The organism is Marinobacter qingdaonensis (assembly GCF_034555935.1).
Classification (GTDB): domain Bacteria; phylum Pseudomonadota; class Gammaproteobacteria; order Pseudomonadales; family Oleiphilaceae; genus Marinobacter; species Marinobacter qingdaonensis.
In genome coordinates this window covers 1-56,888 of sequence record NZ_JAYDCJ010000005.1, presented here as the reverse complement: position 1 = coordinate 56,888, position 56,888 = coordinate 1, and the positions used below count along the sequence as shown (strand labels likewise).

Annotated in this window: 52 protein-coding genes (1 of these 52 running past the window's edge); 40 read left to right on the top strand and 12 right to left on the bottom strand. The window is 61.2% G+C overall.

The annotated features are described in order from the left end of the window. The 4 genes from gltB to U5822_RS17700 all read left to right on the top strand — a co-directional run. Positions 1-750: the end of a glutamate synthase large subunit gene (gltB, locus tag U5822_RS17715; RefSeq protein ID WP_322857006.1), read on the top strand. It extends 3,699 nt beyond the left edge of the window; the window shows 750 of its 4,449 coding nt (coding positions 3,700-4,449); its start codon lies beyond the left edge, outside the window; the stop codon is at positions 748-750. Between the two features lie 75 nt (positions 751-825). Next, a complete protein-coding gene (locus tag U5822_RS17710; protein ID WP_322857108.1) occupies positions 826-2,244 on the top strand; it encodes an FAD-dependent oxidoreductase in 1,419 nt (472 codons plus the stop codon). Positions 2,245-2,374: 130 nt separating this feature from the next. Further along, positions 2,375-3,439 carry a uroporphyrinogen decarboxylase gene (gene hemE / locus U5822_RS17705; RefSeq protein WP_322857005.1) on the top strand — a complete coding sequence of 355 codons (1,065 nt, stop codon included), beginning with the start codon at positions 2,375-2,377 and terminating at the stop codon, positions 3,437-3,439. 330 nt (positions 3,440-3,769) lie between these two features. Continuing rightward, a complete protein-coding gene (locus U5822_RS17700; protein WP_322857004.1) occupies positions 3,770-4,138 on the top strand; it encodes a PilZ domain-containing protein in 369 nt (122 codons plus the stop codon). Positions 4,139-4,390: 252 nt separating this feature from the next. Here the strand turns inward: U5822_RS17700 and radA are convergent, their stop codons facing one another. After that, positions 4,391-5,767 carry a DNA repair protein RadA gene (gene radA, locus U5822_RS17695; protein ID WP_322857003.1) on the bottom strand — a complete coding sequence of 459 codons (1,377 nt, stop codon included), beginning with the start codon at positions 5,765-5,767 and terminating at the stop codon, positions 4,391-4,393. Beyond that, complete coding sequence (gene ettA, locus U5822_RS17690; RefSeq protein WP_322857002.1) at positions 5,767-7,428, bottom strand: energy-dependent translational throttle protein EttA; 1,662 nt, start codon at positions 7,426-7,428, stop codon at positions 5,767-5,769. The genes radA and ettA overlap by 1 nt, the downstream gene beginning before the upstream one ends. A gap of 263 nt (positions 7,429-7,691) precedes the next feature. Here ettA and glyA point away from each other — a divergent pair, with 263 nt between their 5' ends. The 8 genes from glyA (at position 7,692) to U5822_RS17650 (ending at position 14,302) form a co-directional block, all read left to right on the top strand. Then, positions 7,692-8,945: a serine hydroxymethyltransferase gene (glyA, locus tag U5822_RS17685; protein WP_322857001.1), complete on the top strand. Its 1,254-nt coding sequence runs from the start codon at positions 7,692-7,694 to the stop codon at positions 8,943-8,945. A 75-nt stretch (positions 8,946-9,020) separates the two neighbouring features. Next, positions 9,021-9,539, top strand: a complete 519-nt coding sequence (nrdR, locus tag U5822_RS17680) for a transcriptional regulator NrdR (protein ID WP_322857000.1) — start codon at positions 9,021-9,023, stop codon at positions 9,537-9,539. Beyond that, positions 9,536-10,651 (top strand): bifunctional diaminohydroxyphosphoribosylaminopyrimidine deaminase/5-amino-6-(5-phosphoribosylamino)uracil reductase RibD, encoded by a 1,116-nt coding sequence (gene ribD, locus U5822_RS17675; protein ID WP_322856999.1) that lies wholly within the window; start codon positions 9,536-9,538, stop codon positions 10,649-10,651. The genes nrdR and ribD overlap by 4 nt, the downstream gene beginning before the upstream one ends. A gap of 54 nt (positions 10,652-10,705) precedes the next feature. Continuing rightward, entirely contained in the window at positions 10,706-11,821 is a 1,116-nt protein-coding gene (gene ribBA / locus U5822_RS17670; protein WP_322856998.1) for a bifunctional 3,4-dihydroxy-2-butanone-4-phosphate synthase/GTP cyclohydrolase II, read from the top strand. A 47-nt stretch (positions 11,822-11,868) separates the two neighbouring features. Next, positions 11,869-12,345, top strand: coding sequence for a 6,7-dimethyl-8-ribityllumazine synthase (ribH, locus tag U5822_RS17665; protein ID WP_322856997.1), 477 nt, complete (start codon positions 11,869-11,871; stop codon positions 12,343-12,345). Continuing rightward, positions 12,345-12,821, top strand: coding sequence for a transcription antitermination factor NusB (gene nusB, locus U5822_RS17660; RefSeq protein ID WP_322856996.1), 477 nt, complete (start codon positions 12,345-12,347; stop codon positions 12,819-12,821). The genes ribH and nusB overlap by 1 nt, the downstream gene beginning before the upstream one ends. A gap of 3 nt (positions 12,822-12,824) precedes the next feature. Continuing rightward, positions 12,825-13,778, top strand: a complete 954-nt coding sequence (thiL, locus tag U5822_RS17655; RefSeq protein WP_322856995.1) for a thiamine-phosphate kinase — start codon at positions 12,825-12,827, stop codon at positions 13,776-13,778. Next, a complete protein-coding gene (locus tag U5822_RS17650; RefSeq protein WP_322856994.1) occupies positions 13,775-14,302 on the top strand; it encodes a phosphatidylglycerophosphatase A family protein in 528 nt (175 codons plus the stop codon). The genes thiL and U5822_RS17650 overlap by 4 nt, the downstream gene beginning before the upstream one ends. Before the next feature lie 28 nt (positions 14,303-14,330). Here the strand turns inward: U5822_RS17650 and U5822_RS17645 are convergent, their stop codons facing one another. Next, positions 14,331-14,534 carry a DUF6316 family protein gene (locus tag U5822_RS17645; protein WP_322856993.1) on the bottom strand — a complete coding sequence of 68 codons (204 nt, stop codon included), beginning with the start codon at positions 14,532-14,534 and terminating at the stop codon, positions 14,331-14,333. Between the two features lie 265 nt (positions 14,535-14,799). Here U5822_RS17645 and U5822_RS17640 point away from each other — a divergent pair, with 265 nt between their 5' ends. Beyond that, positions 14,800-15,474, top strand: a complete 675-nt coding sequence (locus U5822_RS17640; protein WP_322856992.1) for a DUF2057 family protein — start codon at positions 14,800-14,802, stop codon at positions 15,472-15,474. A gap of 34 nt (positions 15,475-15,508) precedes the next feature. On the opposite strand, the gene U5822_RS17635 is transcribed toward U5822_RS17640, so the two are convergent. Together U5822_RS17635 and U5822_RS17630 are read right to left on the bottom strand one after the other, a co-directional pair. After that, complete coding sequence (locus tag U5822_RS17635; protein ID WP_322856991.1) at positions 15,509-17,038, bottom strand: WS/DGAT/MGAT family O-acyltransferase; 1,530 nt, start codon at positions 17,036-17,038, stop codon at positions 15,509-15,511. A 108-nt stretch (positions 17,039-17,146) separates the two neighbouring features. Continuing rightward, positions 17,147-18,064 carry a LysR substrate-binding domain-containing protein gene (locus tag U5822_RS17630; RefSeq protein WP_322856990.1) on the bottom strand — a complete coding sequence of 306 codons (918 nt, stop codon included), beginning with the start codon at positions 18,062-18,064 and terminating at the stop codon, positions 17,147-17,149. 270 nt (positions 18,065-18,334) lie between these two features. On the opposite strand from U5822_RS17630, the gene U5822_RS17625 reads away from it, so the two are divergent. Then, the gene (locus U5822_RS17625) at positions 18,335-19,321 is read left to right on the top strand and encodes a glutathione S-transferase family protein (RefSeq protein ID WP_322856989.1); all 987 of its coding nucleotides are present in this window, start codon (positions 18,335-18,337) and stop codon (positions 19,319-19,321) included. On the opposite strand, the gene ispB is transcribed toward U5822_RS17625, so the two are convergent. Continuing rightward, on the bottom strand, positions 19,314-20,282 hold the full coding sequence (gene ispB / locus U5822_RS17620; RefSeq protein ID WP_322856988.1) for an octaprenyl diphosphate synthase: 969 nt from the start codon (positions 20,280-20,282) through the stop codon (positions 19,314-19,316). The two genes, U5822_RS17625 and ispB, sit on opposite strands and share 8 nt — an antisense overlap. A gap of 255 nt (positions 20,283-20,537) precedes the next feature. Here ispB and rplU point away from each other — a divergent pair, with 255 nt between their 5' ends. The 4 genes from rplU to proB all read left to right on the top strand — a co-directional run bounded on the left by rplU (position 20,538) and on the right by proB (position 23,621). After that, positions 20,538-20,849, top strand: a complete 312-nt coding sequence (rplU, locus tag U5822_RS17615; protein WP_036134656.1) for a 50S ribosomal protein L21 — start codon at positions 20,538-20,540, stop codon at positions 20,847-20,849. A 36-nt stretch (positions 20,850-20,885) separates the two neighbouring features. Then, complete coding sequence (gene rpmA / locus U5822_RS17610; RefSeq protein ID WP_213478262.1) at positions 20,886-21,146, top strand: 50S ribosomal protein L27; 261 nt, start codon at positions 20,886-20,888, stop codon at positions 21,144-21,146. A 135-nt stretch (positions 21,147-21,281) separates the two neighbouring features. Continuing rightward, positions 21,282-22,475: an Obg family GTPase CgtA gene (gene cgtA, locus U5822_RS17605; protein ID WP_322856987.1), complete on the top strand. Its 1,194-nt coding sequence runs from the start codon at positions 21,282-21,284 to the stop codon at positions 22,473-22,475. 21 nt (positions 22,476-22,496) lie between these two features. Beyond that, a complete protein-coding gene (proB, locus tag U5822_RS17600) occupies positions 22,497-23,621 on the top strand; it encodes a glutamate 5-kinase (RefSeq protein WP_322856986.1) in 1,125 nt (374 codons plus the stop codon). Positions 23,622-23,687: 66 nt separating this feature from the next. Here the strand turns inward: proB and rpsT are convergent, their stop codons facing one another. Further along, on the bottom strand, positions 23,688-23,957 hold the full coding sequence (rpsT, locus tag U5822_RS17595; protein WP_322856985.1) for a 30S ribosomal protein S20: 270 nt from the start codon (positions 23,955-23,957) through the stop codon (positions 23,688-23,690). Between the two features lie 206 nt (positions 23,958-24,163). On the opposite strand from rpsT, the gene murJ reads away from it, so the two are divergent. The 12 genes from murJ to U5822_RS17535 all read left to right on the top strand — a co-directional run bounded on the left by murJ (position 24,164) and on the right by U5822_RS17535 (position 38,547). Further along, complete coding sequence (gene murJ, locus U5822_RS17590; RefSeq protein ID WP_322856984.1) at positions 24,164-25,744, top strand: murein biosynthesis integral membrane protein MurJ; 1,581 nt, start codon at positions 24,164-24,166, stop codon at positions 25,742-25,744. Between the two features lie 110 nt (positions 25,745-25,854). Continuing rightward, positions 25,855-26,826, top strand: a complete 972-nt coding sequence (ribF, locus tag U5822_RS17585; RefSeq protein WP_322856983.1) for a bifunctional riboflavin kinase/FAD synthetase — start codon at positions 25,855-25,857, stop codon at positions 26,824-26,826. Positions 26,827-26,896: 70 nt separating this feature from the next. After that, on the top strand, positions 26,897-29,716 hold the full coding sequence (ileS, locus tag U5822_RS17580) for an isoleucine--tRNA ligase (RefSeq protein ID WP_322856982.1): 2,820 nt from the start codon (positions 26,897-26,899) through the stop codon (positions 29,714-29,716). Beyond that, the gene (lspA, locus tag U5822_RS17575) at positions 29,716-30,249 is read left to right on the top strand and encodes a signal peptidase II (protein WP_322856981.1); all 534 of its coding nucleotides are present in this window, start codon (positions 29,716-29,718) and stop codon (positions 30,247-30,249) included. The genes ileS and lspA overlap by 1 nt, the downstream gene beginning before the upstream one ends. Continuing rightward, positions 30,246-30,698 (top strand): FKBP-type peptidyl-prolyl cis-trans isomerase, encoded by a 453-nt coding sequence (locus U5822_RS17570; protein WP_322856980.1) that lies wholly within the window; start codon positions 30,246-30,248, stop codon positions 30,696-30,698. Before lspA ends, U5822_RS17570 begins: the two co-directional genes overlap by 4 nt. A gap of 38 nt (positions 30,699-30,736) precedes the next feature. Further along, positions 30,737-31,690, top strand: coding sequence for a 4-hydroxy-3-methylbut-2-enyl diphosphate reductase (gene ispH, locus U5822_RS17565; RefSeq protein WP_322856979.1), 954 nt, complete (start codon positions 30,737-30,739; stop codon positions 31,688-31,690). Positions 31,691-31,835: 145 nt separating this feature from the next. Further along, the gene (locus tag U5822_RS17560) at positions 31,836-32,330 is read left to right on the top strand and encodes a GspH/FimT family pseudopilin (protein WP_322856978.1); all 495 of its coding nucleotides are present in this window, start codon (positions 31,836-31,838) and stop codon (positions 32,328-32,330) included. Next, positions 32,321-32,767, top strand: coding sequence for a type IV pilus modification protein PilV (pilV, locus tag U5822_RS17555; protein WP_322856977.1), 447 nt, complete (start codon positions 32,321-32,323; stop codon positions 32,765-32,767). The genes U5822_RS17560 and pilV overlap by 10 nt, the downstream gene beginning before the upstream one ends. Further along, positions 32,767-33,888: a PilW family protein gene (locus U5822_RS17550; protein WP_322856976.1), complete on the top strand. Its 1,122-nt coding sequence runs from the start codon at positions 32,767-32,769 to the stop codon at positions 33,886-33,888. The genes pilV and U5822_RS17550 overlap by 1 nt, the downstream gene beginning before the upstream one ends. 10 nt (positions 33,889-33,898) lie before the next feature. Next, positions 33,899-34,444 (top strand): pilus assembly PilX family protein, encoded by a 546-nt coding sequence (locus U5822_RS17545; protein ID WP_322856975.1) that lies wholly within the window; start codon positions 33,899-33,901, stop codon positions 34,442-34,444. Between the two features lie 21 nt (positions 34,445-34,465). Further along, positions 34,466-38,044, top strand: a complete 3,579-nt coding sequence (locus tag U5822_RS17540; RefSeq protein ID WP_322856974.1) for a pilus assembly protein — start codon at positions 34,466-34,468, stop codon at positions 38,042-38,044. 17 nt (positions 38,045-38,061) lie between these two features. Then, a complete protein-coding gene (locus U5822_RS17535; RefSeq protein WP_322856973.1) occupies positions 38,062-38,547 on the top strand; it encodes a type IV pilin protein in 486 nt (161 codons plus the stop codon). Between the two features lie 11 nt (positions 38,548-38,558). Here U5822_RS17535 and U5822_RS17530 read toward each other — a convergent pair whose 3' ends face one another. The 3 genes from U5822_RS17530 to U5822_RS17520 form a co-directional block, all read right to left on the bottom strand. Further along, entirely contained in the window at positions 38,559-39,122 is a 564-nt protein-coding gene (locus U5822_RS17530) for a GspH/FimT family pseudopilin (protein ID WP_322856972.1), read from the bottom strand. 116 nt (positions 39,123-39,238) lie between these two features. Further along, on the bottom strand, positions 39,239-40,627 hold the full coding sequence (locus tag U5822_RS17525; RefSeq protein ID WP_322857107.1) for a sigma-54-dependent transcriptional regulator: 1,389 nt from the start codon (positions 40,625-40,627) through the stop codon (positions 39,239-39,241). Between the two features lie 55 nt (positions 40,628-40,682). Then, the gene (locus U5822_RS17520) at positions 40,683-42,323 is read right to left on the bottom strand and encodes a sensor histidine kinase (RefSeq protein ID WP_322856971.1); all 1,641 of its coding nucleotides are present in this window, start codon (positions 42,321-42,323) and stop codon (positions 40,683-40,685) included. Positions 42,324-42,416: 93 nt separating this feature from the next. Between U5822_RS17520 and U5822_RS17515 the strand changes: the two genes are divergently transcribed. Beyond that, entirely contained in the window at positions 42,417-44,081 is a 1,665-nt protein-coding gene (locus U5822_RS17515) for an NAD+ synthase (protein WP_322856970.1), read from the top strand. A gap of 21 nt (positions 44,082-44,102) precedes the next feature. On the opposite strand, the gene U5822_RS17510 is transcribed toward U5822_RS17515, so the two are convergent. Beyond that, positions 44,103-44,936, bottom strand: a complete 834-nt coding sequence (locus U5822_RS17510; protein ID WP_322856969.1) for an outer membrane protein assembly factor BamD — start codon at positions 44,934-44,936, stop codon at positions 44,103-44,105. Positions 44,937-45,068: 132 nt separating this feature from the next. Here U5822_RS17510 and rluD point away from each other — a divergent pair, with 132 nt between their 5' ends. From rluD to clpB, 3 genes are all read left to right on the top strand, one after another. After that, entirely contained in the window at positions 45,069-46,046 is a 978-nt protein-coding gene (gene rluD / locus U5822_RS17505) for a 23S rRNA pseudouridine(1911/1915/1917) synthase RluD (RefSeq protein ID WP_322856968.1), read from the top strand. Continuing rightward, positions 46,015-46,785: a peptidoglycan editing factor PgeF gene (gene pgeF / locus U5822_RS17500; RefSeq protein WP_322856967.1), complete on the top strand. Its 771-nt coding sequence runs from the start codon at positions 46,015-46,017 to the stop codon at positions 46,783-46,785. The genes rluD and pgeF overlap by 32 nt, the downstream gene beginning before the upstream one ends. Before the next feature lie 167 nt (positions 46,786-46,952). Further along, a complete protein-coding gene (gene clpB / locus U5822_RS17495; protein WP_322856966.1) occupies positions 46,953-49,529 on the top strand; it encodes an ATP-dependent chaperone ClpB in 2,577 nt (858 codons plus the stop codon). Positions 49,530-49,578: 49 nt separating this feature from the next. Here the strand turns inward: clpB and U5822_RS17490 are convergent, their stop codons facing one another. Then, the gene (locus tag U5822_RS17490) at positions 49,579-50,052 is read right to left on the bottom strand and encodes a DUF4124 domain-containing protein (RefSeq protein WP_322856965.1); all 474 of its coding nucleotides are present in this window, start codon (positions 50,050-50,052) and stop codon (positions 49,579-49,581) included. Between the two features lie 514 nt (positions 50,053-50,566). Here U5822_RS17490 and U5822_RS17485 point away from each other — a divergent pair. The 6 genes from U5822_RS17485 to U5822_RS17460 all read left to right on the top strand — a co-directional run bounded on the left by U5822_RS17485 (position 50,567) and on the right by U5822_RS17460 (position 56,491). Beyond that, positions 50,567-52,285: an acetolactate synthase 3 large subunit gene (locus U5822_RS17485; RefSeq protein WP_322856964.1), complete on the top strand. Its 1,719-nt coding sequence runs from the start codon at positions 50,567-50,569 to the stop codon at positions 52,283-52,285. A 2-nt stretch (positions 52,286-52,287) separates the two neighbouring features. Further along, positions 52,288-52,779, top strand: coding sequence for an acetolactate synthase small subunit (gene ilvN / locus U5822_RS17480; protein ID WP_070970156.1), 492 nt, complete (start codon positions 52,288-52,290; stop codon positions 52,777-52,779). Positions 52,780-52,843: 64 nt separating this feature from the next. Further along, the gene (ilvC, locus tag U5822_RS17475; protein ID WP_322856963.1) at positions 52,844-53,860 is read left to right on the top strand and encodes a ketol-acid reductoisomerase; all 1,017 of its coding nucleotides are present in this window, start codon (positions 52,844-52,846) and stop codon (positions 53,858-53,860) included. 90 nt (positions 53,861-53,950) lie between these two features. Next, the gene (gene pssA, locus U5822_RS17470) at positions 53,951-54,796 is read left to right on the top strand and encodes a CDP-diacylglycerol--serine O-phosphatidyltransferase (protein ID WP_322856962.1); all 846 of its coding nucleotides are present in this window, start codon (positions 53,951-53,953) and stop codon (positions 54,794-54,796) included. Positions 54,797-54,893: 97 nt separating this feature from the next. Further along, positions 54,894-55,868: a protein-methionine-sulfoxide reductase catalytic subunit MsrP gene (msrP, locus tag U5822_RS17465; protein WP_322856961.1), complete on the top strand. Its 975-nt coding sequence runs from the start codon at positions 54,894-54,896 to the stop codon at positions 55,866-55,868. Beyond that, entirely contained in the window at positions 55,868-56,491 is a 624-nt protein-coding gene (locus U5822_RS17460) for a protein-methionine-sulfoxide reductase heme-binding subunit MsrQ (protein ID WP_322856960.1), read from the top strand. The genes msrP and U5822_RS17460 overlap by 1 nt, the downstream gene beginning before the upstream one ends. The last annotated feature ends 397 nt before the right edge of the window (positions 56,492-56,888 follow it).

Below are 56,888 nucleotides of genomic sequence, written 5' to 3'. Positions count from 1 at the left end.
TGGTCGTACCGGGTCACCAACTGTGATCGCTCGATCGGTGCGCGGCTGTCCGGGGAAATCGCCGCCAAGCACGGCAACCAGGGCATGGTCGATGCGCCCATCACCCTGGATCTGACCGGCACCGCGGGGCAGAGCTTCGGGGTCTGGAACGTCGGTGGCCTCAACCTGATTCTGGAAGGCGATGCCAACGATTACGTGGGCAAGGGCATGACCGGCGGCAAGCTGGTGGTCAAGCCGCCCTGTGGCAGCAGCTTCAAAACCCAGGAAACCTCCATTGTCGGTAACACCTGCCTGTACGGCGCCACCGGTGGCAAGCTGTTTGCCGCGGGTACCGCCGGCGAGCGTTTCGCCGTGCGTAACTCCGGCGCCCACGCCGTCGTTGAGGGCGCGGGCGACCACTGCTGCGAATACATGACCGGCGGTCTGGTCACGGTGCTGGGCGCCACCGGCCACAACTTTGGCGCCGGCATGACCGGCGGTTTCGCCTACGTTCTGGACCAGAACAACACGTTTGTGGACAAGTACAACCATGAGCTCGTGGAAATCCAGCGGATTTCCAGCGAGGACATGGAGTCCTACCGCAATCACCTGCGCGGTGTGATCCGGGAGCACATCTCGGAAACCGGCAGCGCCTGGGCAGAACACATTCTTGAGAATTTCGACGACTACATCGGCCGCTTCTGGCTGGTTAAACCCAAGGCTGCCAACCTGCGCAGTCTGCTGGCCAGCACCCGGGCACGTCCGGAGTAACTCCGCCGGGAAAGAACAGGGTTATGGGGTGCCCGAGGGCACCCCAGTCGAAATTGAGCTGATGAGAGCACCATGATGAAAGAACGACTGAGTAACGACTTCCAGTTTGTCGAAGTAGGACGGATCGACCCGAAGAAGGTACCGGCCAAGAAAAGAAAGCAGGAATTTGGCGAAATCTACCACCCGTTCACCGCCGATAATGCCGCCAACCAGGCGCACCGGTGCCTGGCTTGTGGTAACCCCTACTGCGAATGGAAGTGCCCGGTGCACAACTACATTCCGAATTGGCTCAAGCTGGTGTCCGAGGGCAATATCATGCGCGCGGTGGAGTTGTGCCATCACACCAACTCCCTGCCGGAAGTCTGTGGTCGGGTCTGTCCCCAGGATCGTCTGTGTGAGGGCGCCTGTACCCTGAACGACGGCTACGGCGCAGTCACCATCGGCTCGGTGGAAAAGTACATCACCGACACCGCGTTTGCCCTGGGCTGGAAGCCGGACATGTCCGCGGTGAAGTGGACCGACCGCAAGGTGGCGGTGATCGGCGCCGGCCCGGCGGGACTGGGCTGTGCCGACGTGCTGGTTCGTAACGGCGTCAAGCCGGTGGTCTTCGATATTTACCCCGAGATTGGTGGCCTGCTGACCTTCGGTATTCCCGAGTTCAAGCTGGAGAAATCGGTCATGACCCGCCGCCGCAAGGTGTTCGAGGAAATGGGCGTCGAATTCCGTTTGTCCACCGAAGTGGGCAAGGACGTCATGCTCCAGGACATCATCGACGAGTACGACGCGGTGTTCATGGGCATGGGCACCTACACCTACATGAAGGGTGGCTTCCCGGGTGAAAACCTGCCCGGCGTCTACGACGCCCTGCCGTTCCTGGTGTCGAACGTGAACCGTCGCCTCGGCTTCGAGACCGACGCGTCCGAGTTCATCGACATGAAAGGCAAGCGCGTCGTGGTCCTGGGCGGTGGTGACACCGCCATGGACTGCAACCGCACCTCCATTCGCCAGCAGGCCGAGAGCGTCACCTGTGCCTATCGTCGGGACGAGGCCAACATGCCGGGTTCCCGTCGGGAAGTGGCCAACGCCAAGGAAGAGGGCGTGAAGTTCCTGTTCAACCGCCAGCCCATTGCCATCATCGGTGAAGACCAGGTTGAAGGCGTCAAGGTCGTCTCGACCCAGTTGGGTGAGCCGGACGAAAACGGTCGCCGTCGGCCCGAAGTGGTGCCCGGCAGTGAGGAAGTGATTCCTGCCGACGCAGTTCTGGTGGCCTTCGGTTTCCGTCCGAGCCCGGCGGACTGGTTCGATGAACTGAAGGTCAACACCGACGACTCCGGTCGGGTGACGGCCCCGGAAGAAGCGGAATTCGCCTTCCAGACCAGCAACCCCAAGATTTTCGCCGGCGGCGACATGGTCCGTGGTTCGGACCTGGTCGTAACCGCTATCTGGGAAGGCCGTCAGGCCGCGGAAGGTATCCTGGACTACCTGGATATCTGAGTGCCGGCCTGAACCCGGTCAGCAGGGGCGGCTTATCTAGGGGTAAGCCGCCCTTTTTTATTGCGGCGAACGGGGTATCATTGCTAACCGATCGACCGGACCATTTACCGACTGAGACTGCTGGATTGTTATGACCGAGCTGAAGAATGATCGCTTCCTGCGCGCCCTGATGCGCCAACCTGTGGACCGTACCCCGGTATGGATGATGCGCCAGGCCGGTCGGTACCTGCCGGAATACCGCGCCACCCGGGCTCAGGCTGGCGACTTTCTCAGTCTGTGCAAGAACACCCCGCTGGCGTGTGAAGTCACCCTGCAGCCCCTCGAGCGTTTCCCGCTGGACGCGGCCATCCTGTTCTCCGACATCCTGACCATCCCCGATGCCCTGGGGCTGGGGCTGTACTTTGAAACCGGAGAGGGCCCGAAATTCAAGCACACCATCCGCTCCGAGGCCGACGTGGCGGCATTGCCAACCTTGAACGCCGAGGTTGACCTGGATTACGTGATGAACGCGGTCTCCACCATTCGCAGTGCCCTGGGTGGCCGGGTGCCGCTGATCGGGTTCTCCGGCAGCCCCTGGACCCTGGCGACCTACATGATCGAGGGCAGCTCGTCCAAGGACTTCCGGGAAGCCAAGAAGCTGATGTACGGCCAGCCTGAGGTCATGCACCGGCTGCTGGACCACCTGGCCGACTCGGTCATCGACTACCTGAACGGTCAGATCAAGGCCGGGGCCCAGGTGGTGCAGATCTTCGATACCTGGGGCGGCGTGCTGAGCAGCTGGGCCTACGAAGAGTTCTCCCTGCGCTACATGAAGAAAATCGTTGATGGCCTGATCCGCGAGCGCGAAGGACGGCACATCCCGGTGATTCTGTTCACCAAGAACGGTGGTCAGTGGCTGGAGTCCATCGCCGACACCGGCGCCGACGCCGTTGGCCTGGACTGGACCACGGACATCGGCAGCGCGCGCGCCCGCGTAGGCGACCGCGTCACCCTCCAGGGCAACATGGACCCGTCCATGCTGTACGCATCGCCCGCTCGAATCCGCGAAGAAGTCGCCGACATCCTGCGCCGCTTCGGCACTGGCTCCGGCCACGTGTTCAACCTTGGCCATGGAATTACTCCGGATGTGGATCCCGAACACGCCAAGGCGTTCATTGAGGCGGTTGTCGAGTTGAGTCCTGAGTACCATCGCTAAGCATTGAGGCCCCGGCCTTTGAGCTGGGGTGTTAAAGCCGCTGTGGCGTTGGTTCCAAAAAACGCTACGAGCACCCCTTCGGGGTCCAGTCAGCAATCACAGATTGCTGTCGTTCGGCTGTCGCAGGAAGCTTCGCTTCCTGAGCGCTCGGCCTCACCCATGTGCGCTTGTTTCCGGCCATCCTTGGCCTCCAACATTTTTGGAACCGACGCCTCAACGGCTTCTTCGAGCTATCAGTTATTTCCATCTTTAAATGCCCCAGAATAGTTGGATGGGGCCTCCCGACGGGTCTATAGTCAGGTGAAACCAGACCGACTGGAGGAACCTCCTTTGGCCACCCAAGCTACCGAAAAACGCCGATTCCACCGTATCGAGTTCGATGCTCCGTGCGAACTTCATTGTCTCGACAGCGTCTGGCCGACTGAGGTGTTGGATATTTGCCTGCAAGGGGTGCTGGTTCAGCGACCCGAAGGGTGGGACGTTCCATTGCGACAGCCATGCGAGGTGACGATTCACCTGAATGACAATGAAGCGGCGATAGTCATGGCCGTGGAGTTACGGCATGTCGAAGAGCGCCGTCTGGGCTTCAAGTGCCAGTACATCGATCTGGACAGTGCCGCCCATCTAAAACGTCTGGTTGAGCTCAATCTGGGCGACCAAGCGCTGCTTGAACGCGAGTTTGCCCATCTGATTGATTAAAGATTTTTGGTTTTTGGCAGGCTGGGTCCGGACAAGGCAGGCAGGGTCGGTTACCTGTCACCCAAAAATGTTGGAGGCCAAGGATGGCCGGAAACAAGCGCACATGGGTGGGGCCGAGCGCTCAGGAAGCGAAGCTTCCTGCGACAGCCGAACGACAGCAATCTGTGATTGCTGACTGGACCCCGAAGGGGTGCTCGTAGCGGTTTTGGGATAACAGGTAACCGACCCTGCCGTTAACGCCTGAAGTAGGAGTTAAAGCTCTTCCAGAGCAGATAAGGCATCGCTGAGCTTAGTTACCGAAATCACCTTCATGCCCTCAATGTCCTTGCGAGGCGCATTGGCTTTCGGAACCAGCGCGCGAGTAAAGCCGTGCTTGGCGGCCTCGTAGATCCGTTCCTGGCCACTCGGTACCGGTCGTATCTCACCGGACAAGCCCACCTCGCCAAAGATCACCAGGTCCTGGGGCAGGGCGCGGTCTCGAAAGGAGGAGACGATGGCGGCCAGCAGCGCCAGGTCGGCGCTGGTTTCGGCGACTTTCACGCCTCCCACCACGTTCACGAACACATCCTGATCGGACACGTGCATGCCGCCGTGACGGTGCAGTACGGCCAGCAGCATGGCCAGGCGGTTCTGGTCCAGGCCGACGGCGACGCGCCGGGGATAGCCGCCCTGGGCCATGTCGACCAGGGCCTGGATCTCCACCAGCATTGGTCGGGTGCCTTCCCAGACTACCATCACGACGCTGCCGGGGGCGGCTTCCTCGCCCCGGTTGAGGAAGATGGCGCTGGGGTTTTTCACTTCCTTGAGGCCTTGCTCGAGCATGGCGAACACGCCGAGCTCGTTCACCGCGCCGAAGCGGTTCTTGATGCCCCGCAGGGTGCGGTAACGGCTGTCGCTGGAGCCCTCGAGCAGGATCGAGCAATCGATCATGTGTTCGAGCACTTTCGGTCCGGCCAGGCTGCCGTCCTTGGTGACATGGCCGACCAGGAACAGGATGGTGCCGGTCTGTTTGGCGAAGCGGGTCAGGTAGGCCGCGCTTTCGCGCACCTGTGACACCGAGCCCGGAGCGGATTCGATGTCGGCCACGTGCATGACCTGTATACTGTCGACCACCAGGATGCGCGGTTGCTCGGCCTCGGCGACCTGGAGCACCCGCTCGACACTGGTTTCTGACAGCATCTTCAGATCCCTCGTGGGCAGCCCCAGGCGTTTGGCACGCATGGCCACCTGTTGCAGGGATTCCTCGCCGGTCACGTACAGCGCCGGAACACTGGCGGCCAGATGACACACCGCCTGCAGCAGCAGGGTGCTCTTGCCGGCCCCCGGATGCCCGCCCATGAGCACGGCCGAGCCCTCCACCAGACCGCCCCCCAGCACCCGGTCAAATTCCTGCATGCCGGAGCTGATCCGCGGGCGTTCGGCCAGGCTGACGTCATCCAGACTCCGAATTTCCGACAGGCTGCCGGCGAAGCCCTCGAAGCGGGCACCCCGGGCGCCTTTGCCGTTGCCGCTGACGCCCCGGACCTCGCTGACGGTGTTCCAGGACTGGCAGGCGGTGCACTGGCCCTGCCACTTGGAGAAGTCTGCACCGCATTCGGTGCAGACAAAGGCGGTCTTGGGTTTCGCCATCAGGCCAGCTTCTTGTACTTCATGCGCTGGGGCACCATGGCGGAATCCCCTTTGCGCTGCTTGTGGTCCTCGTCGTATTCGCTGAAGTTGCCCTCGAAGTAGACCACCTCACCGTCGTCCTCGAACGCCAGGATGTGAGTGGCCACCCGGTCCAGGAACCAGCGGTCGTGCGAGATCACCAGGGCGGCGCCCGGGAAGTTCAGCAGCGCCTCTTCCAGAGCCCGCAGGGTTTCCACGTCCAGGTCGTTGGTCGGTTCGTCCAGCAGCAGCACGTTGCCGCCCTGCTTCAGCAGCTTGGCCAGGTGCAAGCGGTTGCGCTCACCGCCGGACAGGTCGCCGACGCGTTTTTGCTGGTCGCTGCCCTTGAAGTTGAAGCGACCAACGTAGGCCCGCGACGGGATTTCGTAGTTGCCGACCTTGATGATGTCATTGCCGTCGGACAGCTCTTCCCACACGGTCTTGTCGCCGTCCAGATCGCGCATCTGATCGACGTACGCCAGTTCCACGGTTTCGCCCACCACGATGTCGCCGGCATCGGGCTTGTCGTAACCGGCAATCATCTTGAACAGGGTGGACTTACCGGCGCCGTTACCGCCGATGATGCCGACGATGGCCCCGGGCGGTACCCGCAAGGACACGTCTTCGTACAGCAGGCGGTCATCGAACGACTTGCTGATGCCGTCGATCTCGATCACCTTGTCGCCCAGGCGCGGGCCGGGCGGGATGTAGAGTTCGTTGGTCTCGTTGCGCTTCTGGAATTCCTGGGAGCTCATTTCCTCGAAGCGGGCCAGACGGGCTTTGCTCTTGGACTGGCGGCCCTTGGCGTTGCTGCGCACCCATTCCAGCTCGTGCTTGACGGCCTTCTGGTGGGCTGCCTCCTGCTTGGCTTCCATCTCCAGGCGTTTTTCCTTGTTCTCCAGCCACTGGCTGTAGTTGCCTTCGAACGGGATGCCGTGGCCCCGGTCCAGCTCCAGGATCCAGCCGGCCACGTTGTCCAGGAAGTAACGGTCGTGGGTGATGGCGACCACGGTACCGGTGTAGTCGTGCAGGAAGCGCTCCAGCCAAGCTACGGATTCGGCATCCAGGTGGTTGGTGGGCTCGTCCAGCAGCAGCATGTCTGGGCTGGACAGCAGCAGGCGGCACAGGGCAACCCGGCGGCGCTCACCACCGGACAGGTTCTTGACCGGCTGGTCCCAGGCCGGCAGACGCAGGGCGTCGGCGGCGACTTCCATCTTGCGCTCGATGTCGTGACCGTCGGTGGCCTGGATGTAGGCTTCCAGCTCGCCCTGTTTCTTGGCCAGGGCGTCGAAATCGGCATCCGGCTCGGCGTAGGCGGCGTACACCTGGTCCAGCTCCGCCAGGGCGTCGTGCACGCCGGAGACGGCTTCGTCGACAATCTCCTTCACGGTTTTGGCGTCGTCCAGCTCCGGCTCCTGGGGCAGGTAGCCCACGTTGATGCCGGGTTGGGGCCGGGCCTCGCCGATGTAATCCTGATCCACGCCCGCCATAATGCGCAGCAGGGTTGATTTACCCGAGCCGTTCAAGCCGAGCACGCCGATCTTGGCGCCGGGGAAGAAGCTCAGGGAGATGTCTTTGAGGATCTCGCGCTTGGGGGGAACCACTTTGCCCACGCGATTCATCGTGTATACGTACTGGGCCATAGCAGGCTGTATCCTCTGTTGAAATCGGAGGTGAATAAAAGGAATTCGGAGATAAGCCCCGTAAGGTAGCGAAACAGGAAAACTATAGCAATTGAGGGAAATTCGCGGACCGCGGCGTGACGGTTTCTGCGGAGGGCCTGTGGGGCCCATAAAAGATGATTTTTCACCCATTTGTAAGATAGAATAGCGGCCCAATTTTTCAGGGAGCCCGAGGGATTTTTCCAGCTCTCCGGGCCAGCCAAGCACACAGAGGCAGCGCATCCATGTTTAATCGTGAAATGAAAATCGCCGGCTTTGACGACGAACTCTGGAACGCCATGCAGGCGGAAGAGAAGCGTCAGGAAGCTCACATCGAGCTGATTGCATCCGAAAACTACACCAGCCCGCGCGTGATGGAAGCGCAGGGCAGCCAGCTGACCAACAAATACGCCGAGGGCTACCCCGGCAAGCGCTACTACGGCGGTTGTGAGTTTGTGGACATTGCCGAGGATCTCGCGATTGAGCGTGCCAAGCAGCTGTTTGGCGCCGCCTACGCCAACGTCCAGCCGCACTCCGGCTCCCAGGCGAACTCGGCCGTGTTCATGGCCCTGCTCAAGCCGGGCGACACGGTGCTGGGCATGAGCCTGGCCCATGGTGGCCACCTGACCCACGGCGCCAGCGTCAACTTTTCCGGCAAGATCTACAACGCCGTCCAATACGGCCTGAATCCGGACACCGGCCTGATCGATTACGACGAGGTCGAGGCCCTGGCCGTTGAGCACAAGCCGAAGATGATCATTGCCGGCTTCTCCGCCTATTCCCAGGAACTCGATTTTGCGCGCTTCCGCGCCATCGCCGACAAGGTTGGCGCCTACCTGTTCGTGGACATGGCCCACGTCGCCGGCCTGGTTGCCGCCGGTGTTTACCCGGATCCGGTGCCTCACGCCCACGTGGTTGCTACCACCACCCACAAGACCCTGCGCGGTCCGCGCGGCGGCCTGATCCTGGCCTGTGACGACGCCGACCTGCAGAAGAAGCTGAACTCCGCCGTGTTCCCGGGTGGTCAGGGTGGCCCACTGATGCACGTGATCGCCGCCAAGGCCATCTGCTTCAAGGAAGCCATGAGCGACGACTTCAAGACCTACCAGAAGCAGGTGGTGAAGAACGCCGGTGCCATGGCGCAGGTGTTTGTTGAGCGCGGTTATGACGTGGTGTCCGGCGGTACCAAGAACCACCTGTTCCTGGTCAGCCTGATCAAGCAAGACATTACCGGTAAGGATGCGGATGCGGCGCTGGGTCGTGCCCACATCACCGTCAACAAGAACGCTGTTCCGAATGACCCGCGTTCGCCGTTCGTTACCTCCGGTCTGCGCATCGGTACCCCGGCCATCACCACCCGCGGCTTCGGCGAGTCCGAGTGCCGTGACCTGGCGGGCTGGATCTGCGACATCCTCGACAACCTGGACGACGACGCCGTCAACGATCGCGTGCGTGGCCAGGTCGAGGCCCTGTGTGCCCGATTCCCGGTCTACGGCTAAACTTCAGGCAAGACCCGCTGGGGCAGGGTGCGAACGGTCGCGTCCGCCCCGGCCTCCTCTCCGGAGCTTCTGATTATGCATTGTCCCTTCTGTGGTGAAGCAGATACCAAGGTGATTGATTCGCGGCTGGTGGCCGAGGGTGATCAGGTGCGCCGCCGCAGGGAGTGTCTGTCGTGCCACGAACGGTTCACCACCTTTGAATCCGCCGAGCTGGTGATGCCACGGGTGGTGAAGCAGGACGGGATACGACAGCCCTTCGATGAGGACAAGCTGCGCTCGGGCATCATGAAGGCGCTGGAAAAACGTCCGGTCAGCATCGAGCAGATCGACGCGGCGCTGAACCGCATCAAATATCGGCTGCGGGCAACCGGCGAGCGTGAGATCAAATCCATGCAGTTGGGCGAGGAAGTCATGACCGAACTGCGCCAGCTCGACAAGGTGGCGTACGTGCGATTCGCCTCGGTCTACCGCAGCTTCCAGGACATCAACGAGTTCAAGGAAGAGATTGAGCGGCTCTCGGCCAACAACGGCGAAAACGCCGTGGACGTCGCCAAGGCCCTGGCGGACAACCATTCGTCCAAAGGCACGGTATGACCGACGTCCGTGATCGGGCCATGATGGCGCGGGCAATCCAGCTTGCCTGGCGCGGCCGCTATTCGACCCACCCGAACCCGCGGGTCGGCTGTGTCATTGCCCGGGGTGATCAGATCCTTGGGGAAGGCTGGCACGAGCGCGCGGGCGAGGCCCATGCCGAGATCCGGGCCCTGAGCCAGGCGGGTCCGGCGGCCCGTGGCGCCACCGCCTACGTTACCCTGGAGCCGTGCAGTCATTTTGGTCGCACGCCGCCGTGTGCACGGGCTCTGATGGATGCCGGGGTGGCGCACGTGTTTGCCGCCACCAAGGACCCGAACCCGTCGGTGTCGGGGCGCGGCCTGGAAATGCTGCGCGACGCCGGTATCCGGGTTACCGAGGGACTGCTGTCGGACGAAGCCGCCCGGCTGAACCCCGGCTTCATGAAGCGCATGAACACCGGCCGACCCTGGGTCCGGCTGAAAATGGCGGCCAGTCTGGACGGTCGTACGGCAATGGCCTCGGGTGAGAGCCAGTGGATCACCGGCGCCGAGGCGCGCCAGGACGTCCAGCGGCTGCGGGCGATCAGCGACGCCATTCTGACCGGTGTGGGCACGGTGCTGGCGGATGACCCGTCCCTGACGGTTCGGCGGGAAGAGCTGGGCGACATTGGTGACGCCACCGAACCCTCGCGCCAGCCGCTGCGGGTGATTGCCGATCGCGATGCCCGCACGCCGGCGTCGGCCACCATTCTGCGCGGTGGCAATGTCCAGGTGTTCTGTGCCTCGTCCACCCTGGCAACCGCACCGGCCCAGGACCTGGCGGCGCTTGGTGTCAGCATCAACGGCGTCGCCTGGAAGGACAACGGCATTGATGTCGCCGAACTGCTCGATTCCCTGGGCGAGCTGGGAATCAACGAATTGTTGGTAGAGGCCGGGCCAACCCTCGCGGGTACCTTCATCAGCGAGGGCTTGGTGGATGAACTCTGGCTTTACCAGGCACCGGTGTTCCTGGGCAGCACCGGTCGCCCGACTGCCCACTTGCCGCTGGAATCCATGGCGGACAAGGTGCAGTGGACGGTACTTGATCGACGTCAGGTGGGCGAGGACCAGAGGCTGATCCTCGCGCGCCGGTAAACTTCACATTCACGGTGTTCGGCCAGCCGAACCGCCGCAAGGGTGCAAAACCGTATGGCACTGAACAGCATTGAGGAAATCATTGAGGACATCCGTCAGGGCAAGATGGTCATCCTGATGGACGACGAGGATCGCGAGAACGAGGGCGATCTGGTGATGGCTGCCGAGCACTGTACCGCCGAAGCCATCAATTTCATGGCCCGGTTCGGGCGTGGTCTGATTTGCATGCCCATGACCCGGGACCGGTGCCAGCAGCTTGGGCTGCCGCTGATGGTTCAGCAGAACGCGTCCGGTTTTGGCACCAAGTTCACCCTGTCGATTGAAGCCAAAGAGGGTGTGACCACCGGCATTTCCGCCGCCGACCGTGCCCGGACTGTGCAGGCCGCCGTTGCCCGCGACGCCAAGGCATCCGATCTGGTGCAGCCGGGCCACATTTTCCCGTTGATGGCCGACCCGGGCGGCGTGCTCAGTCGTGCCGGTCACACCGAAGCCTCCTGCGACCTGGCGGCCCTGGCTGGTTCCGAGCCGGCAGGGGTGATCTGTGAAATCATGAACGACGATGGTTCCATGGCCCGGCGCGAGGATCTCGAGCGCTTTGCCGAGGAGCACGATCTCAAGATCGGCACCATCGCCGACCTGATTCACTACCGCACCATGAACGAACGCACGATCGAGTGCGTTGAGGAAAACCGGCTCGACACCGAATATGGCGAGTTCTGCTTGCGCACCTACCGGGACAACATCCAGGGCGCCACTCACCTGGCCATGGTCATGGGCGATATCCAGGCCGAGGAGCCGGTGCACGTGCGGGTACACATCACCGACACCCTGCGCGATCTGTTGGGGGCCCGGCGCAAGGACTCCCGCAGCTGGCCGCTGCATCATGCCCTGGAGAAAGTGGCGGCAGAAGGCAAAGGCGTGGTGGTGCTGCTCAACAGCGCCGAAGACAGCTACAACCTGGAAGACCGCATTCACGAGTTCTTCGATGAGGGCCAGGGCTCGGCCGGCAAGGGCAGCTCCGGTGTCTACTTCACCGTCGGGACCGGCTCGCAGATCCTGCGCGACATCGGCGTTGGCAAAATGCGCCTGCTGAGCCCGCCGATCAAATTCTCCGCCATCTCCGGTTTCGATCTGGAAGTGGTGGAATACGTTCCCTACACCCCCGAATGAATAATCCGGTCATGGCGTTACAGGCCTGACCCGTTAAGGAGCCATGCATGGCAGATATCAAAGTAATTGAAGGCGATTTCACCCAGTGCCGCGGTCGTTACGCACTGGTGGTTGGTCGGTTCAACGGTTTCGTGGTCGAGAGTCTGGTGGAAGGTGCGGTGGACACGCTGCGTCGCCACGGCATTTCAGACGACGACATCGAGATCATCCGGGTGCCTGGCGCCTATGAGATGCCACTGGCAGTCAAGCGTGTCGCCGAGACCTCGAGCTACGACGCCATCATCGCCCTGGGGGCGGTCATCCGCGGTGGCACGCCGCATTTCGAGTACGTTGCCGGTGAGGCCTCCAGCGGCTTGGGCGCGGTCAGTCTCGAAACCGACGTGCCGGTCACCTTTGGTGTGCTGACCGTCGATTCCATCGAGCAGGCCATTGAGCGCTCTGGCACCAAGGCCGGCAACAAGGGTGCGGAAGCGGCAATCACTGCCCTGGAAATGGTAAGCCTGTTTAAAAAACTGGGTGAGTGATGAGCGCAACCGAAGACAATACACCCCAATCAGCGCCCTCTGGTCAGCCCAAGGCGGGTGACCGGCGTCGTGCGCGGGCCCTGGCGATGCAGGGGTTGTACCAGCGCCATTTCAGCAAGAGCCCGATTTCTGATATCGAAGCGGAGTTCATGGTCGACAACGACATGAGCAAGGTGGATCTGCTGTACTTCCGCGATCTGCTGCGCGGCGTGCACCGGGAAGAGGCCGATCTGGACAAGCTGCTGGAACCCTTCCTCGACCGTCCGCTGGACGAGGTCGACGCCATCGAACTGGCGATTGTGCGCCTGGGCGCGTATGAGCTGAAGCACCGGTTGGATGTGCCGTACAAGGTGGTCATCAACGAAGGGATCGAAATGGCAAAGCGTTTCGGCGGCACCGAAGGGCACAAGTTCGTCAACAGCATCCTGGACAAGCTGAGCCGTCGACTGCGTCTGGCCGAGACCCGACCGCGTTAGGGTATGGGTGAGTTCGAGCTGATCCGGAAGCACTTCCTGCCGGTGGCCCAGACTGTTCCGGCCGCGGCGCTGGTGCTCGGCCCTGGCGATGATTGCGCCATCCAGAGGGTTCCGGCTCAGCACGAACTGGTGTTCTCCATCGATACCATGGTGGAGGGCGTCCACTTTCCAAACTCCTATCCCGCCGACCGCCTGGCCTGGCGGGCCCTGGCCGCTGCCGCCAGCGACTTGGCCGCCATGGGTGCCGATCCGGTCTGCTTTACCCTGGCCGTGACCCTGCCGGCGGCGGAAGAGCCATGGTTGTCGGCGTTTTCCCGGGGCTTGGCGGCGGCCAGCCAGGCCTTTGGCCTGGCGCTCGCGGGCGGCGACACCACCCGCGGTCCCCTGACGGTGACCTTGCAGGTGCATGGCGTGGTACCGGTGGGCCAGGCGCTTCGCCGCGACGGCGCTCAAGCCGGTGACCTGATCTGCGTCTCCGGAACCCTGGGCGATGCCGGGGCGGCTCTTGATTATCTGGCGACGGACGAGCCGACCCCCGACCAGTCAGCGGTGCTGGCGCGCTACCACCGGCCCCGGCCCCGACTGGCACTGGGGCGATCGTTGATTGGCCGCGCCTCTGCGGCCATCGACGTGTCTGATGGCCTGCTCGCCGATCTGCAACATCTGCTCGATGCCTCGGCCGTGGGCGCCACCGTCGAACCGTCTAAAATTCCCCTGTCTCCGGCACTGCGTCACCTGAAAGGCGAGCAGGCGCTCCGCTATGCTTTGTACACGGGCGATGATTACGAACTCTGCGTTACCCTGGCGCCGGCGAACTGGCAGGCTCTGCCCGATCGGGAGCGCGAGGCACTGACGGTGATTGGCACCGTCGAATCGGCGCGTGGTCTGCGCCTGCAGGGAGACACGGGAGCGGCTGGCGATACCGGTGGCTTTGATCATTTCAGGAGAGATTCATGAGTCAGGACGATCAATTCACCGAGCCGGACCTGCCCCAGGCCCTGCTGCCCCCGGGGTTCCTGAAAAACCCGGTACACTTGCTGGCGTTTGGCTTCGGCAGTGGTGCGATGGCCCGGGCGCCGGGCACATGGGGCAGTCTGGCCGCCATTCCGCTGTGGTACACCTTTTCCTGGCTACCCGGCGTGGCCTATTGGGCAGTGGTCGCGGTGGCCTTCCTGGTGGGTATCTGGCTCTGCGGGCGGACCGCCCACGACCTCAAGGTCCACGACCACGGCGGCATCGTGTGGGATGAGTTCGTCGGCATGTGGATTGTTCTGGGGTTGTTTCCCGGTCACCTGGTGGGCGTGCTGCTGGCGTTTATCCTGTTTCGCCTGTTCGACGTGCTCAAGCCCTGGCCCATCAATTGGCTGGACGATCGGCTGCCCGGCGGGCTCGGAATCATGGTGGATGATGTGGTGGCTGGATTTATGGCAATGCTTGCCATGCTCGCCATTGACCGATGGTTGGTGTCGGTCATTGCGTGACCCTGGCTACCCTGGGAATTGAGCTCCGTTAATGGAGCTGCTGGTCCTCGGGTAGCAATCTGACCACGTGCAAGAACCGGCGAAGGCCGGTTTCGGCACGCTCCCTGGAAGCAAAGGGGCCGCTGTCGAATCCTTCCCGAGTCGTGAAGTACCATTTGCTGCCAACGCAAAAGAACCGGCTACTCCGGAAGGGGATAGGCCCTGCTTCTCCCGACCTGCACTGGGTGTCCATAACCGCTCCTGTGGCCAATGCCTGAGAATCTGCACTGGACGCCATATTAGTGTTGCCGATCTGTTTAAAATTAATCCAATTCGACGCAAATTCAACCTATTTTTATTGCTTACGCGCAGTGAAGCCGTTGGGTTCAGCGCCGTTGTTGTCTTTTCCATGACCGCTGCGGGCAAGCCCGGCTTGCCCTGAGCCGGGGCGCTCGTCAAAATGCAATCAACTCAAGGCTAAGCTCTTCATCTTTCCCCAATAACCGCAAGGAGATTTCATGAATAACGTGCATATGGCGTCGGCTCCCCAAGGGCACGGGCGCAGTCCTCTGCGTTTTGTCCAGACCCTGGTGGTGAGTGTGCTGCTGGTGGTTCTGTCCGGTTGCGCCTCCAGCCTGTCCCGGGTGGAAACCTGGGAAGGCGACCCCGCTTCCGCGGCGGACGCGGCTACCCTGGAAGCGCCCGGAGCGATCCAGGTCGCCCGGGTGAATGGCCGCACCATGAGCAACTTCCTGGTCGACGACCTGGCGCTGGATTACGCCCTGTTGCCGGGCGAGGCGGAGGTGGTGTTCAGCTACAAGACCATCTGGGCGAAATCCGGGGTGGTGGAGAACGATGAGGCCAAAGTGCACGTCTACACCAGCAAGCCGCAGGTCGTCCGTTTCAAGGCCGAGCCCGGCCAGGTGTACCGGTTCCAGTTCGAAAAGCCGACCACCAAGGCCGAGGCCGAGCGCGTGACCGAGAGCTTCCAGGCATCCGTGGTTACCGCCGGGGGCCAGCCGGTGGCCGAGTCGGCCGAGTGGCAGCCCAGCGAGTCCGTCAGCCGCACGCCGATTCCGCAGGCTGACGCGGTTGTGGGTGATCAGGGCAGCGCCCTGGAGACCCTGAAATCGGTCTGGGCCACCGCCTCGGAAGAAGAGAAGAAAGCGTTCCTGCGCTGGGCGTTCGAGTAATCTCGCCGGGCCGGCCGATCAGGCCGGCCCTGTCTCAGGCCCGAAACCGTTGCAGGGCCTTACGGACCACCCCCTCCAGCACGCTGAGCATGTCGCCGGTCAGGGTCTGGTTGGATGAGCCGGAGGCGTCATCGAGCTCGGCCTCCGGGCCCAGGTCCTGGGCGGCCTCCTCTATCGCGCCGAGACTCTCGATGACGTGCCGTTGCAGCGAGTCGCCATCGGCCACCACGTCCGGACAGAGGGTGAAGTTGATGGTGAGTTGGCCCTGGTAGCTGACCGCAACGATGACTAGTCCCAAGCTGTCGAACAGCGGCGCCGTGTTGTACTGCTGGACCAGTCGTGCACCCTGCAGGTACAGCGGCACCTGGGGGCCGGGCACGTTGGTGATAGGCAGGTTGAAGGCTGGCTGATAACGCTGGGCAACCTGCAGCTCCGAATAGAGCCGGGCCGAAAGCGCCAGCATGGTCGAGGGCAGTAACTCGGTCAGCCGGTCGGCGGCAATGGCTTCGCGGTAAGGCTCGGACGCCACGGCGTTCCAGTGGATCCGGCGAATGCGCAGGGCCGGATCCGGCTCATTGGTGGCCAGGTCCAGCAGCATGGCGGACATCTGGTTGCCGGTGGCTCGGCGCAGGCTGTTGGAGCGGACCGAAATCGGTGTCATTGCGACCAGCGAGCGCTCCGTGTCGGCACCCTGTTCCGCGCTGTACCGTCGCAAGGCTTCCGCACAGAGTCCCAGCACCACATCGTTGAGGGTCACATCGCCCAGGGTGGCCTTGATGGCTTTCAGCCGGGACAGATCCACGCTGGTCGAGACAATTTGCCGGTTGGCGGTGATCTGTCGATTGAACGGGCTGTGCGGCGCCGAGAACAGCGGGAACGGCAGGGGCAGCTTGCGCAGCTGCTTCTGCACCAGGCCTCGGGCCGTGGCTTCGGCGGCATTGACGGCCAGGGCGGTGAACTGCAGCGGCGTGCGCAGGATGTTGGCGCCCGCCTGCAGCATGACTCGCTCCTCCGAGGGGCCGGGGCGCGGTTGCCAGGGACGCGGGGCATGAATGGGGCGGGGGTCCGGGCTGTACTCCAGCAGATTGCCAATGATGTCCTCACCGCTGAACGCGTCGATGGCGGCGTGGTGCAGTTTCACGATCAAGGCAAAGCCCTGACTGTCGGGATCTTCATCGTCCAGCCGGAAGCCGTCCACAAAGGTGATGTGCCAGAGGGGCCGGTCCCGCTTGAGCGGTTCCTCCAGTATCTTGGACGCCAGGGTCATCAGGCTGTCCTTGCGGCCCTGTTCGCCCAGATTTACGTAGGCCAGGTGCCGTTCGATGCTGAAGTTCGGGTCATCGATCCAGTAGGGGCGTCCGAGGCGGAGGGGAATCTCCTTCAGGCATTGTCGGAACACCGGCACCACGTGCAGCCGGCTCCGCAGATACGCCACGAAGGCGCTGTAGGCCAGCGGAGATTTCTGTTCCCGGGCATCAAACAGATAGATGCCGCCGATGTGCATGGGCGTCGTTTCCGATTCCAGGTACAGAAACGAAGCGTCCAGTTCGGACAGCTGCCGCATTACTCGCTCCCTTAAGCGTCACAGTTCCCGGATTATAAACGAGGAGTGACCTGGCCCGGTTGACTCATTTGCCAGAGTTTTGCCCGAGCGCCAGCCACATCGCGCGGTTCACGGGGTGTTGCTGAGCCACTGGCCAATGGTCGGGTCGGAGCTCAGGCGGTGCCAGAACCACATCAGCGCCTTGCCCTGGTCGTCAGCATGTCGGGCCATGTGCAGGGTGATCGGCGCCCGGGGCTCGTGCACCTGTTTGGTGACCAGGGTGCCCCGTGCCAGCTGACCGCGGATTCGGGGCAGGGGCAGCCAGCCAACGCCCAGGCCGGATTCCTGGATGGCGATCTTCTGGTCGATGTTGGCGACGGTCAGGGTGCGCTGACGGCGGAAAATGCCGGCGTGCCCCGGTGGCAATGATCGGGAGGTGTCGGCCGCCACCGCGGCCGGGTACTGGGAAATGTCCTCTTCGGTGAGCGGCTCGTCGGCGCTGGCCAGGGGGTGATCCGCGGCCACGGCGAACTCGAAGCCAATCTCGCCAAGCGGATGGGTGGTGAAATTGCCAGCCGGTTTGCTGGATTGGTCGGCGCCGACCACCAGGTCCACCCGGCGATCCTGCAGGGCGTCCCAGGAGCCGGCAAACACCTCCTCCTTGATCTGGACTTCCACCGGTACCCCCAATTCATAGAACGCCTCCACCGCCGGGAACAGGCAGTCCGCCGGTAGCAGGGAGTTAAAGCCGATTCGCAAACGGGTTTCCCAGCCCTGAGCCACCTGTTTGGTGGTGTGCGCCAGGTTTTCCGCCGCTTCCAGCAGGGCCCGTCCCTCCTGCAGCAGGTAACGACCAGCAGGGGTGAGGCTGGCCCGGTGTCCGCTGCGATCGAAAACGGCAACGTTCAGGTCTTCTTCCAGCTTCTGCACCGTATAGCTGATAGCGGAGGGGACCCGGAACAGCTCGTTGGCGGCACCGGCGAAGCTGCCTTTGCGGTCAATGGCGTCCAGGACTTTCAGGGCGTCGATGGTGATGGCTGTATGCATGTTCGAAATATCTGAGGTTGTTGGCCAGAAATGCTTGTTTGAGAGGGTAGCAGGGTCGCCGGTATTCTTCCTCTAATCTTCACTGGTGCTGGATTGGAGGGAGTCTGGGGTCGCCTTTGCAAACCGTGCATTGCCAGGGATGGCAATGCCGAGCCCCCGTGGATGGGTTTACGGCGTGTTTGCGAAGGCGACCCCAGGCTCCCGTGACTCGAAGATGCAATCTACAGCCCGGCTGTCTTTCTAGGTTTCAGATTTTTTGAGGAGTGATCCATGGGCTTGTTGATCGATGGTAAATGGCACGACAAGTGGTACGACACCGACAAAACCGGTGGCAAATTCGAGCGGGAGGCCGCGCGCTTCCGGAATTGGGTGACCGCGGACGGCTCCGCCGGGCCGGCCGGCGACAGTGGCTTTCAGGCGGAGTCCGGCCGCTACCACCTATACGTGTCCATGGCGTGCCCCTGGGCCCATCGGACCCTGATATTCCGCAAGCTGAAGGGGCTTGAGGACCACATTTCCGTGTCGGTGGTGCATCCGGACATGGTGGAAAATGGCTGGGAGTTCCGGCCGGAGAGCGATCAGCACCGTGATCATCTGTTTGACCATCGGTTCATGCACCAGCTTTACACCCGGGCAGCGCCGGACTACACCGGGCGGGTAACGGTGCCGGTGCTGTGGGACAAGCAGCGCCAGACCATTGTCAGTAACGAGTCGGCGGACATCATTCGCATGTTCAACAGCGCGTTTGATGGCCTTGAGGGCGTGAACGCGGAGATGGACTATTACCCGGAACGGCTGCGCGGTGACATTGAGTCGGTGAACGAGCGGGTGTACCACACCGTCAATAACGGGGTGTACAAAGCCGGTTTTGCGACCGTTCAGGATAAGTACGAAGAAGCCTATTGGGCGCTCTTCGAGTCACTGGACTGGTTGGAGCAGAGGCTGACTGGCCAGCGCTATCTGGTCGGTGGCCAATTGACCGAGGCGGACTGGCGCCTGTTCACCACCCTGATCCGGTTCGATGCGGTGTACTTCAGCCACTTCAAGTGCAATCGCCAGCGTATCGCTGACTTCCCGGCGTTGTCGGCCTATGTCCGGGACCTGTATCAGGTGGCCGGGGTGGCGGAAACCGTGGATATCGATCAGATCAAACGCCACTACTACGTCAGTCAGCGCACCATCAATCCGACCCAGGTCGTGCCCGTGGGGCCGGCGCTGGATTTCGATGCGCCCCACGGTCGCGAGCAGCTTAGCTGAAGCGAGCGACGGCGACCTCGGTCAGTTGCTCCAGGGCGGTACGGTAGGGGGAATTCTCAAGCTGGGTCAGGCAATCTGAGGCTTTGGACGCCTCGCCCCGGGCCCGCTCCATGGTGTACTCCAGGGCGCCCGACGTCTCCACCAGCGCCAGGATGTCCGACAGATCGTCCAGTCCGCCCTTGCGGATGGCCTGGCGGATCAGCTGGCGGGCCTCGTCCGTGCCCTGGGCCATGGCGTGGATCAGGGGCAGGGTGACCTTGCCTTCGGCCAGGTCGTCGCCCACGTTCTTGCCCATGGTCTCGGCGTCGCCGCGGTAATCCAGGACGTCGTCCACCAGCTGGAAGGCCAGGCCCAGGTGCTTGCCGTAATCGCGTAGCGCCCGCTCCTGGCTGTCGTTGGCGCCGGCCAGCAGGGCGCCGGTGTGGGAGGCGGCCTCGAACAGCATGGCGGTCTTGTTGTGGATGACCTGCATGTACTGAGCTTCGGTCAGATCCGGGTTCTTAACGTTCATCAGTTGCATCACTTCACCTTCGGCGATCACCGCGGTGGCGTGGGACAGCACGTTCATGATCGGCAGGCTTTCGAGTTCCACCATCATCTCGAATGCCCGGGCGTAGAGGAAATCCCCTACCAGTACACTGGGCGCATTGCCCCAGCGGGCATTGGCGGTGCTGCGGCCCCGACGCATGTCTGACGTGTCGACCACGTCATCGTGGAGCAGGGTGGCGGTGTGCAGGAACTCGATAACAGCAGCCAGCTTCAGGTGATCGTCCCGGGTGTAGCCGGCCGCCTGGCTGGACAGGAGTACCAGCAGTGGGCGCAATCTTTTGCCCCCGCTTTCAATGATGTACTGGGCGATTTTTTCGACCAGGGGGACATCGGAGGACAGCCGCTGGATGATCAGGTCGTTTACGCGGCTGAAATCATCGGCCACGGTATCGTAGATGCGCTGGACGGTCATGCGGCTTGTGGGTCCCTTATTGCTGCTGCCAAGGCTGCTGTAGCCAGGAAACGAACGTTGATAATTCAGGTAGGTCGCGGCAATGCTAGGTACTGCTGCGTACAGTGTCAACTTGGCTTGTATTGCGCCACCGCTTTTCGTACAATCACGCGCCCAACTCATCCCAACCTGCGCTCCCTGCTATAGGGTTGCCAGAGTGCTTCCCTTAGAACCAGGTGGATAAGAGCAGGGATGGGTCAATCGCGGAGAAGGTTAATGTACGCAGTTATCGTTAGCGGTGGTAAGCAGCACCGTGTAAAAGAAGGCGAAACCCTGAAGCTGGAAAAGCTGGAAGTTGAAACCGGTGGCAACGTTGAGTTCGATCGCGTTCTGCTGGTTGCCGACGGCGACAAGGTTCAGGTCGGTGCGCCGGTCGTTGAAGGCGCCAAAGTGACCGCGGAAGTGGTCAGCCATGGCCGTCACGACAAGGTTCAGATCATCAAGTTCCGTCGTCGTAAGCACCACATGAAGCGTCAGGGCCACCGTCAGTGGTTTACTGAAGTGAAGATCACGGGTATCAAGGGCTAAGGTCCTCGAATTACCCCCTAGATAAGGAGGCTGGTAATGGCTCATAAAAAGGCAGCAGGTAGTACCCGTAACGGTCGCGATTCCGAGTCGAAACGACTTGGTGTGAAGCGCTACGGCGGCGAAGCAGTATCTGCAGGTAGCATCATCGTTCGTCAGCGCGGCACTCGTTTCCACGCTGGCAGCAACGTCGGCATTGGCAAGGACCACACCCTGTTCGCGAAAGCGGACGGTCAGGTGAAGTTCGAGGTCAAAGGCCCGCAGAGCCGCAAGTTCGTGAGCATCGTTCCGGCTGCGTAAGCAGCGGCGATCCGGTTCTGTAGAACCTTCGGTGGCCCTGATATCATCGGATATCAGAGTCGCCAGGAGCCCCGCAAAGCTTCCTAGAGGCTGCGGGGCTTTTTAGTTTATGCGCCAAGCGCAAAGGGTTGATCCATGAAATTCGTAGACGAAGCCACCATCATCGTTGAGGCCGGCAAGGGCGGGCACGGGTGCCTGAGTTTCCGGCGTGAGAAGTACGTCCCCAAGGGTGGTCCCGACGGCGGGGATGGCGGCGATGGCGGTTCCGTGTATCTTGAGGCCGACAGCGCCCTCAATACGCTGATCGATTACCGGTTCCAGCGCAAGCACAAGGCGCGCAGTGGCGAGCCTGGAGCCGGGCGCAACTGTACTGGCACCAAGGGCGAGGATCTGGTGTTGCCAGTGCCGGTCGGCACCACCGTGGTCGACATGGATACCCACGAAGTGCTGGGTGATCTGACCCACGCCGGTCAGCGCCTGAAAGTGGCTCAGGGCGGGTTTCATGGTCTGGGTAACACCCGGTTCAAATCCTCGGTGAACCGCGCGCCCAGGCAAACCACCAAGGGCTCCGAGGGCGAGCTCCGGAATCTTCGGCTGGAATTGAAGGTGCTGGCGGATGTGGGGCTGCTGGGGATGCCGAACGCCGGCAAATCCACCTTCATTCGGTCAGTGTCTGCCGCCCGTCCCAAGGTGGCGGATTACCCGTTCACGACCCTGGTGCCCAATCTCGGTGTGGTCAGCGTGCAGGCCCATCAGAGCTTCGTGATCGCCGACATTCCCGGGCTGATTGAAGGTGCGGCCGAAGGTGCAGGTCTGGGGGTGCGGTTTCTGAAGCACCTGGTGCGGACCCGTCTGCTGTTGCACTTGGTGGACGTGGCGCCCTACGACGGCTCCTCGCCGGTGGACTCGGTACGCGCGATCGAGCGCGAACTGGAGAAGTTCAGTGAGACCCTGGCCAATCGCGAGCGCTGGCTGGTGCTGAACAAGGTCGACATGGTCAGTGAGGCCGACCGGGAGGCGCATTGTCAGGCCATCGTCGACGAACTGGGCTGGCAGGGGCCGGTGTTCTATATTTCCGCGCTCAGCGGCGAGGGTACCAAGCCGCTGACCCAGGCGGTCATGCGCTGGATTGAGGAGCAGGCTGAGGAAGAGGCGCAGAACCCCGAAGTGGCCGAGCGCGAGGCGGCTCGGCGCCGGCAGATGGACGAAGAGGCGCGGGCCAGGATCGAGGCGGAGCGGCAGGCCCGTCGTGCGGCCCGCGAGGACGATGACGATGACGACTTCGATGATGACGATTACGACGTCGAAGTGGTCTACGCCCCGGAGTAGAGCGAGAGACGAGCACGCAGCATGAGTGAACGGAGTCAGTTGCGCCAGGCGCGTCGTCTGGTCATCAAGATTGGCAGTGCCCTGTTGACCAACGACGGCAAGGGGTTGGATGTGGCCGCCCTCGGGTTGTGGGTCGACCAGATCGCCGAGTTGATCGACAGCGGTATCGAGGTTGTCATTGTCTCCTCGGGCTCGGTGGCCGAGGGCATGAGTCGCCTGGGCTGGACGACCCGGCCGCAGCAGTTGCATGAGTTGCAGGCCGCTGCCGCTGTCGGCCAGATGGGGTTGGTGCAGACCTGGGAGGCCCAGTTCAAGCGCCATGGCCTGCACACCGCGCAAATCCTGCTGACCCACGATGACCTGTCCGATCGCAAGCGTTACCTGAACGGTCGCAGTACCCTACGGGCGTTGCTGGATGTCGGGGTGATCCCGATCGTTAATGAGAACGACACGGTGGTCACCGATGAGATCCGGTTTGGCGATAACGACACCCTGGGTGCGCTGGTGGCCAACCTGATCGAGGCCGATGGCCTGATCATTCTGACCGATCAGGTGGGCTTGTTTGACAAGGATCCGCGAAAGCATGCCGACGCCTGTCTGGTGACAGAGCGCAAGGCCGCCGATGCCGAGTTGGACGCCATGGCTGGCGGTGGTGCTGGCGCCCTGGGGCGGGGTGGTATGTTGACCAAGCTCCGGGCGGCTCGTCTGGCGGCTCGGTCGGGCGCTTTCACCGTGATTGTCGGTGGTCGGATCGAGGCGGTGATTACCCGTCTGCGTCAGGGCGAGGTGATTGGCACGCTGCTATTGCCCGAGCAGGGTCGACTGGCCGCGCGCAAGCAATGGTTGGCGAGTCACCTGCAGACCCGCGGCCGGCTGACCCTGGACGATGGCGCGGTGAACGTGGTGCGCCTGGGCGGGCGCAGTCTGTTGCCGGTCGGGGTGAAATCGGTGTCGGGGAAATTCCGCCGCGGCGAGATGGTGTCCTGTGTCGATCAGGCGGGTAAGGAGGTTGCCCGTGGGCTGGTCAACTACGATGCCGAGGAGGCGCGGGCCATTGCCGGGCAGTCCAGTGATCGCATTGCCGGAGTGCTGGGTTACGTCTGCGGCGAGGAGATGATCCACCGGGATAACCTGGTGGTGGTCTGACCTTGGTTCAGGCATAAAAAACCGGCCAGTTGGCCGGTTTTTTTGTGCGCTGAGCAAGAGGGCCGATCAGGCGCTCTTCAGGGCCTTGATCTTGGCGCTCAGGCGGCTCTTCTGGCGAGCAACCTTGTTCTTGGCAAAGATGCCTTTGTTGACCATGCTGTCCATGATCGGCTGAGCCTGCTGGAACGCGGCCTGGGCTTCTTCGTAGTTGCCGGCCTCGATCTTGGCCTGGACTTTCTTCACGTAGGTGCGAGTCATGGAACGCAGGCTGGCGTTGTGCTTGCGGTTCTTCTCGTTCTGACGTGCGCGCTTCTTGGCTTGCGGGGAATTTGCCACCGTAAAACTCCTGAAAATCTAGATTCGTTGCTGAATGTTGTTACATCGCGGGCGCGCCAAAACCAGCGCGTCGAAATAAATGACGCGAAACTATGCCGCTGAAACCCCGAGATGTCAAGACCGAAACCCATTTCATGCCCCGACACCAGAGGGCTGTGATAAACTCGCCGCTCCTGAAGCGACCCCAACCCCAGACCTGAGCCTGCATGTCATCGGAACCTGAAAACACGTCGGAACCAAAATCCCTGCCCAAGGCTCCCGGCCTGCTGCGGTCTTCCGGGCTGGTTGGCGCCATGACCATGCTGTCCCGGGTTCTGGGGTTGGTGCGGGATATGGTCATTGCCCGTTATTTTGGGGCCGGTGCGGGCGCCGATGCCTTTTTCGTCGCGTTCAAGATTCCCAACTTCCTGCGCCGGTTGTTCGCTGAAGGCGCCTTCGCCCAGGCCTTTGTCCCGGTGCTCTCGTCCTATCGGGAGACCCGCCCGGTCTCCGACGTAAAGCGCCTGGTCGATGCCGTGGCGGGGTCGCTGGGGCTGGTGTTGCTGGCGGTCACCTTGGTCGCCATGCTCGGCTCGCCGGTGCTGACGGCCATTTTTGCGCCAGGCTTCCTGGATGACGAGGTCAAGTTCGGGCTGGCCAGCGACATGCTGCGCATCACCTTTCCGTATTTGCTGCTGATTTCGCTGACCGCCTTTGCCGGCGGCATCCTCAACAGCTACGACCGCTTTGCCGTTCCTGCGTTTACCCCGGTCCTGCTGAATCTCGCCATGATCGGGGCGGCCATCTACCTGACGCCGCTCATGGCCGAGCCGGTGATGGCGCTCGCCTGGGGGGTGTTCATCGCCGGAGCGCTGCAGCTGTTCTTCCAGTTGCCGTTCCTGATGAGGCTGGGACTGCTGCCCCGGCCCCGGGTTGACTACCGCCACGAGGGTGTCAGTCGCATCCTGAAGTTGATGGCGCCGGCCCTGTTCGGGGTGTCGGTGAGCCAGATCAACCTGCTGCTCGACACCGTGCTGGCGTCTTTCCTGCAGACCGGCAGCGTGTCCTGGCTCTACTATTCCGACCGCCTCTCCGAATTGCCGCTCGGGGTCTTCGGTATTGCCATCGCCACAGTGATACTGCCGAGCCTGTCGCGTAAGCATGCGGCTGATTCCGCGCAGCAGTTCGCCGCGACCCTCGACTGGGCCGTCCGCGCGGTGTTGCTGATCGGCCTGCCGGCAGCCCTGGCCCTGGCGCTGCTGGCCGAGCCCCTGATTGCAACCCTGTTTCATTATGGTGAGGTGACGGATCGCGATGTGGTGATGTCGGCCCGGAGTCTGCGGGCCTACTCGGCCGGCTTGCTGGCGTTTATGCTGATCAAGGTGCTTGCCCCGGGGTTCTTCGCCCGCCAGGACACCCGCACCCCGGTCAAGATCGGGGTGATCGCCATGGTTGCCAATATGGTCTTCAACCTGATCCTGGTGTTCCCCCTGGCCCACGCCGGGCTGGCTCTGGCGACCTCCCTGTCGGCCTGGCTGAACGGGGTGCTGCTGTGGCGGGGGCTGCGCCGGGAGGGCGCCTGGCAGAGCCAGCCTGGCTGGCCCCGATTCCTGGTGCAGATTGGCCTTGCCAACACCGCGATGGCGGCGGGCGTGCTCTGGTTCAATCCACCGGTCGGCCAGTGGCTGGCGGCCAGCGGCGCTGAACGGGCCGTCGACATGGCCGTGGTGGTTGCCATCGGCGTGGGTATCTATTTCCTGGCTCTGGCCCTGGCCGGGGTCAGGGTAAGACATTTCCGGCACAGGTAAGGTATAATCGCGCGTTTTCTCACCAGCGTTCCCCGGGGGTGCCGATGCCATAATGTGGCAGGCCGGGCCCGGGTGCTGAAAGCCAGTTGGCAAATGAGGGGTCGCATTGCATGCGTCTGATCCGAGGCCTGACTAACCTGAAAGCTGTGTCCCAGCGCCATGACTCGCCCCTGGCAGGCGGCTGCGTTGCGACCATCGGGAATTTCGACGGCGTTCATATCGGTCACCGGACCATTCTTGAGCAGGTCAAGGAAAAAGCGTCGGCCCTGGGGTTGCCTTCGGTGGTGATGGTGTTCGAGCCCCAGCCCCGGGAGTTCTTCCAGGGCGATGAAGCGCCACCCCGGCTGATGGCGTTTCGCCAGAAATTCGAGGCCTTGACGGCCGCCGGGATCGACTACGTGCTGTGTCTGCATTTCAACAGCCGCTTCCGTCGCCTGACCAGTCGCGAATTCATCGACACGGTTCTGGTCAACGGGCTGGGCGTGCGCCACCTGGTGGTGGGAGACGACTTCCGCTTCGGCTGCGACCGCACCGGGGATTTCATGCTGTTGCGGGAGGCGGGCGAGGCCCAGGGCTTCACCGTTGAGAATACCCGCACGGTGACCGTCAACGGCGAACGCGTGAGCAGCACCCGGATCCGGGAGAGACTCAGCGCCAATCGGCTGGAAGAGGCGGAGGAGCTGCTGGGGCATCCCTACCGGGTTCGTGGTCGGGTGGTGTATGGCCGCCAGTTGGGGCGTGAAATTGGCGCGCCCACGGCCAATATCCGGCTCAAACGCATGACACCACTGCAGGGCGTCTATGTCGTGGCGGTGACCCTCGATGACGGTTCGATGCACGACGGCGTGGCCAACATCGGCCTGCGGCCGACCGTCGACGGCAAGCAGCCGGCCCTTGAAGTGCACCTGTTCGACTTTGCTGGCACACTTTATGGCCGGCAAATCGACGTGGTGTTCCGCCATGGCCTGCGGCAAGAGATCAAGTTCGGTTCCGTGGACGCGCTGAAGGAACAGATCGAGCGCGATTTTGCCGATGCCCGGGCGTGGCTTGCCGAGCAGGGTTCGCGCCGAGCGGCGCATTGAAATTCCGGGACCGCGGCCCACACATTTACGTTTACTGACCCATTCTGACCAAAGAGTACGCACACAGACCATGAGCGACTACAAGCATACCCTGAATCTGCCGGAAACCGCCTTCCCCATGCGCGGCAACCTGGCCAAGCGTGAGCCGGACATGCTCAAGCGCTGGCAGGATCTGGACGTGTACGGCACCCTGCGCAAGCAGCGTGAAGGGCGGGACAAGTTCATCCTTCACGATGGCCCTCCCTACGCCAACGGCAGCATTCACATTGGTCATGCGGTCAACAAGATTCTCAAGGACATGATCGTCAAGTCCCGCAGCTTCATGGGCTACGACGCGCCCTACGTGCCGGGCTGGGACTGTCATGGCCTGCCCATCGAGCACAAGGTCGAGCAGGACATCGGCAAGGCCGGCGCCAAGGTCGATTACAAAACCTTCCGCCAGGCCTGTCGTGACTACGCCGCCAAGCAGATCGAGGGTCAGAAAGCCGATTTCATCCGGCTCGGTGTGATGGGGGAGTGGGACAAGCCGTACCTGACCATGGACCCCAAGGTCGAGGCCGGTATTGTGCGTGCGCTCGGCCGGATTGTGGCCAAGGGCCACCTGATGCGTGGCTACAAGCCGGTGTACTGGAGTGTGGTCGGGCAATCGGCGCTGGCGGAAGCGGAAGTCGAGTACCAGGACAAGACCTCGACCCAGATCGATGTGCGTTTCACCGCGGTCGATCAGGCCAAGGCCCTGGCGCTGTTTGGCACTGAGTCAGGGCAGGGTGAGGTGTCTGTCGTGATCTGGACCACCACGCCCTGGACCATTCCGGCCAACCAGGCGGTGTCTTTGAACGCCGACTTGTCCTACGCCCTGGTCCAGGCCGACCTTGGTCAGGGGCCGGAGCGCCTGATCCTCGCCGCCGATATGGTGGACGGCATCATGAGCCGCTGGGAGGTCGAGAACTTCGAGGTGCTGGCCACCTGCGCCGGTGCCGATCTGGAGCACCTGACGCTTCAGCATCCGTTCTACGACAAGCAAGTGCCGGTGATCCTGGGCGATCACGTCTCCACCGACGCCGGTACCGGCGCGGTTCATACCGCCCCGGATCACGGTCTGGAAGATTTCGAGGTGGGCAAGGCTTACAACATAGGCACCATCAACCTGGTGCAGGCCGATGGCACCTACACCAGCGCTGCCGGCGAATTGGCCGGGGTGCACGTGTACAAGGCGGATCAGCCGGTGTGTGCTGCCCTGGAGCGCGAAGGCAAGCTGGTCCGGTCCGAGAAGTTCCGCCACAGCTACCCCCATTGCTGGCGTACCAAGACCCCGTTGATCTACCGCGCCACGCCGCAGTGGTTCATCAGCATGGATCAGCAGAACCTGCGCGCCGATGCGCTGGAAGCCATCAAGGGCGTGCGCTGGGTGCCGTCCTGGGGCCAGAACCGCATTGAGGCCATGTTTCAGCAGTCGCCGGACTGGTGCATTTCCCGTCAGCGGACCTGGGGCGTGCCCATCACCCTGTTCATCCACAAGGAAACCCAGGAGCTGCACCCGGACACCCAGAATCTGATCGAGCGCGTGGCCGAGCAGATTGAGGTTTCCGGGATTGATGCCTGGTACGACCTGGACGCCGAGTCCCTGCTGGGGGCCGACGCCGGCCAGTACGAAAAGGTCACCGACACCCTGGACGTCTGGTTCGACTCCGGGGTCACCCACGATTCTGTGCTGCGGGTCCGGGAAGAGCTGGGGCAGTTCCCGGCCGACATGTACCTGGAAGGTTCAGACCAGCACCGTGGCTGGTTCCAGTCGTCCCTCAAGACGTCCATCGCCATGAATGGCGTGGCCCCCTACCGGCAGGTGCTGACCCATGGCTTCACTGTCGATGGCAAGGGCCACAAGATGTCCAAGTCACTGGGTAACGTGATCGCGCCGCAGGAAGTCATGAACGAGCTGGGTGCCGACATCCTGCGTCTGTGGGTGGCGGCCACCGATTACAGCGGTGAGATGACGGTGTCCAAGGACATCCTGCGTCAGACCGCGGACGGCTATCGCCGGATCCGAAACACCTCCCGGTTCCTGCTCTCCAATCTGAACGGATTCGATCCGAAGCTGCACATGGTTGCGCCGGAGGACATGCTGGCCCTGGACCGCTGGATGGTGGACCGGGCCCTGCAGCTGCAGAACGAGTTGCACGAGGATTACCAGAACTACGCGTTCCTGCGCATCTACCAAAAGGTGTACAACTTCTGTGAGGCGACCCTGGGTGGCTTCTACCTGGATATCATCAAGGACCGTCAGTACACCACGCCCGCCGACAGCCGGGCGCGTCGCTCCTGTCAGAGCGCGCTGTTCCACGTGGCCGAGGCGCTGGTGCGCTGGATTGCGCCGATCCTGAGCTTCACCGCCGATGAGATCTGGCAGCACCTGCCGGGTGAGCGCGGTGACACCGTGTTCTACGAGACCTGGTACGAGGGGCTGACCGCACTGCCGGAAACCGCCGAACTCGGCCGTGACTACTGGCGCGAGATCTACGGCGTCAAGGAAGCGGTGAACAAGTGCCTGGAAGAGGCCCGGGCCCGCGGTGAGATCAAAGGCTCCTTGAGTGCCGAGGTCACCCTCTACTGTGAAGGCGACCTGGCCGCCAACCTCCAGCACCTGGGTGAGGAACTGCGATTCGTGCTGATCACCTCCGAGGCCACGGTCAAGCCGGTGGCCGAGGCGGGCGATGCCGAGCAGACCAGTCACGAGGGGCTTCGGGTGGCGGTCACGCCGGCGGCGCACGCCAAGTGCGAGCGATGCTGGCATCACCGTGAAGACGTGGGCCAGGACGAGCGTTACGCCGATCTGTGCGGGCGCTGCGTCACCAACATCGAAGGGCCCGGCGAAGCCCGGTCCTTCGCCTGATGGACGCGACCGTGACGGCGTCGGAAGGCGGTTCCAAGCTGAAATGGCTGTGGCTGGCGGTGCTGGTGCTGATCCTGGATCTGGGCACCAAGGCCCTGGCCACCGCCACGCTGACCTATGGGAATCCGGTACCGGTCTTTCCCATGTTCAACCTGACGCTGCTGCATAACACCGGCGCAGCCTTCAGTTTCCTGGCCCAGGCCGACGGTTGGCAGCGCTGGTTTTTCGTCACTCTGGCGCTGGTGGTCAGCACCGTACTGGTGGTCTGGCTGAGGAAACTGCAGCGCCATGAAACCTGGGTGGCGATTGCAATCGTACTGATTCTGGGCGGTGCCCTGGGTAACGTGTATGACCGGGTGGTGCACGGCTATGTGGTCGATTTCCTGCACTTTTACTGGCGCGACTGGCATTTCCCGGCGTTCAACCTGGCGGACACGGCCATCACCATCGGTGCCGCCATGATGATTCTTGATTTGTTCCGCAAACCCACCGACGACGGTGGGGATGCCGAAAGGAGTGAAACGCACTCATGAAAGAACTACCGATCGACAAGGGCACCCGCGTCCAACTGCATTTTGCCCTGAAGTTTCCCGATGGCGAGGTAATCGACTCCACCTTTGAGAAGGAGCCCGCCACCCTCGAAATCGGCGACGACAACCTGCCGGAGAATTTCGAAGCCTACATCATGGGCATGACCGCGGGTCAGCGGGAAAGCTACGAAGTGCCGCCGGAAAAGGCCTTCGGCCAGCACAACCCGAACAACCTGCAGACCTTCAAACGGCACGAATTCAGCGCCGACATGGTGCTGGAACCCGGGGTCATGATCTCCTTCGCCGATGCCCGCCAGAGCGAGCTGCCCGGTGTGGTTAGCCGGGTCGAGGGCGACGAAGTGGAAGTGGACTTCAATCACCCGCTGGCGGGGCGTACACTGGTCTTCGAAGTGGAAATCATCGACGTAGAACCGGCCCGGCCGACGCACTGACGTTGGTCGTGCCCATCCAGATTCAGCGGGAATCCAGCATGCAGATCCGACTCGCCAATCCACGCGGTTTTTGTGCCGGCGTGGACCGTGCCATTGAAATCGTCAACCGTGCCCTCGACGTGTTCGGCGCGCCGATCTACGTGCGGCATGAGGTGGTGCACAACAAATTCGTGGTCGATAACCTGCGCAACCGGGGCGCGGTGTTCGTGGACGAGCTGGATGAAGTGCCCGACGACACCCTGGTGATATTCAGTGCCCACGGCGTGTCCCAGGCGGTCCAGAACGAAGCCGCCCGTCGGGGACTCAAGGTGTTCGACGCCACCTGTCCGCTGGTGACCAAGGTGCATATGGAAGTCATGCGCTACAGCCGTGATGGTCGCGAATGCATCCTGATCGGCCATCACGGCCATCCGGAAGTGGAGGGCACCATGGGCCAGTACGACCACAGCAACGGTGGGGATATCTACCTGGTCGAGGACGAGGACGACGTCGCCAAGCTGGATGTCAAAGACGCGTCTCGCCTGTCCTACGTGACCCAGACCACCCTGTCCATGGACGACACCGCCCGGGTCATCGACTCGCTGCGCGCCAAGTTCCCGCTTATCGAAGGCCCCCGCAAGGACGACATCTGCTACGCCACCCAGAACCGCCAGGATGCGGTCAAGCAACTCGCCGGGGACTGCGATTTGATGCTGGTGGTGGGCTCCCCCAACAGCTCCAACTCTAATCGGCTCCGTGAACTGGCCGAGCGCATGGGAACCCCTGCCTACCTGATCGACGAAGCCGCCCAGATCGACCCGCAATGGCTCGAGGGCAAGAACGCGGTCGGCGTGACCGCCGGCGCCTCGGCACCGGAAGTTCTGGTCAGTGATGTGATCGGCCGGCTCCGGGAGCTGGGGGGCAACGTTCCGGAAGAGATTGCCGGGCGTGAGGAGAACATTGTGTTCTCCATGCCGAAGGAGTTGCGGATTGATGTGGTTGAGGTTTCCTGAACCCAATAAGCTCCGGGCGTGAGCCAGCTCGCAACCTGGCCATCGCACGCCCGTTTATCCCCGCCATATGACCATTTATCTGGTTGCACTGGAGTCGCCCAATACGACCATCTAGGTTATCACTAGGTAACTTTGGAAGGATGGTATGGGCACCAGAAATGCAAATAACGGATTCACCCTGGTCGAGTTGATGATCACTGTGGCCTTGGTGGGCGTGATCGCCGCACTCGCCGTGCCGTCGTTCGCGACGATGATCGCCAACAATCGCCTTGCGACGGCATCCAATGACGTCGTTGGGGTGTTGAATTATGCCCGCAGCGAGGCGATCAAAACCGGTCGTAGTGTGATCGTAAACCCAACAGACGGCGCCAACTGGGCGAATGGTGTCAGCGTCTGGATTGATCGCAACGGCAACGGCTCCATGCAGGATTCCGAGGAGTTACGCAGAACCTCTGGGGCGCCGGGCTCGGTCACTGTAAATTCCTCCTCCAATTTCGCCTTCACCGGCGGCGGCCTGCTCCCCAACGGCTCGGCCGCCGTCACGATCCAGGTATGTGACGACCGCAGCGGTGAGTCCGGGCGTTCCATCACCATTACCCTCGGTGGTCGCATCCGGGCGGAGGACCTCACATGCGGGTAAACATGACTGGAACCGGAAAACGTGGCAACCAGCGCGGCTTCACCATGATTGAGGTTCTAGTCGCCATGATCATCCTGGCGATTGGTTTGCTTGGGGTGGCCGGAATCCAGGCGCTATCCCTGAAACAAAGCAGCAATTCCGCGGTGCGCTCCCTGGTCACCATGCACGCTTACGATCTGTCCGAACGGATGCGGTCTGAATTTGATGATGTCACTGTGTTCGAGAAGGCATCGTCGACAGGGTGCAGCGGGTGCAATGCGAAACTGAGTGCCTGGCATGCTCGCCTGCTTGAGGATGTACCCACTGCCTCGACCGAGGTGGATGTGACATCCAGCGCCAGTCAAACCTTCGCTGAAATCACCGTGGATTGGACAGAGCGGGGCATAGGGAATGATGCCCTTGCCCAGAGTTACACGCTGTATGTGAGGCTCCGATAATGTCAGTGATCAATAAACAACAGGGGTTGTCCATTGTCGAGTTGATGGTGGCATTGACTCTGGGACTGATTCTCACCGCTGGCCTGGTTCAGATTTTCAGCGGAAACCAACGGTCTTTCATAGTTGGCGAGGCCAGTAATCGGGTGCAGGAAACGGGGCGGATGACTACCGAGTTCCTCAGCCGGGCGGTGCGCAATGCGGATTATTGGGGGTGCATTCCGAGGGAAAACGTGGCCAATAAATTGGACAACACCCACCCTGCATACCAGGCTTCTTCGGACCTTTACAGTTTCTCAGATGGCTTCATGGCTTACCAGAGCGACGGCACCACGCTGGGGCTGGCGGGCACCGATGCGCTTATTCTGAGAGGTGTAGGCGGCGCCGGGAATGTCCAGATAACGAGTGTCATGCCAAACTCGTCAGCGAACCTTAAGGTAAACACGGTAGCCGGTATTTCAGAATCCGACATATTGTTGATCAGTGACTGCATCGCCGGCGACATTTTTCAGGTCACTGGCACACAGACCGGTGCGAACCCTGGTATCAACCACAACACGGGGAGTTCCGTGGTGCCGGGTAATGGTAAGCCGCGTGAGGGTGTTGATGTCACCGTTGATAACAACTGTCCAGGTAGCGCAGCCAACTGCCTGTCAAAGCAGTACGACGAGTCTGCTCAAATCTACAACCCCTATTACTTCCAGTTCTTCCTTAATGCGGATGCCAACGGCCGGCGTGCCCTATTCCGCCAGAGCGGTGCGGCCGCGGCCCAGGAAATCATGGACGGTGTCTGGGATTTGCAAATGCGGGTCGGCATTGACTCCGGGCTTTCCAACGGCGAAGTGACCCAGTGGATTGACATCAATGGACCCACGGCACTTTCGACGGCCGCAGCAGCTGATGTCGTGGCAGTACAGATTTCCGTGCTGGCTCGCTCGCCTGAAAACAACATCGTCGACGCCCCGATGGAGCTGTGTTTTCCGTCGTGGACGGATTGCTCTGGTGGCCCGAATTATGATGTTGAGGCGGAAGTGGCGGCCGACTCCCGGCACCTTTACCGAGTGTTCACCACCACCGCGACGATTCGCAACCGGATCTTGAGGGTTGAGCAAAATGAAAGCTAAGTACGTTCGGATGAGATCTGGGCAACGCGGTGCGGTTCTGCTGACCAGTCTGCTGATCTTGCTCATACTCAGCCTGCTCGCGGTGTCCAGTATGCAGAACAGCAGCATGCAGGAACGGATGGTCTCGGCTCAGCGAGAGGGCTACATGGCCATGGAGGGGGCCGAATTGGCGCTCCGGGAGGCGGAGGAAGCGATTGACGCCCTGGCCAGTCCTTCGGGGTTCGACACCATGGACGGCTTTTATGACAAAGGGGATGCGCCACGTGGTAAGGGAGTTTTCGCCGCCGCGGTCTGGACCGGTGCCAACTCGGTAGCCGTGGCCGTGCCTACGGTCAATGGAGATCCCTTGTTCCCGGAGGCTCCCAGATTTTTCGTGGAGTTCGTAGGCGATGCTCAGCTTGAAGTCGGCAACGAATCATCCAACGTCAATATGACCAACTACACCCACGAAACGGGGGCCTCGGTTGCGAAGGCGTTCCGGATCGTTGCCCGAGGCACGGGGGCTACCGGTGATGGCCAACGGGTTCTCGAAGAATATTACCGCCGCGAGTTTTAACGGCGACTCTGGAGGTGCTGTATGAACGTAGTGAATAGTCGCCTGTTTAACCTGGCGGTGGGGCTTGGATTGAGCCTGCCAACCATGGGATATGCCAATGTGCCGTTGGCCGATCAGCCGCTCTTCATTTCCGGGTCTGCCAAACCGAACGTCGTGTACGCGGTCGATGACTCGGGCAGTATGGACTTTGAGGTTGTCAGTACCCTATACCAGGGTAGTGCGAGATATCTGTTTAACGCGGGTGATTCTGCCTCTGACAATGTGGGGGGGTGGTTGACCGGAACAGGTGGGAGCGGGCAAATTCCGTTCTCCAGGTATTTTTATTACCTAAGGTCGAACGCGTACAACGCGCTGTACTACGATCCAGAGTCTGACTACAAACCCTGGCCGAATTCAACGGACCGAACTTTCTTGGACGCCAGCCCCAACAGCGCGAAATTCGAGCCGACATCTGCGTCAAGCCGAACGCTCGACCTGACCGTGAACCAGACGGATACAGCGGGTAACACCTTTTTCCCTGCAACCTATTTCGAAAAAGTTACCGGGGATCTGACGGTTAACAACACTTACTTCGGGGTGTCGTTTTCGTGTCAGAATCCTCCAGAGCCTAAGCTCTATTCCAAGAGCGGTGAAGACTATACCGCCACACTTTACCAGGATTGGGCAGGTTACCCAGAGGACACAACACTTCCTTCGGGTGTCGACGCGTTGGCGCCGGATAACGGCTGCCTACGCAAAGTGACATTAACATCAGCGTCTGATCTGCAGAACTTTGCCAACTGGTTTACCTACTATCGCCGAATCCACCATGCAACCAGGGCTTCCATTGCGGAGTCACTAGAGGGATTGGCGGGGATTCGCGTGGGCACCTTCTGGATCCACAACCTGCGCGATATTCCTATGGAGGACTTGGACACCGAGCGGGGCGATTTCCTGGATGATACCTACGAGCGGTTTGGAAGTGGCTATTCAGGGGGTGGCACGCCGCTCAGAAAGGCATTGGCACACGCCGGAAATCAGTTTAATTCTAATTCCAATGTCATCCAGGCTGAGTGTCAGAAGAATTTCACCGTTCTTTTCACCGACGGATTTAATAATGAGACGGTAAGCGGGGTTGGAAATACCGACAGCGACAATGGCAGACCCTACTCCGACAGCGAATCTGGAACACTCGCCGATGTTGCGATGAAGTATTACGAGACCCGATTGCGCTCTGGGACCTACGAGGCGGGCCAAGTTAAACTCCCGGAAGGCTGTTATAAACAGGAAGGTGATCCCAATTACGACAGCCTAAATCCAACCCGTGTCGAGACGTCGGATCCTTCTTACGATCCTTCAGTCGATTGCAATGCCGATCTGCACATGAACACCTACACCGTAGGTTTTGGCAACATTGGTGAAAAATTTGTCGGAAAAGGGGTTAACTCCGTCAACGCGGCGTATGAGGCGTTTGCGGCAGACCCGGATCTGACTTGGCCGGCCGATATGAGCGGAAGGGGGACTAACGGCAAGACCTGGGGCAATGAACAGGTCGATGATCTCCTGCATGCGGCCGTCAACGGCCGAGGACAGTTCTACAACGCCGCCAACGTGGATCAGTTGCGGGCCTCCCTGTCAGCGGCCATCCGCGACATCATTCGGTCAACCGGCAGTGCCACCAACGTAACCTTCAACACCGCCACTCTGGAGCAGGGCAGTGAGGTTTACACCGCCTCGTTCAACAGCGGTGACTGGTCTGGTTCAGTGGCTGCGCGTTATCTCAACCCGGTGACCGGAGGCATTGGCAACATCAATTGGGATGCGGCGAATACCCTCAACGATCAGGTGCCTGCTGATCGCTTCATTGTTACCAACAACAGCGGTGGCGTGCCTTTCTTGTGGAACCAGTTGTCATCGGCGCAGCAGGACGACCTTGATGGTCCGAACGATGACAACCTTGGTCAGGACCGGTTGGCGTTTATTCGAGGGGAACGCTCCAAGGAGGGCAGTGAATTCCGCAAACGCTCGACTGTCTTGGGCGATGTGGTGAACTCCTCACCCGTCTACGTGGGTGCGCCAGCCAGTGGTTGGCCCGATCGTGATCCGTTCGGCGCGGCATCCACCGGTCGTTATTCAACGTTCAAGCAGGACAAGGCTAGCCGGACACCCATGGTGTATGTGGGCGCCAACGACGGCATGCTGCACGGTTTCAATGCGGAAACCGGCGACGAGCTTGTTGCTTATATTCCTAGCTTTTCCTTTTCTTCCGCCACCAACTCGGGCCTAAATTACCTCAGTGATCCTGGTTATCAGCATCGGTTTTACGTGGACTTGTCGCCGGCTGTGTCGGATGTGTACATCGGTGCCGCTGGCGGAAGTGGCGCGGATTGGCGGACTGTGCTGATTGGCGGCATGCGGGCCGGTGGCCGTGGCCTCTTCGCTCTGAATGTGACCGATCCCGCTGCATTCGATGGTACGGCAACCGAAGCTCAGAATCTGCTCATGTGGGAGTTCTCCCATCCGGATCTGGGTTACATCACCGAGCCGCCGTTGATTTCGCTGGTGGAGTGGGGCAACAACGACTACCGTTGGAGTGCGCTTGTACCCAATGGCTATAACAGCGATAACGGCAAAACTGGTCTGTTCGTGCTTGATATCCAGGCTGGCCAAGACGGCTGGGACTCAGGCGACTACAAGTTCATCGAGCTTGAGGGATCTGGTTCGGGCCTGTCTCCGGTTCGCGCGGTTGATTTCAAAGATGACTCTGGCGCCAAGGTACGCGATGGCGTGGTTGATCGTGTCTACGCAGGCGATCTTGACGGCAACATGTGGGTTGTGGACCTTTCTACCGGGTCGGCGAATTCCTGGCGGAGCGCCTATCGCTCAGGCAACAGCACGAACGCGACCAACTTGCCGTTCTTTGTCGCGGAGGATTCCTCTGGAAATGCCCAGCCGATCACCACTGCGCCGGTGATGGGACGTAACATCTACAACACGGCGGGTAGTGATCCCAACCTGTTTGTGTTCTTTGGAACTGGTCGCTATCTGACTGACAGCGATCCCAGCAGCACGGCGGAGCAAAGCTTCTATGGCGTCTGGGATAGGGGCAGTGCGGTGACGCGAAGTCAATTGCAGGGCCGTTCGATCACAGAAAGCACTGAGTCTGGCCGCGAGGTGCGCACCATTGATGGCGACTCCATTGACTGGACCGATACAAGCGCAAGCGCACGTCGTGGTTGGTACGTCGACTTCAACACCGAGCAAGGTGAGCGGGTTATTGAGAGTCCACTGGTCCGTGGTGAGTACGTGCTGTTCAATACTGTTACGCCCTCACAGAGTTTGTGCCAGAGTGGTGGAACCAGCTGGACGCAGGCTCTTCGGTTTGATGGCACCACACCGAAACAGCCGGTCTTCGACGTAAACAATGATGGCAAAATTGATTCGAATGATGCTGTTATCGCTGGCGTTCGATACGGCGATGCCATGATTTTGAACTCGAATATTTTGGGCGATAACCTTTACCGGCAGGCGTCCGATGGTGAGGTCGATCAGACCAAAATTGACCTCGGTGGCGGCAAGACTCTGGGTCGGTCCGGCTGGCGAGAAGTCTACGAAGAATAATAGGGAATCTTATTTTTATGAGTCTGAAGAGCCTAAAAAAACCGCAAGAGAGAGGGTTTACGTTGATTGAGCTGATGATCGTGGTTGCGATCATCGGCATCATCGCCGCCATTGCCTATCCCAGTTACATGGACCAGGTCCAGAGCACCCGACGCGCAGACGCGCAAGGTGCTCTGGTTACTTTTGCCAATGCGATGGAACGGTTTTATACCCAGAATAACTCCTACATTGGAGCGGATGGGGGCACCTCAACGATCAGCAACACGCTCACGGCGCCAGATGCATCTGTCTTCGCCAGTGTCTCGCCCACCGATGGCAACGCCGTCTACAACCTGCGTATCTACAATTTGACCGCTAACAGCTACGAATTGAGGGCCGTGCCCATTGCCGGCGGCCCGCAGGCGGGCGATGGCTTCCTTCAACTGAGCTCCAACGGCGCGCGTGGCTGGGATGCGGACAATTCCGGAGGATTATCCGGCGCGGAGCAAACCTGGAAGAAGTAACAGGCGAGGGATTAGCCACAGGTGATGGCCTTGCCATAAGTGTCCTCGGGAATGCCGTCGCCGTCACTGTCCTGTGAGATAAAGGGCCTCCCTCCCATGTTGATCCGGATTTGGGAGGCAAAGCGGTTGTCTCCGTTTTTCGGGCACCAAACGATATTGCCAATGGCTTCTTCGGCGAAGCCGGAAGGGCGGAATCGAAAGTAATCCCGAATACCTGTGCGGCCCTTGGCGGTTCCTGTAGAACTCAACTCGAGAATGCGCAAGACCTGGTCTGAGTGAACGATCTTTCTTGCTCGCTGGGGGTCCCGAAAGGCAGTCAGCGGACGGTTCCAGTCCTTGGTGCATTTGCTGTTGGTTCCAATGGGGCAGAGGGTGACAGCGGTTTGTTCTTGTATGGCGGTATTGCGGGACAGATTGATGATGGCGATCAGTTCACTCAGCGCCGCCCGTTGTTCGCCCCTTTGTAGTATCGAATTGAGCGAGGGCAGGGCAAAGGCTGCGACGATGGCGACAATCGTTAGGGTAATCAATAGCTCGAGCAGCGAGAATCCTCTCGCTTTGCGGGCGTGTTTCATCCATGAAACTCCGTTTTATGTGGATAATCCGCGAATCCTTCGCGGGCCTTTATCCTAACGTCTCCGCTGTTCGTGTAACGAAACTTCAGTTGAAACTGTGACTGGGTTCCCTGGAATTACTCCATCCCCAGCTTCTTCAATCGATACCGCAATGCCCGAAAGCTGATCCCCAAGCGCTTTGCTGCCGCTGTCTTGTTCCACCGGGTTGCCTCCAGGGCTTTTTCGATGGTTTGGCGCTCGATCGATTCCAGATAGCCTTCGAGGTCGATTTCTCCCTCCGGCACCGCGATCCTGTCGCCCTCTTGCGGCAGGGCCTGCGCACCCGGGCCCGGAGCGGCGTCAGGTGCCCGCATGCCATTGCCCAAATGTAGATCGTCAGCATCAATCCGGTCCGCGTCACACAGCGTGTAGGCGCGCTCCAGAATATTCTCCAGTTCTCGCACATTGCCCGGAAAATCGTAGGCTTTGAGTTGCTTCAGAGCAGCCGGCGTCAATTCCGCCGCCGGGCATTCATACTCCCGGGCAATCCGTTCGAGAATGTGGCCCGACAGCAACTCGACATCGTCGCAACGCTCGCGCAGCGGCGGCACCCCCAGCTCGATCACGTTGATCCGATAGAACAGGTCCTGACGAAAGCTGCCTTCCTGGACCAGTTCCGGCAGGTTCTTGTGGGTGGCGCTGAGTACCCGGATGTCCACCGGCACTTCCTTGGTGTCGCCCACCGGGCGTACGGCTTTTTCCTGAATCGCCCGCAGCAGCTTCACCTGCATGGCCAGTGGCAGGTCTGCTACCTCGTCCAGGAACAGGGTGCCACCGTTGGCGGAGCGGAACAGCCCCTCCTTGTTTTCAACGGCACCGGTAAAGCTGCCTTTCTTGTGGCCGAAGAACTCGCTTTCCATGAGTTCGGAGGGAATGGCCCCGCAGTTGACGGCAATGAAGGGGCCGTCGCGTCGTGGCCCCTGCAGATGGATCATCCGGGCGACAAGCTCCTTGCCGCTGCCGGACTCGCCGCTGATGAACACCGGGGCCTGGCTGCGGGCTAGCTTGCGGGTCTGGGTACGGAGTTTGCGGATTTGAGGCGAATCGCCCAGCAGCAGCCCGGGTTCGTCCACGGCCTCGTCCTGGTCCGGCTTGGGTGGTGACAGCTTGAGCGCGCTGTTCACCAGTTCCCGCAGTCGGGGCAGTTCCACCGGCTTGGACACGAAGTCAAAGGCACCGGCCTTCAGGGATTCGATCGCCGTGTCCATGTTGCCGTAGGCGGTGATGACGGCAACCGGGGTTGCCGACGCGTGTTCCTGAATCCATTGGACCAGTTCGATGCCGTTGCCATCGGGCAGGTTCATGTCGGTCAGGCACAGTTGGCAGGCGTGGTCGGTCAGTAACTTGCGGGCCGTGCTCAGGTCCGGTGCCGTCAGGGCGGTGATGCCCATCCGGGTCAGGGTGATCTCCAGCAGGTCCCGGATATCTGGTTCGTCGTCAACAATCAGCGCGGTCTGGGTGGTCATCGATGTCGAAGTTTCCATGTTGTTTTGCGGGTGCCGAATCTCCTCTGGCACCGTGTTAAATCAGCCGTCCCGGATGAGCGAAGGTGATGCGGAAACAGCAGCCTGGCTGTCCATCCTTGACCAGGGACAAATGGGCCTGATTAGACTCGCACAGTTCCCGGGCCAGATAAAGACCGAGGCCGGTGCCGCCTTTGTCGGTGGTAAAGAAAGGTTCGAAAACCGAGCCATGGTGCTCCTCCGCGATACCGGGGCCGAAATCCTGCACATCGACATAGGCCCGCTCACCGTCAACCGTCGCGCCGGCATGCACCCTGATCCGTCGTTCACCGGTGCGCAGGAAACTGTAGCGCAAGCCGTTGTCGCACAGGTTGACCATCACCTGTTCAACCTGGCTCTGGTCGAATCGCGCGGGCGGTGTGTCGGCGTCTACCACCAGGTCGATGAAGGTGGTGTCGGCATCGTCCTGGGTCTGGAGGAAATCGGCGCGGAACTGCTTCAGCCAATCGCCCAGGTCGATCAGGTCGGCGTTCGCCGCGCGCCGACGGGACAGGTCCAGCACGTTTTCCACAATGGTGTTCACCCGGCGGGAGTGTCGGCGGATGATGTCGAGCATCTGGTGGTCCGCCTTATCCAGGCTCGGGGACTCCTCCATCAGTTGCGCGGCATGACTGATGGCGCCCAGGGGGTTGCGGATTTCGTGGGCAATGCCGGCGGTCAGCCGGCCCAGTGAGGCCAGTTTCATCTGCTGTGCCTGCTGGGTCACTTTGCTGATGTCTTCGATGAAGACCAGAATGTGATCCCCCCGTTCCTGGTCGAGCCGGGTAAAGTTGGCCTGCAGAACCGGAGACGTCGGAAACGGTTGGAATGGCTCGATGCGCCGGTTCGGGTCGTTTAACCAGGTCTCAAGCCCGAGCTTCAGGACCTGGGGCAGGGTGCGCTGGGCGTCCGGCTGGCTGGGTTGATGGGCGTGAGCGCCAAACAACAGTTCCTCGGCCGCGGCATTGGCCAGTCGGATCTGGCCGTGGCGATCCAGCACCAAGATACCGGTGCGCATACGCTGGATGATCTGCCGGTTGATCTGTTCAAGCTCGGCGATGCTCTGGGCCCGGCTGCTGGCGAGGGCTTCGCTGCTGCGCATCCGGCGGGAGATCGACTGCAGCAGGAACGCGGCGGCGAAGTACAGGATGCCAAGCGAGCCAGCCCGCACGATGTCGTCACCGGAGTGACCCAGGGCCAGAACCGCCCAGCCGGATATGCCGAGTGAGCATATGGCGGCTAGGGCGGCGTAAAACACGCCCATCCGGCTTGGCGTCAGGATGTTGCCGGCGGCCACCGAGACGATAACCAGGTTGGCCAGGCCATTGGTGATGCCGGTACTGGTGAGCAGCAGCCAGTGCATGACCAGGATATCGAGCAGTATCGACAGGGTGATGTGCCGTCGGCTGGGCTGAAAGCCGGCCAAAATGATCAGCGCAATGAACGCGTTCAGGCCCAGATAGCCCGCGACGCCGGCCTGGTAGTAATCGAGAAAGCGAAACCGGCTGTCGAAGTTGACCGGATCCACGAACAGTAGGGCCAGCAGGATCAGACTGACCACCAGCCGATAGTGGTTGTAGATGCGGAACAGCTTGACCTGTTGCTGGTCGGAGCCGGGGTTCGCGGTGGCGAGCGCCGGGGAAGGTTGGTGTACTGCCATGGTCTGAACAAATCCGCTGCTGGTCGGGAGAAATCCTTGTACTTGGGAGGTTATAATAGCCTTTTCGTGGCAATGAGTTATAGGAGCCAAACTATGTCCGTTTCCGGGAGTGCTTCCACCCCGTCCCCATCCCCTCAGAATCTGCGGGTGGTTATGGCCCAGCTGGACTTCCTGGTGGGCGACATTCCCGGCAATACCGAGCGGGTGATCGGGGCAGCCCGGCGAGCAAGTACGGAGCACCAGGCCGACGTGGTGGTGTTTCCGGAACTCTGCCTGACTGGTTATCCCCCGGAGGATCTGCTCTTGCGGCCCAGTCTCGAGCTGCGCGTGCAGGAAGCCCTGCAGCGTCTGCAGGACGAGCAGCTGGCCCCGGCCATCGTCATTGGCGCGCCCATCAGGGAAGGTGCGCTGCTCTACAACGCCGCCGTTGTGATCGAGCAGGGTGCCATCACGGGCCGCTATTTCAAACGCTTTCCGCCCAATTACCAGGTCTTTGACGAGAAACGTTACTTCGCCGATGGGGGCGATGTGGTCACCCTGAACATTCGGGGTGTCCCGGTCGGCATCACCGTCTGCGAGGACATCTGGAAAGACGGTCCGGTCGAGGAGGCGGCGGCTGCCGGTGCGCGGCTGATTCTGAACCTGAATGCCTCACCCTACGATCTGGACAAACAGGCCCGCCGCAAGGCCCTGCTTGAACGCAAGTCGCGCGAAAACCGGGTCAGTATTGTCTATGTGAATCTGGTCGGCGGTCAGGACGAACTGGTGTTCGACGGCGGTTCCATGGTCTTTGACCACTCCGGTGCGCTGGTGGTCGAGGCCCCGCAGTTCAGCGACGGGCTCTTCCCCGTCGACTTCCTGTGTGAACACCATTGCCAGCCAGTCTCCCAGCCATTGCCGGCCGAGCCCAGTGTTGAGGCCAATGTCTACAGCGCGCTGGTGACCGGGGTGCGTGATTACGTCAACAAGAATGGCTTCAAGTCGGTTGTGCTGGGGCTGTCCGGCGGCATTGATTCGGCCGTCACCCTGGCGGTGGCGGTGGATGCCCTGGGCCCCGACCGGGTACGGGCAGTCATGATGCCGTTCCGGTATACCTCCAGCATGAGTCTCGAAGACGCCGAGGCCGAGGCCCGGGCGCTGGGCGTCCAGTACGACGTGTTCTCCATCGAGCCGATGTACGACGCCTTTATGGCCAGCCTGGCCGGACCGTTCGAGGGCACCAGCCCGGACACCACCGAGGAAAATCTGCAGGCCCGACTGCGTGGCGTGCTGTTGATGTCTTTGTCCAACAAGTTCGGCTCGCTGGTGCTGACCACCGGCAATAAAAGCGAGATGGCGGTGGGCTATTCAACCCTGTACGGGGATATGGCCGGCGGCTTTGATGTCCTGAAGGATGTGCCCAAGACCCTGGTGTTTCGCCTGGCCAACTACCGCAATACGGTGTCGCCGGTGATTCCGGAGCGGGTCATTACCCGGCCGCCGTCGGCGGAACTGGCGCCGGACCAGAAGGACGAGGACAGTCTGCCGGGCTACGACATCCTGGACCAGATTCTCAATCTCTACGTCGAGCGTGATTTCAGTGCCGATGCCATCGTGGCCGAGGGCTTTGCCCGCGCCGACGTGGACCGGGTAATCCGGCTGGTGGACATCAACGAGTACAAGCGTCGGCAGGCGCCCATTGGCGTGCGCATCACCGAGAGAGGATTTGGCAAGGACCGCCGCTATCCCATCACCAACGGATGGAAGAGCGGCAAATAGACGGGCAAAGGCGGTGGGCGACTACTCGTCGCCCATCAGGCCGAAGGTGACCACGCTGGACAGTGACCGATTCTCGCGCTTGAGCACATCCGCGTCGAATTCACCGTCGTCGTTGAACGCTTCGCTGTTCGGGAAGTTGGTTCTGAGCAGGGCAATGGCGTCCTGGCTGCCTTTTTTCAGTTCCAGGAATCGGAAGGTTTCGGCCAGGATGATCAGTGCCTCTTCCACCACCGGCGAGGTCGGGTAGTTTTCGACGATGTGACGGGCCCGGTTGTTGGCCGCCACGTACGCCTCGCGTTTGATGTAGTAGCGGGCGGCGTAGATCTCCAGCTCCGCCATGCGGTTGCGGATGGCGATCATACGCTGACGGGCGTCGGCCACGTACTGACTGTCCGGATAGCGGTTCAGCAGCTCTGAAAAATCCTGGAAAGCCTGGCTCTGTTCGCCGGGGTCCCGGGCCGACACGTCAACCGGGAAATAGCGCGCGGCCAGCCCCACGTCCAGGTTGTAAGACGCCAGGCCGCGCATGTACAGGGCGTAGTCGGCGTGCTCGCTCTGGGGGTTCAGGCGCATGAAACGATCCGCGGCCGCCCGGGCCCCTTCCAGGTCCAGATTCTGGTAGCGGGCGAAAATCAGGTCCAACTGGGCCTGCTCGGCGTAGCGGCCGAACGGGTAGTAGGTCTCCAGGGCGTCCAGGTTCTCCTCGGCCTCGTTGAAATTACCGGAGTTCATGGCCTCACGGGCATTCTCGTAGTAGGTCTTTTCCGGCAGAACCTCCTCCTGTCGGTTGGAGGCGCAGGCGCTGATCATGGCCACCAGGGTGGTCAGCAGCAGTAAACGGACAACTGATCTCATGCCGGAATCCCGTATAATGTCGATAAATTCAAAACCGCCGCCATTGTAGCGGGGAAGCGCGCACATGTGCAGCGTGCATCTGACTGTTTGTCATTTCTTGCCAAACGATAACACACCGGCCCCGGGGGCTTAATGTCATCAGAAAACCGAATTACCGCCAGCTTCGTTGTACCACCCGATCTGAGTGATCGCCGGCTGGATCAGGCCGCGGCCGAATTGATGCCGGAACATTCCCGGTCGCGCCTGCAGGGCTGGATCAAGAGCGGGGCCTTGACGGTCAACGGCGAACAGCGCAAGCCCCGGGACAAGGTCATGCTCGACGACCGGCTCGACCTCGATGCCGAACCCGAAGCCCAGGTAAGCTGGCAGGCGGAAGAAATATCCCTCGACATCGTCTACGAGGATGAGCACCTGCTGGTGATCAACAAACCGGCGGGGCTGGTGGTGCATCCGGCCGCCGGCCACGCCGACGGCACCTTGGTGAACGCACTGCTCAATTACGCCCCGGAAGTGGAGAACCTGCCCCGGGCCGGCATCGTGCACCGGCTGGACAAGGATACCTCCGGCATCATGGTCGCGGCCCGCAGCCTGGTGGCGCACACCTCACTGGTTGACCAGCTCCAGACCCGCACCATGGGCCGGGAATACGATGCCCTGGTGGTCGGCACCCTGACCGGAGGCGCCACCGTGGATGCGCCCATTGGTCGCCACCCCCGGGAACGGAAGAAGATGGCGGTGGTGCCGACCGGCAAGGCCGCCGTTACTCACTACCGACTGTTCGAACGGTTTGCCGCCCACACCCACGTGCGCTGCAAACTGGAAAGCGGGCGCACCCACCAGATCCGTGTTCATATGGCCCACGTCAAACATCCGCTGGTCGGAGACCCGCTGTATGGCGGCCGCCTGCGCTTGCCCAAGGGCACGACTGAGGAGCTGCGCGAGGCCCTGGCGGCGTTCAATCGCCAGGCGCTGCACGCCCGCCAGTTGACCCTAGAACACCCGGAAACCGGAGAAATCCTGTCCTGGGAAGTGCCGCTGCCGGACGATATGGTGCAACTGCTTGCGGTGCTGCGCCAGCATGCCGCAGAGCTTGACCGCCGTGAGTTCTGAGCCGCGTCTGATTCGGCCCGAGTGGCCCGCGCCGGCCAACGTTCGCGCCATCAGCACGACCCGGGCTGGCGGTGTCAGCGGCGCGCCCTGGGACTCATTGAACCTGGGCAGTCACGTGGGCGACGATGCCGACCACGTTCGGGAAAACCGCCGTCGGCTGGCCCGCGCCCTGCAACTGGAGGACGACGCCATTGCCTGGTTGTCCCAGGTGCACGGTACCGGGTTGGTCCGGTTGCCGGCACCCGGCGTGCCGGAGGCCGATGCCGCCCTGGCCGACCAGCCGGGCCAGGTTTGCGCCATCATGACCGCCGATTGTCTGCCGGTACTGTTCTGCAACCGGTCTGGAACCCGGGTCGCCGCTGCCCACGGCGGCTGGCGTGGCCTGTGTGATGGCGTCCTCGAAGCCGTGGTTGCCGGCTTCGAGGAGCCCGCCGGAGAGTTGCTGGCCTGGCTCGGGCCGGCCATCGGCCCCGGGCATTTCGAGGTGGGGCCCGAGGTGCGCGCCGCGTTTGTGGCCCAGGATGCCCGGGCAGATGCGGCCTTCTCCGCACAGGGCGCACGCCCAGGTCACTGCATGGCCAACATTTACGAGCTGGCTCGGCTGCGGCTGGCGGCAGCCGGCGTGACCCAGATTTACGGTGGCTCACTGTGCACCGTGTCGGACCCTGAACGCTTCTATTCCTACCGCCGGGATGGCCAGACTGGTCGCATGGCCTGCCTGATTTGGCTGGCCGACTGATGCCGCTCTGAGCGGATCTTGATGTCCGTCAATCTTCCCGTCGCTTGCCATGCCCGCCGCTTGAAGTCCCCCCGCTTGCCCCTACATTAAGAATCAAAGCCCGACGGATGTTGGCGTGGCCTGCGCCGCGCCGACCTCTCGGATCACCGAATTGGGGAACGAAATCTATGAGAATCGACAAACTCACCAGTCGGCTGCAGACCGCCCTGGCGGATGCCCAATCGCTTGCGGTCGGCAAGGACCATAATTTCATTGAGCCAGTGCACCTGATGCAGGCACTGCTCGATCAGGACGGCAGCTCCATCAAGCCCCTGCTGAAGCAGGCGGGGGCAGAGCCCGGGCGGATTCGCCAGGCCATTGCCCGCGAACTTGAGCATCTGCCGGAGGTGCAGGGGTCGGCCGGCGATGTCGCCATGTCCAATGACATGGGGCGGCTGTTCAACATTGCCGACAAGCTGGCCCAGAAGCGCAAGGACCAGTTCATTTCCAGCGAACTGCTGCTGTTGGCGGCGCTGGAGGATCGGGGCACGCTCGGTCGTGTGCTGCGAGAGCAGGGGCTGGACAAAGCCGCGCTGGAAAAGGCCATTGATGAGGTCCGGGGCGGCGACACCGTGAACGACGCCGGTGCGGAAGAGAACCGTCAGGCCCTGTCCAAATACACCATCGATCTGACCGAGCGCGCGGAGGCGGGCAAGCTGGACCCGGTGATCGGTCGGGACGACGAGATCCGTCGCACCATCCAGGTGTTGCAGCGCCGTCGCAAGAACAACCCGGTGCTGATTGGTGAGCCCGGCGTGGGTAAGACCGCCATCGTGGAGGGGCTGGCCCAGCGCATCGTCAATGGTGAGGTGCCCGATGGTCTGAAGGACAAGAAAGTGCTGTCCCTGGACATGGGCGCGCTGATTGCCGGCGCCAAGTTCCGGGGTGAATTCGAGGAGCGCCTGAAAGCGGTGCTGAACGAGTTGGCCAAGCAGGAAGGCCAGATCATCCTGTTCATCGACGAGATTCACACCATGGTGGGTGCCGGCAAAGCCGAGGGTTCGATGGATGCCGGCAACATGCTGAAGCCGGCGCTGGCCCGAGGAGAGCTGCACTGCGTGGGCGCGACCACCCTGGACGAATACCGGGAAAACATCGAGAAGGATGCCGCCCTGGAGCGTCGATTTCAGAAGGTGCTGGTCAGCGAGCCCAACGAGGAAGACACCATCGCCATCCTGCGCGGCCTGAAAGAGCGCTACGAGGTGCACCACGGGGTCGAGGTCACCGACGGTGCCATCATCGCCGCGGCCAAGTTGTCCCACCGTTACATCACCGACCGGCAGCTGCCCGACAAGGCCATTGACCTGGTCGATGAGGCGGCCAGTCAGATTCGCATGGAGATGGACTCCAAGCCCGAGGCCCTTGACCGCCTAGAGCGGCGGCTGATTCAGCTGAAGATTGAGCGCGAGGCGCTGAAAAAAGAGACCGATGCCGCCTCCAAGAAACGATTGGAGGAACTGTCCGGTGTGATTACCGGTGTCGAGCGGGAATACGCCGATCTGGAAGAGGTCTGGAACACCGAAAAAGCGGCGCTCCACGGTTCCCAGAAGATCAAGAGCCAGCTCGAGCAGGCCCGTATCGATCTGGAGAACGCCCGTCGCGCCGGGGACCTGGGCAAGATGTCCGAGCTGCAGTACGGCCAGATTCCGGAGCTGGAGCGGCAGCTCGACATGGCCAGCCAGGCCGAGATGATGGAGATGAAGCTGCTGCGCAACCGCGTGACCGACGAGGAAATCGCCGAAATCGTCTCCAAGTGGACCGGCATTCCGGTATCGAAAATGCTGGAAGGCGAGCGTGACAAGCTGATGCGGATGGAAGAGGCGCTTCACGGCCGGGTCATCGGCCAGGATGAGGCCGTCGAGGCGGTCTCCAACGCCGTGCGGCGATCCCGTGCCGGACTGTCCGATCCCCATCGGCCGAACGGCTCCTTCCTGTTCCTGGGACCGACCGGGGTGGGCAAGACCGAGCTGTGCAAATCCCTGGCGTCGTTCCTGTTCGATACCGAAGAGGCCATGGTTCGGATCGACATGTCGGAATTCATGGAGAAGCACTCGGTCGCCCGCCTGATCGGTGCGCCTCCCGGCTACGTCGGTTACGAGGAGGGCGGTTACCTCACCGAAGCCGTGCGCCGTCGGCCTTATTCCGTGTTGCTGCTGGACGAAGTGGAGAAAGCGCACCCGGACGTATTCAACATCCTGCTGCAGGTGCTGGAGGATGGCCGGCTGACCGACGGCCAGGGCCGAACCGTGGATTTCCGCAACACGGTGATCGTCATGACCTCCAACCTAGGGTCCGACATCATCCAGCAGAAAGCGGGTGAGGAGAATTACGAGGCCATGAAGTCTGCGGTCATGGAGGTGGTGGGGACCCACTTCCGGCCGGAGTTCATCAACCGGGTGGATGAGGTGGTGGTGTTCCACCCGCTGGCGGAAAATCAGATCCAGGGCATTGCCCGCATCCAGATCGAGGCCCTGAGCAAACGGTTAACCGATCAGGATATGAAGCTGGAGCTGGATGACGCCGCCATGGAACTGCTCGCCGAGGTTGGCTACGACCCGGTTTATGGGGCGCGGCCCTTGAAGCGGGCCATCCAGCGGATGATCGAGAACCCGCTGGCGCAGCGGCTGCTGCAGGGTGAGTTCGTGCCCGGGGATACCATTCGCGGGACGGTGAGCGAGCATCAGCTGGTGTTTTCCAAGGGTTAACTGAACTGGGGGAGGCAGCTGTTCATCGTCTGCCTCCCCGGTTCTTTCACTACTGCATTGTTTGGGCAGATTGCGGACCGCAATTTTCTTGGGCGATCTGACGCGCTTTGGCGCGCTGTTCGGCTATTTCTTCCGGTGACAGATACCGTTGCTCGCCGTTTTCCTCGACCCGAATCCGGGCATTGCTGTCGATCGCGTCCAGATTGGCGCGTGCGGTCGCGCAGTTTGCTTCCCGCTGCTTGGCTTGCGCCTCCTGGACCGCTCTCGACCGCTGGCTTACAGCCTGGTCATCCTGACGTTGTTGCAGCTCCTTCAGCTGCTCCTGCGGACTTTTGCGCTCTGAACCCGATTGCGATGCGGTCCCGGAGCGTACATTCAGTTTCTCGGACTGTTTCCCGGTCGGCTGCCTGTCGCCAAAGTGGGTCACGCCGTTTTCATCCGTCCATTTATAAACGGAAGCGGCCAGGGCGAGGCCAGGTGCGGATGCAATAAGAAGGGTCAGCGTCAAGATTTTCTTGTTCATGGCTTTACTCGTCGTCTGGTCACTGCGCCCGGTGGTCGGCCAATTCCAGCCGCCAGGTCCTTGATTCCGTCGATGCTTGGTTATCATGCCATCCAAATCGGGATTTTTCTTCCGTCTGGTTCAAAACTCTGTAGGCAATTGGTGGTGGTTGGCCAAACCCGAGGCCAGAAAGGCGCTGGAAAGGCGTGGCGCCTATTGACAGGGAGTTTCCCGCTGTCAGAATTACCGATTGCCTGAAGACTGGGGTCAATACGGCAGGCAATCCCGAGCGAGTATCCCCCGTTTAACACCACACTGAACGCACCGCGCCGTCGTCGCGGGATGGTTGTTGCTTACGTGCAACCCGTTGATTGGCCGTTCTCCGCAACCCTCAGGAGGGCGGCTGGCCAGGAGACAACCTCTTACAAGGTGTGGAGGAGTAGCCGGTTCCGCTTTCACAAGAAGCAGGGAAACCGTGAATCCAGGCAACCGGGCGTGGCCCGGCTCATTCACTCGTAGAAGAGGGTAGAAAACCGTGGAGTTATTGTCTGGCGCCGATATGCTGATTCGCTCCCTGCAGGACGAAGGGATCGAATACATATACGGCTATCCGGGTGGTGCAGCGCTGCATATCTATGACGCGTTGTTCAGGCAGGACAAAGTCAAGCACATTCTGGTTCGGCACGAGCAGGCAGCGGTCCATATGGCCGACGGCTATGCCCGGGCGACCGGAAAACCAGGTACCGTACTGGTGACCTCGGGTCCTGGAGCCACCAACACCATTACCGGCATCGCCACCGCCTTTATGGATTCCATCCCCATGGTGGTTCTGTGCGGTCAGGTTGCATCCACACTGATTGGTGAGGACGCCTTCCAGGAAACCGACATGATCGGTGTTTCGCGGCCGGTCGTTAAGCACAACCTCAGTGTCCGTCATCCGGAAGAGATTCCGGAGGTGATTCGCAAGGCCTACTACATCGCGGCAACCGGCCGTCCTGGCCCGGTGGTTGTTGATATCCCCAAGGATATGACCACGCCGAACGAGCGCTACGAATACGCTTACCCGAAAAAGGTGAAGCTGCGCTCCTACAATCCGGCCATCCGTGGCCACGCCGGGCAAATCAAGAAAGCGGTCGACATGCTGCTGGCGGCCCGTCGCCCGGTGATCTACGCCGGCGGCGGCGTCATTCTCGGCAAGGCCTCCGACCAGTTGACGGATCTGGTGCGCACCCTCGGGTACCCCATTACCAACACCCTGATGGGTATTGGCTGCTACCCGGCCAGCGACAAGCAACACCTCGGCTGGCTTGGCATGCACGGCACCTATGAAGCCAATATGGCGATGCACCATTCGGATCTCATTCTCTGCGTCGGCGCGCGGTTCGATGACCGTGTCACCAACGCGACCGAGAAGTTCTGTCCGGGCGCGCGCATCATCCACATCGACATCGACCCGGCTTCCATCTCCAAGACCGTCGATGCCGACGTGCCCATTGTGGGCCCGGTTGATGCGGTGCTGAAAGAGATGCAGGCCTTGGTCAAGGAAAGCAAAGCCAAGCCGGACGCCGATGCCATCGCGGCCTGGTGGAAGCAGATCGACGAGTGGCGTGCCTTCCATGGCATGCGCTACGAGACCAGCGACGATGTCATCAAGCCTCAGGAAGTCATCGAGCTGCTGTGCCGGCTGACCAACGGCGAGGCGTTCGTCACCTCGGACGTGGGGCAGCACCAGATGTTTGCGGCCCAGTACTACAAGTTCGACAAGCCCAACCGGTGGATCAACTCCGGTGGTCTGGGCACCATGGGCTTTGGTCTGCCGGCCGCCATGGGTGTCAAGCTGACCCACCCGGACGACGAAGTGCTGTGCATTACCGGTGAAGGCAGTATCCAGATGAATATCCAGGAGCTGTCCACCTGCAAGCAGTACAACCTGCCGGTGAAGATCATCAACCTGAACAACCAGGCCCTGGGCATGGTCAAGCAGTGGCAGGACATGAACTACGAGTCCCGTCATTCCCAGTCCTACATGGAGTCCCTGCCGGACTTCACCAAGCTGGCGGAAGCCTATGGCCATAAGGGCGTGGTGATCGACAAGAAAGCCGATCTCGAAACCAAGCTGAAAGAAGTGCTGGCGATGAAGGATGAGCTGGTGTTTGTCGACATTTATGTGGACCGCTTTGAGCACGTCTATCCGATGCAGGTAGCCCGCGGGTCCATGAAGGACATGTGGCTCAGCAAGACGGAGAGGGTGTGATCATGCGTCGAATCATTTCCGTTCTGCTTGAAAACGAACCTGGCGCGCTGTCCCGTGTGGTCGGGCTGTTTTCCCAGCGCAACTACAACATTGAAACCCTGACCGTGGCCCCGACCGAGGACGAGACCCTGTCCCGTCTGACGGTAACCACCACCGGGTCGGACAAGGTCATCGAGCAGATCACCAAGCAGCTCAACAAGCTCATCGAAGTGGTCAAGCTGGTGGACCTGACCGAGGGCTCCCACATCGAGCGCGAGCTGATGCTGGTCAAGCTCAAGGCCACCGGCTCCCAGCGAGCTGAAATCAAGCGTACCGTGGATATCTTCCGGGGCCAGATCGTCGATGTCACCAGCTCGGTCTATACCGTGCAGCTGGCGGGCGACAGCGAAAAGCTGGATGGCTTTATCCAGGCAGTGGGTACGTCCGGTGTGCTTGAAGTGGTGCGCACCGGTGTCTCGGGTATTGCCCGCGGCGAGAAGGTACTCAGCCTGTAACGGCTATTGATACGAATCGAACATCATGGCCCGATGGGGCCACTATAAATAACAGAGGTTTGTCATGCAGGTTTATTACGATAAGGATTGTGATCTTTCCATCATCCAGGGCAAGAAAGTTGCTGTCATCGGTTTCGGTTCCCAGGGCCACGCCCACGCGTGCAACCTGAAGGAATCCGGTGTGGACGTGACCGTTGGTCTGCGTCCGGGTTCTTCATCCATTGCCAAGGCTGAAGCCTATGGCCTGAAGACCAGCGACGTGCCTTCCGCTGTCGCCGCAGCCGATGTGGTCATGGTTCTGACCCCTGACGAGTTTCAGTCTCAGCTGTACAAGGCCGAGATCGAGCCGAACCTGAAGCAGGGTGCCACCCTGGCGTTCGCCCACGGTTTTGCCATCCACTACAACCAGATCGTTCCGCGCAAAGATCTGGACGTGATCATGGTTGCTCCGAAGGCACCGGGCCACACCGTGCGCACCGAGTTCGCCAACGGCGGCGGTATTCCTGACCTGATCGCGATTTTCCAGGACGCCTCCGGCAACGCCAAGAACGTGGCTCTGTCCTACGCCAGCGGCATCGGCGGCGGTCGGACCGGCATCATCGAGACCACCTTCAAGGATGAGACCGAAACCGATCTGTTCGGTGAGCAGGCGGTTCTGTGTGGTGGCGCCGTTGAGCTGGTCAAGGCCGGTTTCGAGACCCTGACCGAGGCAGGTTACGCGCCGGAAATGGCCTACTTCGAGTGTCTGCACGAGCTCAAGCTGATCGTCGACCTGATGTACGAAGGCGGCATCGCCAACATGAACTACTCCATCTCCAACAACGCGGAGTATGGCGAGTACGTGACTGGCCCGGAAGTCATCAACGAGCAGTCCCGTGAAGCCATGCGCAACGCCCTGAAGCGCATCCAGAGCGGTGAGTACGCCAAGATGTTCATCTCCGAAGGCGCACTGAACTACCCGTCCATGACCGCGCGTCGTCGCCAGAACGCCGCTCACGAGATCGAAACCGTGGGTGAAAAGCTGCGCGGCATGATGCCGTGGATCTCCGCGAACAAGATCGTGGATAAGGACAAGAACTGATCGGGTTTCCGACTGGTTCTGGAAAAACGCGGCCCGGGTGGCCGCGTTTTTCGTATATACTCCGCCCAAATGCTTTCCGGAGTTGTGGGAATGACTGACGAGAAGAAAAACGCCGATGTGAGCGCCCAGCAGGGGCGGGCCGAGCACAAGCCAACGGCCGAGTACGAAGTCGAGGCCGGGGAAGTGGTTGAAGAGGAGCTGGTGGAAGGTGCGCCGGTGCGGCGCAAAGGTATATACCTGTTGCCCAATGCCTTGACCACGGCGTCACTGTTTTCAGGGTTCTACGCGATCGTCTCGGCGGCCAACGGCATGTTTGACAACGCCGCCATTGCCATCTTCGTGTCCATGATTCTCGACGGACTGGATGGTCGCGTGGCGCGCATGACCAATACCCAGAGCAAATTCGGCGAAGAGTACGATTCCCTGGCCGATATGGTGGCGTTTGGTGTGGCCCCGGGCCTGGTCGCCTTCTTCTGGTCCCTGAACGGCCTGGGCAAGGTCGGCTGGGCCATCACCTTCATCTACGTTGCCGGTGCGGCCCTGCGGCTGGCGCGATTCAATACTCAGATCGGCTCGGTCGACAAGAAATACTTTGTTGGTTTGCCGAGTCCTGCGGCCGCCGCCTGTGTGGCCGGATTGGTCTGGTGTTTCCACCTGTTCGAGCCCGCTTCCTGGTTGACGCTGTTGACCATAGTGGTGGTCGGTGGCACCGGTGTGATGATGGTGAGCAACATTCTGTACCGCAGTTTCAAGGATCTGGACATGCGCGGTCGGGTACCGTTTGCAGCCATCTTGTTGGTGGTACTGATCTTCGTGGTGATCGCGCTGGATCCGGCGACCGTACTCTTCACCGGTTTCCTGATTTACGCCCTGTCCGGGCCAGTGCGCGCCCTGTTCCGCAGAAAGCCTCGCCGCGCTCCGGGCACGTCGTCCTGAAGCGCTGACGCCGGGTCCCACGACCCGGGAATTTTGAACGGAACCTCCGGTCAACTTCCTCAGTGCTTAACGCCCGTGGATTGAACGGAGAGTTCCGATGCTCATCAAGAAACGCCCGGCCTGGGCCATTCCATCCAGCGAGATTACCCCCGAGCCCATTTACCGTGCCCGGCGCGAATTCATGACCGGCACCCTGGCCGGCGCGCTCACCCTGTCTCTGTCGCCGCTGCTCGCTTCGGGCGCGCGAGCCTCGACCCTTGAGCCTCTGGACTTCACGGCGGCCAGTCGGTTTTCGACCGACGAAAAGAAAACACCGTTCGAAGACGTAACCCGCTACAACAACTTCTACGAGTTCGGTACCGGTAAGGACGATCCCGCCAAGTACGCGCATGAAATGTCGGTGGACCCCTGGTCGGTGGTCGTGGAAGGCGAGTGTGCCCGGCCCGGCCGTTACGATTTTGATCAGTTACTGAAGCCGGGTAACTATGAGGAACGGGTGTATCGGCTGCGGTGTGTCGAAGCCTGGTCCATGGTGATTCCCTGGATAGGCGTACCGCTCGCGACCTTCTTGCAGCGGTTCGAGCCGACGTCAAAAGCCAAGTACGTCTATTTCGAAACCCTCCACGATCCCGAGCAGATGCGGGCCCAGCGCTCCTTGTTCAGCACCATCGACTGGCCCTACCAGGAGGGGCTGCGGATGGACGAAGCCATGAACGAGCTGTCGTTTCTGGCGGTCGGGCTCTACGGCAAGAGCCTGCCCAACCAGAATGGCGCGCCGGTCCGGCTGGTGGTGCCGTGGAAGTATGGCTTCAAGAGCATCAAGTCGATCGTAAAGATCCGGTTTCAGGAAGCACGCCCGAAAACCACTTGGGAAATGATCGCGCCCCAGGAGTACGGCTTCTATGCCAACGTGAATCCGGAGGTGGACCACCCCCGCTGGAGCCAAAAGCGGGAACGCCGACTGCCCTCGGGCCTGTTTTCTCCAAACTGGATTGAGACCCGCAAGTTCAACGGTTACGGAGAACAGGTGGCGGGCCTCTACAAGGGCATGGACTTGCGGACCTATTACTGATGCCCATGACGGTTCGGAGCCGAGACCCCAGGTGGTTGCTGCTCTTCCGCCTGGGAGTCGCCGTCCTTGCTCTGGTCCCGTTGCTGATGTTGCTGGGGCGCATCCTCACTCGAGACCTGGGGCCGGACCCGGGGCAGGTGATCACCGAGTCGTTCGGGCTTGCTGCCTTCCAGTTGTTGTTGGCGACCTTATGCATGACCCCATTGAAAAGATGGACCGGATGGTCGGGCTGGATCAGGGTGCGCCGGATGCTCGGTTTGTTCGCGTTTTTCTATGCTTGCCTGCACGTGCTGTCCTTTCTCCAGTTCATTCTCGGCTGGACCGATTTGTGGGCGACCTTCACCAAACGTCCTTACATCATCCTCGGCGCATTCGCCTTTCTGAGCCTGGTCCCATTGGCTCTCACGTCCACCAAAGGCATGGTCAAGCGCCTGGGAAAGCGATGGAAGCCCCTGCATCGATTGATCTACGTGGCGGTCGTCTTTGCCTGGCTCCATTTTGTCTGGCAGGCCCGAAGTGACATCGGTGAGATGGTCGGTTACGGGGTGATGCTGGTGTGTCTGTTGGCGCTTCGGGGTGTCTGGTTTGGTTGGTCGACCCTGATCCCCCTGAGAAAGGGCTGAAACTGCTCAAACAGTGCTCGATCTGGTGGCTTTTTAACCGTCCATGTAGGTGGAAACCGAAACCCCGATAAATAAATCAAAAAACCGCGTTGACAGTTTCTCTGACGCCTGTAGAATGCGCACCACTTCTGAGGGACAAGCCACTGACGCAGCGGCCAACCAAAGAAGCAACCGTTTGAAAAGCTTGAAGAAATTGAGTTTCAAAATTCTTCAGAAGGCGGTTGACAAGGTAGCGATTCGCTGTAGAATGCGCGCCTCGAAACAAGCAGTAAGCCGGTTAGATTTTCGGCGGTTTTCGGAAGCGGAAACGAGTTGAAAATAAACGGTTGACAAGGCGGCGAAGCGATGTAGAATACGCGGCCTTGATTGAGCAACGGCTCAAACGCTCTTTAAAAAG

What these genes read in the sequence shown, in the direction of transcription:
- rpmA (WP_213478262.1), top strand. Translation starts at nt 20,886, where the DNA reads ATGGCTCATAAAAAGGCAGCAGGTAGTACCCGTAACGGTCGCGATTCC.
- U5822_RS17640 (WP_322856992.1), top strand. Translation starts at nt 14,800, where the DNA reads ATGAATAACGTGCATATGGCGTCGGCTCCCCAAGGGCACGGGCGCAGT.
- U5822_RS17710 (WP_322857108.1), top strand. Translation starts at nt 826, where the DNA reads ATGAAAGAACGACTGAGTAACGACTTCCAGTTTGTCGAAGTAGGACGG.
- U5822_RS17560 (WP_322856978.1), top strand. Translation starts at nt 31,836, where the DNA reads ATGGGCACCAGAAATGCAAATAACGGATTCACCCTGGTCGAGTTGATG.
- pssA (WP_322856962.1), top strand. Translation starts at nt 53,951, where the DNA reads ATGACTGACGAGAAGAAAAACGCCGATGTGAGCGCCCAGCAGGGGCGG.
- hemE (WP_322857005.1), top strand. Translation starts at nt 2,375, where the DNA reads ATGACCGAGCTGAAGAATGATCGCTTCCTGCGCGCCCTGATGCGCCAA.
- murJ (WP_322856984.1), top strand. Translation starts at nt 24,164, where the DNA reads ATGTCATCGGAACCTGAAAACACGTCGGAACCAAAATCCCTGCCCAAG.
- U5822_RS17630 (WP_322856990.1), bottom strand. Translation starts at nt 18,064, where the DNA reads ATGCATACAGCCATCACCATCGACGCCCTGAAAGTCCTGGACGCCATT.
- ribD (WP_322856999.1), top strand. Translation starts at nt 9,536, where the DNA reads ATGACCGACGTCCGTGATCGGGCCATGATGGCGCGGGCAATCCAGCTT.
- clpB (WP_322856966.1), top strand. Translation starts at nt 46,953, where the DNA reads ATGAGAATCGACAAACTCACCAGTCGGCTGCAGACCGCCCTGGCGGAT.
- rplU (WP_036134656.1), top strand. Translation starts at nt 20,538, where the DNA reads ATGTACGCAGTTATCGTTAGCGGTGGTAAGCAGCACCGTGTAAAAGAA.
- ispB (WP_322856988.1), bottom strand. Translation starts at nt 20,282, where the DNA reads ATGACCGTCCAGCGCATCTACGATACCGTGGCCGATGATTTCAGCCGC.
- U5822_RS17540 (WP_322856974.1), top strand. Translation starts at nt 34,466, where the DNA reads ATGAACGTAGTGAATAGTCGCCTGTTTAACCTGGCGGTGGGGCTTGGA.
- ispH (WP_322856979.1), top strand. Translation starts at nt 30,737, where the DNA reads ATGCAGATCCGACTCGCCAATCCACGCGGTTTTTGTGCCGGCGTGGAC.
- nrdR (WP_322857000.1), top strand. Translation starts at nt 9,021, where the DNA reads ATGCATTGTCCCTTCTGTGGTGAAGCAGATACCAAGGTGATTGATTCG.
- U5822_RS17645 (WP_322856993.1), bottom strand. Translation starts at nt 14,534, where the DNA reads ATGGACACCCAGTGCAGGTCGGGAGAAGCAGGGCCTATCCCCTTCCGG.
- U5822_RS17460 (WP_322856960.1), top strand. Translation starts at nt 55,868, where the DNA reads ATGCCCATGACGGTTCGGAGCCGAGACCCCAGGTGGTTGCTGCTCTTC.
- ribBA (WP_322856998.1), top strand. Translation starts at nt 10,706, where the DNA reads ATGGCACTGAACAGCATTGAGGAAATCATTGAGGACATCCGTCAGGGC.
- ribF (WP_322856983.1), top strand. Translation starts at nt 25,855, where the DNA reads ATGCGTCTGATCCGAGGCCTGACTAACCTGAAAGCTGTGTCCCAGCGC.
- proB (WP_322856986.1), top strand. Translation starts at nt 22,497, where the DNA reads ATGAGTGAACGGAGTCAGTTGCGCCAGGCGCGTCGTCTGGTCATCAAG.
- U5822_RS17625 (WP_322856989.1), top strand. Translation starts at nt 18,335, where the DNA reads ATGGGCTTGTTGATCGATGGTAAATGGCACGACAAGTGGTACGACACC.
- pgeF (WP_322856967.1), top strand. Translation starts at nt 46,015, where the DNA reads ATGCCGCAGAGCTTGACCGCCGTGAGTTCTGAGCCGCGTCTGATTCGG.
- ilvC (WP_322856963.1), top strand. Translation starts at nt 52,844, where the DNA reads ATGCAGGTTTATTACGATAAGGATTGTGATCTTTCCATCATCCAGGGC.
- cgtA (WP_322856987.1), top strand. Translation starts at nt 21,282, where the DNA reads ATGAAATTCGTAGACGAAGCCACCATCATCGTTGAGGCCGGCAAGGGC.
- nusB (WP_322856996.1), top strand. Translation starts at nt 12,345, where the DNA reads ATGAGCGCAACCGAAGACAATACACCCCAATCAGCGCCCTCTGGTCAG.
- U5822_RS17520 (WP_322856971.1), bottom strand. Translation starts at nt 42,323, where the DNA reads ATGGCAGTACACCAACCTTCCCCGGCGCTCGCCACCGCGAACCCCGGC.
- U5822_RS17530 (WP_322856972.1), bottom strand. Translation starts at nt 39,122, where the DNA reads ATGAAACACGCCCGCAAAGCGAGAGGATTCTCGCTGCTCGAGCTATTG.
- glyA (WP_322857001.1), top strand. Translation starts at nt 7,692, where the DNA reads ATGTTTAATCGTGAAATGAAAATCGCCGGCTTTGACGACGAACTCTGG.
- U5822_RS17550 (WP_322856976.1), top strand. Translation starts at nt 32,767, where the DNA reads ATGTCAGTGATCAATAAACAACAGGGGTTGTCCATTGTCGAGTTGATG.
- U5822_RS17515 (WP_322856970.1), top strand. Translation starts at nt 42,417, where the DNA reads ATGTCCGTTTCCGGGAGTGCTTCCACCCCGTCCCCATCCCCTCAGAAT.
- U5822_RS17635 (WP_322856991.1), bottom strand. Translation starts at nt 17,038, where the DNA reads ATGCGGCAGCTGTCCGAACTGGACGCTTCGTTTCTGTACCTGGAATCG.
- radA (WP_322857003.1), bottom strand. Translation starts at nt 5,767, where the DNA reads ATGGCGAAACCCAAGACCGCCTTTGTCTGCACCGAATGCGGTGCAGAC.
- ileS (WP_322856982.1), top strand. Translation starts at nt 26,897, where the DNA reads ATGAGCGACTACAAGCATACCCTGAATCTGCCGGAAACCGCCTTCCCC.
- pilV (WP_322856977.1), top strand. Translation starts at nt 32,321, where the DNA reads ATGCGGGTAAACATGACTGGAACCGGAAAACGTGGCAACCAGCGCGGC.
- U5822_RS17525 (WP_322857107.1), bottom strand. Translation starts at nt 40,627, where the DNA reads ATGACCACCCAGACCGCGCTGATTGTTGACGACGAACCAGATATCCGG.
- ettA (WP_322857002.1), bottom strand. Translation starts at nt 7,428, where the DNA reads ATGGCCCAGTACGTATACACGATGAATCGCGTGGGCAAAGTGGTTCCC.
- rluD (WP_322856968.1), top strand. Translation starts at nt 45,069, where the DNA reads ATGTCATCAGAAAACCGAATTACCGCCAGCTTCGTTGTACCACCCGAT.
- thiL (WP_322856995.1), top strand. Translation starts at nt 12,825, where the DNA reads ATGGGTGAGTTCGAGCTGATCCGGAAGCACTTCCTGCCGGTGGCCCAG.
- U5822_RS17570 (WP_322856980.1), top strand. Translation starts at nt 30,246, where the DNA reads ATGAAAGAACTACCGATCGACAAGGGCACCCGCGTCCAACTGCATTTT.
- msrP (WP_322856961.1), top strand. Translation starts at nt 54,894, where the DNA reads ATGCTCATCAAGAAACGCCCGGCCTGGGCCATTCCATCCAGCGAGATT.
- U5822_RS17535 (WP_322856973.1), top strand. Translation starts at nt 38,062, where the DNA reads ATGAGTCTGAAGAGCCTAAAAAAACCGCAAGAGAGAGGGTTTACGTTG.
- U5822_RS17545 (WP_322856975.1), top strand. Translation starts at nt 33,899, where the DNA reads ATGAGATCTGGGCAACGCGGTGCGGTTCTGCTGACCAGTCTGCTGATC.
- ribH (WP_322856997.1), top strand. Translation starts at nt 11,869, where the DNA reads ATGGCAGATATCAAAGTAATTGAAGGCGATTTCACCCAGTGCCGCGGT.
- ilvN (WP_070970156.1), top strand. Translation starts at nt 52,288, where the DNA reads ATGCGTCGAATCATTTCCGTTCTGCTTGAAAACGAACCTGGCGCGCTG.
- U5822_RS17510 (WP_322856969.1), bottom strand. Translation starts at nt 44,936, where the DNA reads ATGAGATCAGTTGTCCGTTTACTGCTGCTGACCACCCTGGTGGCCATG.
- U5822_RS17650 (WP_322856994.1), top strand. Translation starts at nt 13,775, where the DNA reads ATGAGTCAGGACGATCAATTCACCGAGCCGGACCTGCCCCAGGCCCTG.
- U5822_RS17490 (WP_322856965.1), bottom strand. Translation starts at nt 50,052, where the DNA reads ATGAACAAGAAAATCTTGACGCTGACCCTTCTTATTGCATCCGCACCT.
- lspA (WP_322856981.1), top strand. Translation starts at nt 29,716, where the DNA reads ATGGACGCGACCGTGACGGCGTCGGAAGGCGGTTCCAAGCTGAAATGG.